The organism is Erwinia plantamica, from assembly GCF_043420595.1.
GTDB classification, from domain to species: Bacteria; Pseudomonadota; Gammaproteobacteria; order Enterobacterales; family Enterobacteriaceae; genus Erwinia; species Erwinia aeris.
Genome location: NZ_JBGCUC010000006.1, coordinates 111264 through 167509, shown reverse-complemented (window position 1 = coordinate 167509; position 56246 = coordinate 111264). Strand labels below are relative to the sequence as shown.

General features: G+C 57.2%; 54 protein-coding genes, 1 other RNA gene and 1 other annotated feature (2 of these 56 cut by a window edge). Of the genes, 28 read left to right on the top strand and 27 right to left on the bottom strand.

What is annotated here, in order from left to right:
* The 4 genes from lpxH to AB3U87_RS08220 form a co-directional block, all read left to right on the top strand.
* Positions 1-458 carry the 3' portion of a UDP-2,3-diacylglucosamine diphosphatase gene (gene lpxH / locus AB3U87_RS08235; protein ID WP_394148819.1) on the top strand. Its footprint begins 268 nt before the window's first position, so the window shows 458 of its 726 coding nt (coding positions 269-726); its start codon lies off the left edge, out of view; its stop codon occupies positions 456-458.
* Positions 459-724: 266 nt separating this feature from the next.
* The gene (gene purE / locus AB3U87_RS08230; RefSeq protein ID WP_253454991.1) at positions 725-1234 is read left to right on the top strand and encodes a 5-(carboxyamino)imidazole ribonucleotide mutase; all 510 of its coding nucleotides are present in this window, start codon (positions 725-727) and stop codon (positions 1232-1234) included.
* The gene (purK, locus tag AB3U87_RS08225) at positions 1231-2310 is read left to right on the top strand and encodes a 5-(carboxyamino)imidazole ribonucleotide synthase (protein ID WP_369896314.1); all 1080 of its coding nucleotides are present in this window, start codon (positions 1231-1233) and stop codon (positions 2308-2310) included. Before purE ends, purK begins: the two co-directional genes overlap by 4 nt.
* Positions 2311-2745: 435 nt before the next feature.
* Positions 2746-3489 carry a helix-turn-helix transcriptional regulator gene (locus AB3U87_RS08220; RefSeq protein ID WP_125288482.1) on the top strand — a complete coding sequence of 248 codons (744 nt, stop codon included), beginning with the start codon at positions 2746-2748 and terminating at the stop codon, positions 3487-3489.
* Here the strand turns inward: AB3U87_RS08220 and AB3U87_RS08215 are convergent.
* The 3 genes from AB3U87_RS08215 to ybbA form a co-directional block, all read right to left on the bottom strand.
* Positions 3457-4110 carry an acyl-homoserine-lactone synthase gene (locus AB3U87_RS08215; protein WP_253454994.1) on the bottom strand — a complete coding sequence of 218 codons (654 nt, stop codon included), beginning with the start codon at positions 4108-4110 and terminating at the stop codon, positions 3457-3459. The genes AB3U87_RS08220 and AB3U87_RS08215 overlap by 33 nt on opposite strands.
* Positions 4111-4269: 159 nt before the next feature.
* Positions 4270-6687: a putative ABC transporter permease subunit YbbP gene (ybbP, locus tag AB3U87_RS08210; RefSeq protein ID WP_301252371.1), complete on the bottom strand. Its 2418-nt coding sequence runs from the start codon at positions 6685-6687 to the stop codon at positions 4270-4272.
* Positions 6684-7370, bottom strand: coding sequence for a putative ABC transporter ATP-binding protein YbbA (ybbA, locus tag AB3U87_RS08205; RefSeq protein WP_125288479.1), 687 nt, complete (start codon positions 7368-7370; stop codon positions 6684-6686). Before ybbA ends, ybbP begins: the two co-directional genes overlap by 4 nt.
* On the opposite strand from ybbA, the gene tesA reads away from it, so the two are divergent.
* The 5 genes from tesA to AB3U87_RS08180 are packed head-to-tail and all read left to right on the top strand — an operon-like array spanning position 7341 to position 11143.
* A complete protein-coding gene (gene tesA / locus AB3U87_RS08200; protein WP_301729875.1) occupies positions 7341-7964 on the top strand; it encodes a multifunctional acyl-CoA thioesterase I/protease I/lysophospholipase L1 in 624 nt (207 codons plus the stop codon). The two genes, ybbA and tesA, sit on opposite strands and share 30 nt — an antisense overlap.
* Positions 7965-7995: 31 nt before the next feature.
* Positions 7996-8793, top strand: a complete 798-nt coding sequence (locus tag AB3U87_RS08195; RefSeq protein ID WP_301252368.1) for an SDR family oxidoreductase — start codon at positions 7996-7998, stop codon at positions 8791-8793.
* A 54-nt stretch (positions 8794-8847) separates the two neighbouring features.
* Complete coding sequence (locus AB3U87_RS08190; protein WP_253454998.1) at positions 8848-9705, top strand: co-chaperone YbbN; 858 nt, start codon at positions 8848-8850, stop codon at positions 9703-9705.
* A 53-nt stretch (positions 9706-9758) separates the two neighbouring features.
* A complete protein-coding gene (locus AB3U87_RS08185; protein WP_253454999.1) occupies positions 9759-10673 on the top strand; it encodes an SPFH domain-containing protein in 915 nt (304 codons plus the stop codon).
* Positions 10673-11143, top strand: coding sequence for an NfeD family protein (locus AB3U87_RS08180; RefSeq protein WP_253455000.1), 471 nt, complete (start codon positions 10673-10675; stop codon positions 11141-11143). Before AB3U87_RS08185 ends, AB3U87_RS08180 begins: the two co-directional genes overlap by 1 nt.
* 47 nt (positions 11144-11190) lie before the next feature.
* Here the strand turns inward: AB3U87_RS08180 and cueR are convergent, their stop codons facing one another.
* Complete coding sequence (gene cueR / locus AB3U87_RS08175) at positions 11191-11601, bottom strand: Cu(I)-responsive transcriptional regulator (RefSeq protein WP_394148818.1); 411 nt, start codon at positions 11599-11601, stop codon at positions 11191-11193.
* A 153-nt stretch (positions 11602-11754) separates the two neighbouring features.
* On the opposite strand from cueR, the gene copA reads away from it, so the two are divergent.
* The 3 genes from copA to ybaK all read left to right on the top strand — a co-directional run bounded on the left by copA (position 11755) and on the right by ybaK (position 15793).
* The gene (gene copA / locus AB3U87_RS08170) at positions 11755-14256 is read left to right on the top strand and encodes a copper-exporting P-type ATPase CopA (protein WP_394148817.1); all 2502 of its coding nucleotides are present in this window, start codon (positions 11755-11757) and stop codon (positions 14254-14256) included.
* Positions 14257-14343: 87 nt separating this feature from the next.
* Positions 14344-15144 carry a TraB/GumN family protein gene (locus AB3U87_RS08165; protein WP_253455004.1) on the top strand — a complete coding sequence of 267 codons (801 nt, stop codon included), beginning with the start codon at positions 14344-14346 and terminating at the stop codon, positions 15142-15144.
* A gap of 163 nt (positions 15145-15307) precedes the next feature.
* Positions 15308-15793, top strand: coding sequence for a Cys-tRNA(Pro)/Cys-tRNA(Cys) deacylase YbaK (ybaK, locus tag AB3U87_RS08160; RefSeq protein ID WP_125288471.1), 486 nt, complete (start codon positions 15308-15310; stop codon positions 15791-15793).
* Here the strand turns inward: ybaK and AB3U87_RS08155 are convergent.
* Positions 15790-16656 carry a LysR family transcriptional regulator gene (locus AB3U87_RS08155; protein ID WP_253455006.1) on the bottom strand — a complete coding sequence of 289 codons (867 nt, stop codon included), beginning with the start codon at positions 16654-16656 and terminating at the stop codon, positions 15790-15792. The two genes, ybaK and AB3U87_RS08155, sit on opposite strands and share 4 nt — an antisense overlap.
* A gap of 85 nt (positions 16657-16741) precedes the next feature.
* On the opposite strand from AB3U87_RS08155, the gene AB3U87_RS08150 reads away from it, so the two are divergent.
* Positions 16742-17176 carry a multidrug/biocide efflux PACE transporter gene (locus tag AB3U87_RS08150; RefSeq protein WP_253455007.1) on the top strand — a complete coding sequence of 145 codons (435 nt, stop codon included), beginning with the start codon at positions 16742-16744 and terminating at the stop codon, positions 17174-17176.
* Here the strand turns inward: AB3U87_RS08150 and ushA are convergent.
* On the bottom strand, positions 17165-18910 hold the full coding sequence (ushA, locus tag AB3U87_RS08145) for a bifunctional UDP-sugar hydrolase/5'-nucleotidase UshA (protein ID WP_394148854.1): 1746 nt from the start codon (positions 18908-18910) through the stop codon (positions 17165-17167). The two genes, AB3U87_RS08150 and ushA, sit on opposite strands and share 12 nt — an antisense overlap.
* Before the next feature lie 434 nt (positions 18911-19344).
* Between ushA and ybaL the strand changes: the two genes are divergently transcribed.
* Positions 19345-21030, top strand: a complete 1686-nt coding sequence (gene ybaL, locus AB3U87_RS08140) for a YbaL family putative K(+) efflux transporter (protein ID WP_301729880.1) — start codon at positions 19345-19347, stop codon at positions 21028-21030.
* A 261-nt stretch (positions 21031-21291) separates the two neighbouring features.
* On the opposite strand, the gene AB3U87_RS08135 is transcribed toward ybaL, so the two are convergent.
* From AB3U87_RS08135 to dnaX, 7 genes are all read right to left on the bottom strand, one after another.
* Positions 21292-22596 (bottom strand): inosine/guanosine kinase, encoded by a 1305-nt coding sequence (locus AB3U87_RS08135; RefSeq protein WP_125288466.1) that lies wholly within the window; start codon positions 22594-22596, stop codon positions 21292-21294.
* A 75-nt stretch (positions 22597-22671) separates the two neighbouring features.
* A complete protein-coding gene (gene hemH, locus AB3U87_RS08130) occupies positions 22672-23631 on the bottom strand; it encodes a ferrochelatase (RefSeq protein WP_253455011.1) in 960 nt (319 codons plus the stop codon).
* A 116-nt stretch (positions 23632-23747) separates the two neighbouring features.
* Positions 23748-24392 carry an adenylate kinase gene (gene adk / locus AB3U87_RS08125; RefSeq protein WP_253455012.1) on the bottom strand — a complete coding sequence of 215 codons (645 nt, stop codon included), beginning with the start codon at positions 24390-24392 and terminating at the stop codon, positions 23748-23750.
* 377 nt (positions 24393-24769) lie between these two features.
* Positions 24770-26644: a molecular chaperone HtpG gene (gene htpG, locus AB3U87_RS08120; protein WP_253455013.1), complete on the bottom strand. Its 1875-nt coding sequence runs from the start codon at positions 26642-26644 to the stop codon at positions 24770-24772.
* Positions 26645-26740: 96 nt separating this feature from the next.
* Positions 26741-27346, bottom strand: coding sequence for a recombination mediator RecR (gene recR / locus AB3U87_RS08115; protein ID WP_301252356.1), 606 nt, complete (start codon positions 27344-27346; stop codon positions 26741-26743).
* Positions 27346-27675: a YbaB/EbfC family nucleoid-associated protein gene (locus tag AB3U87_RS08110; protein WP_125288461.1), complete on the bottom strand. Its 330-nt coding sequence runs from the start codon at positions 27673-27675 to the stop codon at positions 27346-27348. Before AB3U87_RS08110 ends, recR begins: the two co-directional genes overlap by 1 nt.
* Positions 27676-27728: 53 nt before the next feature.
* Positions 27729-29678 (bottom strand): DNA polymerase III subunit gamma/tau, encoded by a 1950-nt coding sequence (gene dnaX / locus AB3U87_RS08105; protein ID WP_253455015.1) that lies wholly within the window; start codon positions 29676-29678, stop codon positions 27729-27731.
* Positions 28323-28384 (bottom strand) — a sequence feature (DnaX frameshifting element). Its footprint overlaps the gene before it by 62 nt.
* A 516-nt stretch (positions 29679-30194) precedes the next feature.
* Between dnaX and AB3U87_RS08100 the strand changes: the two genes are divergently transcribed.
* Complete coding sequence (locus tag AB3U87_RS08100) at positions 30195-33719, top strand: hypothetical protein (protein ID WP_394148816.1); 3525 nt, start codon at positions 30195-30197, stop codon at positions 33717-33719.
* 47 nt (positions 33720-33766) lie between these two features.
* Here the strand turns inward: AB3U87_RS08100 and apt are convergent, their stop codons facing one another.
* Positions 33767-34318 (bottom strand): adenine phosphoribosyltransferase, encoded by a 552-nt coding sequence (gene apt / locus AB3U87_RS08095; protein ID WP_253455016.1) that lies wholly within the window; start codon positions 34316-34318, stop codon positions 33767-33769.
* Positions 34319-34587: 269 nt separating this feature from the next.
* On the opposite strand from apt, the gene priC reads away from it, so the two are divergent.
* From priC to rsmS, 3 genes are read left to right on the top strand one after another with little or no spacing between them, the layout of a single operon-like run.
* The gene (gene priC / locus AB3U87_RS08090; RefSeq protein ID WP_253455017.1) at positions 34588-35121 is read left to right on the top strand and encodes a primosomal replication protein PriC; all 534 of its coding nucleotides are present in this window, start codon (positions 34588-34590) and stop codon (positions 35119-35121) included.
* Between the two features lie 51 nt (positions 35122-35172).
* On the top strand, positions 35173-35418 hold the full coding sequence (locus tag AB3U87_RS08085) for a GlsB/YeaQ/YmgE family stress response membrane protein (protein ID WP_253455019.1): 246 nt from the start codon (positions 35173-35175) through the stop codon (positions 35416-35418).
* Positions 35419-35432: 14 nt separating this feature from the next.
* On the top strand, positions 35433-35597 hold the full coding sequence (rsmS, locus tag AB3U87_RS08080; protein ID WP_253455020.1) for a pleiotropic regulatory protein RsmS: 165 nt from the start codon (positions 35433-35435) through the stop codon (positions 35595-35597).
* On the opposite strand, the gene acrR is transcribed toward rsmS, so the two are convergent.
* Positions 35594-36235, bottom strand: coding sequence for a multidrug efflux transporter transcriptional repressor AcrR (acrR, locus tag AB3U87_RS08075; protein ID WP_301252353.1), 642 nt, complete (start codon positions 36233-36235; stop codon positions 35594-35596). The genes rsmS and acrR overlap by 4 nt on opposite strands.
* A 142-nt stretch (positions 36236-36377) precedes the next feature.
* Between acrR and AB3U87_RS08070 the strand changes: the two genes are divergently transcribed.
* The 4 genes from AB3U87_RS08070 to ykgO all read left to right on the top strand — a co-directional run bounded on the left by AB3U87_RS08070 (position 36378) and on the right by ykgO (position 41596).
* On the top strand, positions 36378-37562 hold the full coding sequence (locus tag AB3U87_RS08070) for an efflux RND transporter periplasmic adaptor subunit (RefSeq protein ID WP_253455023.1): 1185 nt from the start codon (positions 36378-36380) through the stop codon (positions 37560-37562).
* 17 nt (positions 37563-37579) lie between these two features.
* Positions 37580-40726 carry a multidrug efflux RND transporter permease subunit AcrB gene (acrB, locus tag AB3U87_RS08065; RefSeq protein ID WP_253455024.1) on the top strand — a complete coding sequence of 1049 codons (3147 nt, stop codon included), beginning with the start codon at positions 37580-37582 and terminating at the stop codon, positions 40724-40726.
* Positions 40727-41194: 468 nt separating this feature from the next.
* Positions 41195-41446, top strand: coding sequence for a type B 50S ribosomal protein L31 (locus tag AB3U87_RS08060; protein WP_253455026.1), 252 nt, complete (start codon positions 41195-41197; stop codon positions 41444-41446).
* Positions 41447-41455: 9 nt separating this feature from the next.
* A complete protein-coding gene (ykgO, locus tag AB3U87_RS08055) occupies positions 41456-41596 on the top strand; it encodes a type B 50S ribosomal protein L36 (RefSeq protein WP_125288450.1) in 141 nt (46 codons plus the stop codon).
* Between the two features lie 279 nt (positions 41597-41875).
* Here the strand turns inward: ykgO and AB3U87_RS08050 are convergent, their stop codons facing one another.
* Genes AB3U87_RS08050 through AB3U87_RS08040 form a run of 3 tightly spaced genes read right to left on the bottom strand, consistent with a single transcriptional unit; the run spans position 41876 to position 44276 of the window.
* The gene (locus AB3U87_RS08050) at positions 41876-42754 is read right to left on the bottom strand and encodes a metal ABC transporter substrate-binding protein (protein WP_301729883.1); all 879 of its coding nucleotides are present in this window, start codon (positions 42752-42754) and stop codon (positions 41876-41878) included.
* On the bottom strand, positions 42751-43617 hold the full coding sequence (locus AB3U87_RS08045) for a metal ABC transporter permease (RefSeq protein ID WP_394148815.1): 867 nt from the start codon (positions 43615-43617) through the stop codon (positions 42751-42753). The genes AB3U87_RS08050 and AB3U87_RS08045 overlap by 4 nt, the downstream gene beginning before the upstream one ends.
* Complete coding sequence (locus tag AB3U87_RS08040; protein ID WP_301252349.1) at positions 43614-44276, bottom strand: metal ABC transporter ATP-binding protein; 663 nt, start codon at positions 44274-44276, stop codon at positions 43614-43616. The genes AB3U87_RS08045 and AB3U87_RS08040 overlap by 4 nt, the downstream gene beginning before the upstream one ends.
* 411 nt (positions 44277-44687) lie before the next feature.
* Here AB3U87_RS08040 and AB3U87_RS08035 point away from each other — a divergent pair, with 411 nt between their 5' ends.
* From AB3U87_RS08035 to AB3U87_RS08025, 3 genes are all read left to right on the top strand, one after another.
* Positions 44688-45041: a hypothetical protein gene (locus AB3U87_RS08035; protein WP_253455033.1), complete on the top strand. Its 354-nt coding sequence runs from the start codon at positions 44688-44690 to the stop codon at positions 45039-45041.
* A 143-nt stretch (positions 45042-45184) separates the two neighbouring features.
* Positions 45185-45565 carry an Hha toxicity modulator TomB gene (gene tomB / locus AB3U87_RS08030; protein ID WP_125288630.1) on the top strand — a complete coding sequence of 127 codons (381 nt, stop codon included), beginning with the start codon at positions 45185-45187 and terminating at the stop codon, positions 45563-45565.
* A gap of 28 nt (positions 45566-45593) precedes the next feature.
* Positions 45594-45812, top strand: a complete 219-nt coding sequence (locus AB3U87_RS08025; RefSeq protein WP_125288446.1) for an HHA domain-containing protein — start codon at positions 45594-45596, stop codon at positions 45810-45812.
* A gap of 42 nt (positions 45813-45854) precedes the next feature.
* Here AB3U87_RS08025 and ffs read toward each other — a convergent pair.
* Positions 45855-45951: signal recognition particle sRNA small type (gene ffs / locus AB3U87_RS08020), an RNA gene on the bottom strand.
* A gap of 189 nt (positions 45952-46140) precedes the next feature.
* Here ffs and AB3U87_RS08015 point away from each other — a divergent pair.
* Positions 46141-46452, top strand: a complete 312-nt coding sequence (locus AB3U87_RS08015; protein ID WP_394148814.1) for an MGMT family protein — start codon at positions 46141-46143, stop codon at positions 46450-46452.
* A gap of 27 nt (positions 46453-46479) precedes the next feature.
* Here the strand turns inward: AB3U87_RS08015 and AB3U87_RS08010 are convergent, their stop codons facing one another.
* Positions 46480-47040 carry a YbaY family lipoprotein gene (locus tag AB3U87_RS08010; protein WP_301252345.1) on the bottom strand — a complete coding sequence of 187 codons (561 nt, stop codon included), beginning with the start codon at positions 47038-47040 and terminating at the stop codon, positions 46480-46482.
* A 199-nt stretch (positions 47041-47239) separates the two neighbouring features.
* On the opposite strand from AB3U87_RS08010, the gene tesB reads away from it, so the two are divergent.
* A complete protein-coding gene (gene tesB, locus AB3U87_RS08005; RefSeq protein ID WP_301252343.1) occupies positions 47240-48100 on the top strand; it encodes an acyl-CoA thioesterase II in 861 nt (286 codons plus the stop codon).
* A gap of 62 nt (positions 48101-48162) precedes the next feature.
* Here tesB and amtB read toward each other — a convergent pair whose 3' ends face one another.
* The 4 genes from amtB to AB3U87_RS07985 all read right to left on the bottom strand — a co-directional run bounded on the left by amtB (position 48163) and on the right by AB3U87_RS07985 (position 53590).
* Complete coding sequence (amtB, locus tag AB3U87_RS08000) at positions 48163-49464, bottom strand: ammonium transporter AmtB (RefSeq protein WP_370256072.1); 1302 nt, start codon at positions 49462-49464, stop codon at positions 48163-48165.
* Positions 49465-49484: 20 nt separating this feature from the next.
* Complete coding sequence (gene glnK / locus AB3U87_RS07995) at positions 49485-49823, bottom strand: P-II family nitrogen regulator (protein ID WP_125288441.1); 339 nt, start codon at positions 49821-49823, stop codon at positions 49485-49487.
* Between the two features lie 250 nt (positions 49824-50073).
* On the bottom strand, positions 50074-51828 hold the full coding sequence (locus AB3U87_RS07990) for a SmdB family multidrug efflux ABC transporter permease/ATP-binding protein (protein ID WP_253455041.1): 1755 nt from the start codon (positions 51826-51828) through the stop codon (positions 50074-50076).
* Positions 51815-53590: a SmdA family multidrug ABC transporter permease/ATP-binding protein gene (locus AB3U87_RS07985; protein ID WP_253461084.1), complete on the bottom strand. Its 1776-nt coding sequence runs from the start codon at positions 53588-53590 to the stop codon at positions 51815-51817. The genes AB3U87_RS07990 and AB3U87_RS07985 overlap by 14 nt, the downstream gene beginning before the upstream one ends.
* A 571-nt stretch (positions 53591-54161) precedes the next feature.
* Between AB3U87_RS07985 and queC the strand changes: the two genes are divergently transcribed.
* Positions 54162-54857 (top strand): 7-cyano-7-deazaguanine synthase QueC, encoded by a 696-nt coding sequence (gene queC, locus AB3U87_RS07980; protein ID WP_301252341.1) that lies wholly within the window; start codon positions 54162-54164, stop codon positions 54855-54857.
* Here the strand turns inward: queC and AB3U87_RS07975 are convergent.
* The 3 genes from AB3U87_RS07975 to ppiD all read right to left on the bottom strand — a co-directional run.
* The gene (locus tag AB3U87_RS07975) at positions 54849-55250 is read right to left on the bottom strand and encodes an acyl-CoA thioesterase (protein ID WP_125288629.1); all 402 of its coding nucleotides are present in this window, start codon (positions 55248-55250) and stop codon (positions 54849-54851) included. The two genes, queC and AB3U87_RS07975, sit on opposite strands and share 9 nt — an antisense overlap.
* 103 nt (positions 55251-55353) lie before the next feature.
* A complete protein-coding gene (locus AB3U87_RS07970) occupies positions 55354-55689 on the bottom strand; it encodes a ComEA family DNA-binding protein (protein ID WP_253455045.1) in 336 nt (111 codons plus the stop codon).
* 139 nt (positions 55690-55828) lie between these two features.
* Positions 55829-56246, bottom strand: the final stretch of a protein-coding gene (gene ppiD / locus AB3U87_RS07965) for a peptidylprolyl isomerase (RefSeq protein WP_253455046.1). 1454 nt of this gene lie beyond the right edge of the window; the window shows 418 of its 1872 coding nt (coding positions 1455-1872); the start codon falls outside the window, past its right edge; it ends in the stop codon at positions 55829-55831.

Genomic DNA, 56246 nt, shown 5'->3' with positions numbered 1-56246 from the left:
CAAAATCATGCGGTATGCGGCTGCTGCCGGAAGCGCAACGGCTGGAGCTGTATGGTCGGCCGCTGCTGATTATGCATGGCGACACGCTGTGTACTGATGACGAAGGCTATCAGCGCTTTCGCCGCAAGGTCCATCAGCGCTGGCTGCAAAAGCTTTTCCTGTCGCTGCCGCTGTCGCTGCGTCAGCGTATCGCTCAGAAAATGCGTGCTGGCAGCAAGCAGGCCAACAGCAGCAAAACGATGGCGATTATGGACGTCAATAACGAAGCCGTTACCTATACGATGAGCCGCTATCAGGTGCAGTGCCTTATTCATGGCCATACGCACCGCCCCGCCGTTCATACGCTCACCGTTAACGGTCTGCCCGCCGAACGCGTGGTGCTGGGCGCCTGGCACATGGAAGGATCGATGATCCGTGTGACCTCATCCGGAACGGAACTGATCGCTTTTCCCCTGTAAATTCTTCCCATATTACCGTCGACCAAAACGCTTGCTGTCTGAGCTACGCCAAAAGCCTCCCGGCTTAACGTTCCGGCATCTGATGCAGTGGCTTTAAGCCTGCTGCTGGTCAGCTGACAGGCGCGAAGTTCCCCATTCCGTGATGCGCTTGAACCGACGCAACCGTTTTCCTGCCCGGTGAGTCATGCTATTCTCTCAGCCCTTCCTGTCTGGCTGACCGACCAGCTTTCAGACACTGTTTGTATAATCACAGGAGTCACACCCGCATGTCTTCTACTGCCGCACCGGCCCGCATCGCCATTGTAATGGGTTCTAAAAGTGACTGGGCAACCATGCAATTCGCCGCGGACATTCTCACCAGCCTGGCCGTTCCTTTTCATTGTGAAGTGGTTTCAGCGCACCGTACGCCGGACAAGCTGTTCAGCTTTGCCGAACAGGCCGCAGAAAACGGTATTCAGGTTATTATCGCCGGCGCTGGCGGCGCGGCGCACCTGCCCGGCATGCTGGCGGCGAAAACGCTGGTGCCCGTGCTGGGCGTACCGGTGCAGAGCGCGGCGCTGAGCGGCGTTGACAGCCTTTACTCCATTGTCCAGATGCCGCGCGGCATCCCGGTCGGCACGCTGGCTATCGGTAAAGCAGGCGCGGCTAATGCGGCGCTGCTGGCCGCACAAATCCTGGCGCTACACGATGCGGAGTTAAACCAGCGTCTGTCCGCCTGGCGTCAAAGCCAGACTGACGAAGTTCTGAATAACCCGGATCCGCGGGAGGAAGCATGAAGCCAGTCTGCGTATTAGGAAATGGTCAGCTGGGGCGGATGCTACGCCAGGCTGGTGAACCGTTGGGAATAGCCGTTTATCCTGTCGGGCTGGATGCGGAACCGGAAGCGCTGCCTATCCAACAAAGCGTGATCACGGCGGAAATCGAACGCTGGCCGGAAACGGCGCTGACGCGTGAACTCTCGCATCATAATGCCTTTGTAAACCGCGATATTTTTCCGCTGCTGGCCGATCGTCTGACGCAAAAACAGCTGCTGGATCGGCTGAACCTGGCTACCGCGCCCTGGCAGCTGCTGAGCGATGCCGCGCAGTGGCCCGATGTTTTCGCCAGGCTGGGCGAGCTGGCTATCGTTAAGCGCCGTACGGGCGGCTACGATGGTCGCGGCCAGTGGCGTTTACGGCAGAACGATGTCGCTTCCCTGCCTGCGGATTGCTACGGCGAGTGCATTGTGGAACAGGGCATTAATTTTTCCGGCGAGGTGTCTCTGGTTGGCGCTCGCGCTCATGACGGCCGCACGGTTTTCTATCCCCTCACCCACAATCTGCATCAGGACGGTATTCTGCGCGCCAGCGTCGCGTTACCGACGCCGGATGCGGAACGTCAACAGCAGGCTGAAAGTATGCTGGCCGCTATTATGAACGAGCTGGACTATGTAGGCGTTATGGCCATGGAATGCTTTGTGGTGCCGGAAGGACTGCTGATTAACGAGCTGGCGCCCCGCGTGCACAACAGCGGCCACTGGACGCAGAACGGCGCTTCCATCAGCCAGTTCGAGCTGCATCTGCGCGCCATTCTGGATCTGCCTTTGCCTGCGCCCGTCGTCAGCACGCCGTCGGTTATGATTAACCTGATCGGCACGGCAGTTAACCTTGCGTGGCTGGAGCACCCGCTGGTTCGCCTGCACTGGTATGAAAAAGAAGTGCGTCCGGGACGCAAGGTAGGGCACCTGAACCTTTGCGATACCAGCCGTGAATCGCTTCAGCAGGCACTGAGCGCGCTGGCGCAGGATTTACCTGCCGATTATGCTGAAGGCATTGCCTGGGCAAACACCCATCTGAAAAAAGACAGTGCTTAACTGTACTTAAGTATGGCTATTAATTTGTTGGTGAAAGTCGTATTGTATTGGCGAACAAAACAATAAATACATAATACTATTAAGTAATTAGAAGTTTTTTTTGCCAACACCAAGGGAACCACTCTCAGATTTTCTGGATAAACACGTAAATTTTGCTTCATGATTGACGTGTCAGGGTCTGGTTTGGTTCTCCTCCCTCGCTTCTCTCATCAAATTGTGCCCTTACGTCAACACCCTGTTTCTTCAGCTTCCATAAAAAGTTACTATGATTTTTCGGCTGCGCCGGACGTGCTGAACATTATTCCGCCATTTACTTTAACGCCGCTCATCTACGGCAGCCTGTCTGAGCAGGGTGCATCGTTAGGTCTGGCTTTAAAAACATGGTAAAGTCGGCTATTGACGATGGAAGCCCCACTTTCTCAGGGAGATAATTACATGTCTAAATCATATTTTAGTAATCAGGTTATCAATTCCTCCATAAAAGATTACCTTGAGAGGAAACTGACTCAGTTCAGTAACGTTAAGTATGCCTATGCGATTATGAGTAAACGCAACCCTGCGGATTTCTCTATAATTTCTAACAGGCCGGAATGGTTTCAGGTTTATGTCGAAAACAACTTTCAGTTTATCGATCCCGTTCTGATCACGGCGCTTTACCGTGTTTCGCCCTTCTCATGGGACGAAAACATTATGCTGAACAAGGGCGTCAAGGTTCCTAAGCTTTTTGATATGGCGCGTAACCACAATATCATCAACGGCTATACGTTTGTTCTTCACGACCACAATAACAATCTTGTCGTGCTCTCAATCATGCTGGACGAGCACTGTGACGATAATATTGAAGAAGTGATCCAGACGAATAAAAGCAAATTGCAAATGCTGCTGATTAACGCCCATGAAAAGCTGACGGAGCTGTATCAGGAGCAGGCAAGAAAAACTGATTTTGATGAAATGAACACGCGGGAAATATTCTCTAAAAGAGAGAATGAGATTATTTACTGGGCCAGCGTGGGCAAATCCTACCAGGAAATCGCGTTAATTCTGGGCATCAAGCTCACCACGGTTAAATATCATATTGGTAACGCGGTGAAAAAGTTGGGCGTTACCAATATGAAACATGCCATCAGATTAAGCATTGAGCTACAGCTAATCAGGCCGGTGCTGACTGACGGGGAATGAGAGCGGCCAGGCATCCAGGGCCATTGTTAACTCGGGTGCCTTAGATTTTACCAGGTCAATCAATATACGCTGGTTATCATCATCTACAGGCATAAAGATCAGAAATATCTTTTCTTTTTTCTCGGAAAGACTTTGTGCCTCTACCGAAACCTTCCAGCCAGAACGCTTAAAAATGAGATACATAGGATGGCTGACGATGGCGTATATGCCGTCATATTTATAGTGACGTGCATAATTAATCATCGATAAAAAAAGCAGCGCGCTGACGGGTTTCTCACGCAGCTTTAACATCGTCATCCGCTCTTTATCGATAAACAGACGGCTGGCCTCTACGTAGTTCCCTTCGGGAAGCGTAAAATCTTTAAACCATGACCGGAACGTGCCGGTAATCATATTCGGGTGTTGGGTTTCTATAAAGCGAAGGCTACAAACGCAGGTATCCTGGTGGACGCCAAAAACATAAGTGGTTTGTTCATTATCATATTCATCGAACTCCATCTCATCCTGGCTGTTGACCATCCAGTTGAGTCTGTCTTTAAATACTCTTTTTCTTAAACCAAATAGCTCAGTTGACTTCATTTCAGAGAGATGACGATATTTTATATCCAGCAGATCCAACATTTCAGCTATTTCCCTATTCCACTATCTACGTTATTTATGACCTTTATCACAGCCCGCAGGAAAGCAAAACCGGTCAGGCGAAACGATTCAGAGGTTCCCGGCCGCCTCAGAATACGAAAGAAAATAAATGATAAAGGCCGATACATATCGGCCTTTATTCTACGCTGCGTTATACCCTCGGAACAATGCCTTTCCTTTAAGTAACCTTATGCCTAACCAGCCGCCGCACAGCGACAGTAAACAGGTGCCGGCCAGAGGCAACGTTACCCACAGGAGATAGTCGGGCTGCCACGGGAAATCAAACACCTTACGCTGCAGGCCCCACAGCGCCGCCTCGGCGCCCAGCGTGGCGGCGATGCCGGAGACGCAGCCCAGCAGCGCAAACTCGCACCACAGCGTGTGCCTCAGCAGCTTTTTACCGGCGCCCAGCGTTCGATATACCACCAGCTCCTGCCTGCGCTGACGCATCCCGACCTGTATCTGCGCCAGCAGCAGTAAAATACCGCAGGCGGTGACCAGCACGACCATGATCTCCAGCGCCTGGCTCACCTGCGCCAGCACCTGCCCTATTTGCCGCAGGATAGTGCCGATATCCAGCAGGCTGAGTGTAGGAAAGGCACGATTCAGCTGCGCCAGCAGCGCATTATCATGATCAAGCCGAAAGCTGGTCAGCCAGGTTTGCGGCTGTCCATCCAACGCGCCGGGCGGAAAGATAAAGAAAAAGTTGGGCTTGAGGCTTTCCCAGTCCACTTTGCGCAGGCTGGTAATTTTTGCAGAGAAGGTTTGCGTATCGCCGGTGAAGGTCAGCGTATCGCCAGGCTTAACGCCCAGCCTCTCCGCCAGCGCTTCTTCTATCGAGACTTCGCCCGCCCGGGGCGGCCAGCTACCGGCAACCAGCGGATTATGGTCGGGCAGCTTTTCAAGCCAGGTCAGGTTAAGCTCGCGGTTCAGCGCGTTATCCAGCGACGGATCGGCAGGCTGCTGATTAATCGAGGTTAGCCGCGCTCTGACAATCGGATAAAAAGTCTGTGGCTGGATATGATGTTGCTCCAGGAAAGCACGCACCGGCGAGATTTGCTCCCCGGTTAAATTAAGCAGGAAATAATTAGGGCTGTCGGGCGGGAGCTGCTGCTGCCAGCGATCGAGCAGATCGCCGCGCATAACCAGCAGCAGAGCCAGCAGCATAAAAGAAAGCGAAAAAGCGGCCAGCTGGCTGAAGGTCGCCGAGGGCTGACGCAGCAGTCGGTTAACCGCCAGCCGGAAAGCCAGGTTACGCACGCGCAGCCGCCGCAGCAGCAACAACGCGCTCCACCCCAGCCCGCCCAGCAGCAGCGTCAGTAGCAGGATGCCGGCGATCAGCGCCCAGAGCAGCCTGCTGCTGCCGACCAGCAGCGCAAGCAGAACCACTATCGTCAGCGCCATTATCGGAAGATAAAATTTCAGCGGCCAGACGGAAGCGATGACATCCCGCCGCAGCACCCGCAGCGGCTGGGTAGCCAGCAACAGCCGATAGGGCCGCAGGCCAACCAGCAGGGAAATGGCAAACAGCGATCCCGTTGCCCACAGCCAGGGCCAGAAACTGGCCGCAGGCAGTTCGCCCGGCAATACCGGCCGCAGCATTTGCAGCAGCAGCGCCTCAAAGCCTTTTCCCACGATGCCGCCGCAAAGCGCCGCCAGCAGCAGCACGGCCAGCCACTGACCGACAATCAGTTTGCGCAGGGCCGCTCTGTTGGCGCCCAGCGTCTTCAACACGGCAACCAGATCGTAACGGCTGCGGCAGTAGTGGTTCATGGCGACAACCACGGCGGCAATCGCCAGCATCAGCGTCAGCAGCGCTGAAAGCAGTAAAAATTGCTGCGCGCGCTGCATCGATTTGCCGAGGGCGTCCTCTGAGTTCTCCACGCTGATCCAGCGCTGTTCGGGCTGAATACGCGCCGCGATAAAGCGGTCGTAGTTCGCCAGCTGCGAAGCCGTCCCGGCAAATTTATAACGCCATGTCACCCGGCTTCCCGGCTGAATGGCGCCGGTCTTTGCCACATCCGCCAGGTTCATTAACAGACGCGGCGCGGTCTGAAAGGGATTAAACCCGGCGTCGGGTTCCTGAATGACCTCTCCGGCTACGTGCAGCGTGGCATCGCCCACGTCCAGCTTGCTGCCCGCCTTCACATCCAGCAGCGCCAGCAGCCGCGGTGCGGCCAGCACGGTGCCCGCCACGGGACGCAGCCCGGCGGGTTCGGTAGCAAGCTGGCCGAACATCGGATAGCGGTCGTCCACGGCTTTTACGGCAGCCAGCTGCGGCGTGTCGCTGGCGAAGGTCATGGTCATAAACGTCAGCTGACGGCCCACCTGCAACCCTTCGCGGCGTGCCTCATCCAGCCAGGCTTGCGGCACCTCGCGCGAGCTTTGCAGCGTGCGGTCGCCCGCCATATAGTCGCGGCTTTGCTGGGTCAGCCCCTTTTCCATCCTGTCGCTGAGCGATCCCAGCGCCAGCACGCAGGCCACCGCCAGCGTTAGCGCCAGCCAGACAATCAGCAGCGAAGGCGATTTCCATTCCCGCCAGAACCAGCGCCAGATCATACTTCCTCCTGAAGTTTGCCATCGCGCATTCTTAAGCGGCGATCGCAGCGGGCGGCCAGCTGCTCGTCATGAGTCACCAGGATCAGCGTGGTGGCAAAATCGCGGTTCAGTGAAAACAGCTGCTCGACGATCCGTTCGCCCGTCTGGCGATCGAGATTACCGGTCGGCTCATCGGCGAACAGCAGCGCCGGACGCCCGCTAAAGGCACGCGCTAACGCCACGCGCTGCTGCTCGCCTCCGGAAAGCTGCGACGGCAGATGGGTCAGGCGCGCCGACAGCCCCAGCTGGCCCAGCAGGTTTTTCGCCTGTTCGCGGCTTTGCGCATCGCTTTCGCCGCGCAGCAGCGCTGGCAGCTGCACGTTTTCCAGCGCGTTCAGCGTCGGCACCAGCATAAAAGACTGAAACACAAAGCCGACGCTTTTAGCACGCAGCGCTGCCCGCTGTTCCTCATCCATCTGATGTAAAGGCGACCCCAGCAGAAAAACTTCGCCTTCGCTGCCGTCGTCCAGACCGGCCAGGATCCCTAACAGCGTCGACTTCCCGGAACCGGACTCGCCGATTAGCGCGATGGTCTCGGCCGGTTTGACAACCAGCTCAACTCCGGTAAGGATGGAAAGCTGATGCTCACCCTGACCGACGGACTTACTAAGACGATGAACTTCAAGAATGTTTTCCGCTGGCATTACCTTATCCTGTTATTTTTGGCTCTGACGACGCTGCGTGCGGCGGCGGCGGACAAATTGCTGGTGCTGGGCGACAGCCTGAGCGCGGGCTATCGCATGTCCGCCAGCGCCGCGTGGCCAGCGTTACTCAATGATAAATGGCAGAAATCTCCCGTCATTATTAACGGTAGCATAAGCGGCGATACGGCGGCGCAGGGTCTGGCCCGACTGCCCGCTTTGCTGCAGCAGCATCAGCCTCGCTGGGTGCTGATTGAGCTGGGCGGCAACGACGGGCTGCGCGGTTTTCCTCCTCAGCAGCTGGAGCAGGAACTGCGGCAAATTATTCGCCTGGTGAAAACGGCTGGCGCACAGCCGCTGCTGATGCAGGTTCGCCTGCCGCCTAACTATGGCCGTCGCTATACCGAAGCATTCAGCGACGTTTACCCCAGACTGGCGAAAGAGTTTTCTCTGCCGCTGCTGCCCTTTTTTATGGAGCGGGTCTATCTGAAGCCGGAATGGATGCAGCAGGACGGCATTCACCCGAATCCTGATGCGCAGCCCTTTATTGCCGATCAGATGGCAAAAGCGCTGGCTCCGCTAGTTAACCATGAGTAACCGAGATTGCAGATCGCCTACAGGTAAAGTTATGCAAAAAACAGTTGTTATCACCGGCTGCTCCAGCGGGATCGGCCTGGTCGCCGCCAACGATCTGCTGCGACGCGGCTACCGTATTCTGGCCGTCTGCCGTAAACCGGAAGACGTGCAGCGCATGGACGAGCTGGGTTTTACCGGCGTCGAAATGGATCTGAACAGCAGCGAAAGCGTTATCCGCGCGGCAGAGCAGATCCTTGCTTTAAGCGATAACCGGATTTTCGCGCTGTTTAATAACGGCGGCTATGGCGTTTACGGCCCGCTTACCGCAATTAGCCGTCAACAGATGGAACAGCAGTTCGCCACCAACTTTTTCGGCACGCATCAGCTGACGATGCTGCTGCTGCCGGCTTTACGCGCCAGCGGCGACGCGCGCGTTATCAATACCAGCTCGGTAATGGGCCTGATCGCCACGCCGGGACGCGGCGCCTACGCGGCCAGCAAATATGCGCTGGAAGCCTGGTCCGACACGCTGCGCATGGAGCTGCACGGCAGCGGCGTTCAGGTCAGCCTGATTGAGCCAGGCCCGATCAAAACCCGTTTTACCGACAATGTGAATCAGGCCGAACGGGAGAAACCGGTAGAAAATCCCGGTATCGCCGCCCGCTTTACGCTGCCGCCGGAGGCGATCCTGCCGAAGCTGCGCCACGCGCTGGAGAGCCCGCGACCTCGCTTACGCTATCCTGTAACGATGGTCGCTCACGCCATCACGCTGCTGCGGCGTATTTTGCCGGGCCGGATGCTGGATCGCATTTTGCGCGGTAAACCGACGCAGACGCCAACAAAACCTTGAAGCCAAAGCATCCGCCCCAATAAAGTAAGAAACCCGGAATAAAGAGACGAATTCATGTCATCACAAGCTGCTATTGTCACCATTAACGAAAGCAACCTGCATCAGACGCTTGAGCAGTCGATGCAGATCCCCGTGCTGTTTTACTTCTGGTCTGCGCGCAGCCAGCACTGTCAGGAGCTGACGCCGCTGCTGGAGCGCCTGGCGCAGGAGTATGCCGGTCAGTTTATCCTTGCCGAGCTGGACTGCGACGCGGAGCCTGCCGTTGCCCAGCAGTTTGGCCTGCGCGCCATTCCTACCGTTTATCTGTTCCAGAACGGTCAGCCGGTAGACGGTTTCCAGGGCCCGCAGCCGGAAGAAGCCGTGCGCGCGCTGCTGCACAAGGTGCTGCCGAAAGAAGAAGAGCTGAAGGCGCAGCAGGCCATGCAGCTGGTGGAGGAAGGTAAGCCGCTGGAAGCGCTGCCGCTGCTGAAAGAAGCCTGGCAGTTAAGCAACCAAAACAGCGAAATGGGCTTTCTGCTGGCCGAGGTGTTAATTAGCCTGAACCGCAGCGATGAAGCGCAGGCGGTGCTGGACGTGGTGCCGTTACAGGATAAAGATACACGCTATCAGGGGCTGATCGCCCAAATCGACCTGCTGAAGCAGGCGGCCGATACGCCGGAAATTCAGCAGCTGCAGCAGCAAATTGATGCCGATCCTGACAACCCTGAACTGGCGACCAGGCTGGCCGTTCAGCTGCATCAGGTCGGCCGCAACGAAGAGGCGCTGGCGCTGCTGTTCGGCCATTTGCAAAAAGATTTAGGCGCGGCGGACGGCCATGCGCGCAAGATCCTGCAGGAGATCCTGGCGGCGCTGGGCACGGGCGATGCGCTGGCCGCAAAATACCGTCGCCAGCTCTATTCCCTGCTTTACTAACAAAGCATCCGGGCTGAATGGATCAGCCCGTTTTTCAACAACCCGGAGGTTATATGTTGACTGTTATTCCCGTTATTATTCTTGTCGCGCTGGTGCTTGTCTGGTCCGGCATCAAAATTGTGCCGCAGGGCTACCAATGGACGGTCGAACGTTTTGGCCGCTACACCAAAACGCTGCAGCCCGGCCTTAACCTTCTGGTGCCCTTTATGGATCGCGTTGGTCGCAAGATCAACATGATGGAACAGGTGCTGGATATCCCCTCGCAGGAAATCATCTCGAAAGATAACGCCAGCGTGACTATCGATGCCGTCTGCTTTATTCAGGTAATCGACTCGCCACGCGCGGCCTACGAGGTCAGCAACCTTGAGCTGGCTATCGTGAATTTAACCATGACCAATATGCGTACCGTACTGGGCTCGATGGAGCTGGACGAGATGCTGTCGCAGCGCGATAACATCAACACCCGGCTGCTGCGTATCGTGGATGAAGCGACCAACCCGTGGGGCGTCAAAATTACCCGCATTGAAATTCGCGACGTGCGGCCACCGGCCGAGCTGATTGCCTCTATGAACGCGCAGATGAAGGCGGAACGTACCAAGCGCGCCGATATTCTGGAAGCGGAAGGCGTCCGCCAGGCCGCGATCCTGCGTGCGGAAGGCGAGAAGCAGTCACAGATCCTGAAAGCGGAGGGCGAGCGCCAGTCAGCTTTCCTCCAGGCCGAGGCGAGGGAACGCGGCGCAGAAGCCGAAGCACGCGCCACCAAAATGGTTTCAGAAGCCATCGCCGCCGGGGATATTCAGGCCATCAACTACTTCGTGGCGCAGAAATACACCGATGCGCTGCAGAAGATTGGCACCTCACAAAGCAGCAAAATGATTATGATGCCGCTGGAATCGTCAAGCCTGATCGGTTCGGTCGCTGGCATCGCCGAGCTGCTGAAGGAAACCAAAAAAGACAGGCAAAGCTGATGGCGAGCGAACTGTTCGCCAATCCTGCCTGGCTGTGGCTGACGCTGGGCGGCATCCTGCTTGCGGCGGAAATGCTGGGCGCCAGCGGCTATCTGCTCTGGAGCGGCGTCGCTGCCGTGCTGGTCAGCCTGCTGGTCTGGCTGGTGCCGCTGCCCTGGGAGTGGCAGGGTTTATGCTTTGCCATCCTGACCATCCTTTCCGCGCTGTGGTGGTATAGCTGGCTGCGCGGCCGGGATCGTAAGCAGCCGCCCTCCTCGCTTAACCAGCGCGGTAGCCAGCTGATTGGCTCTGCGCTACGGCTGGAGGAAGCGCTGCACGACGGTATAGGGCATATTCGCGTTGGCGACAGCAGCTGGCGCGTCCAGGCTACGGAAAACCTTCCTGCCGGTACGCCGGTTACGGTGGTGGCGGTGGAAGGGATTACGCTGCGGATCGTCAGGCGAGATCCCAACAACGAGCAATCGGCGTAGCCCTTTCGATTTTTACGGGCCGTAAAGATGCCTTAGCGAGCGCCCGCTTAACGCCCCTTGCTCTCGTGGCAGCATCCCGCCAGGTTATCAATAATAGGGCAATCGGCGCCCTCATTGCCCGGACAGCTGGCCGCCAGCGCCAGCAGCCGCTCGCGCATCAGGTTCAGTTCGCTGATATGCGCTTCGATTTCCGCCACTTTATTCAGCGTTCTGGCTTTTACCTCGGCGCTATGGCGCTGCGGATTGTGGAAGAGCAGCAGCATTTCACGGCACTCTTCCAGGCTAAAGCCCACCTGGCGCGACTGGCGCAGCAGCGTCAGCTCCTCCAGATGCTTTGTCGTGTAGTGGCGATAGCCGTTCTCGCCGCGCGAAGGTGCGGTCAACAACCCTTTTTCCTCATAAAATCGGATGGCCTTGCTGGTCAGCCCGGTTTTTTTAGCTACGTCGCTAATGTTCATATAGGGATCCGCCTGTCTGCTATCGCTTAATTTTAACACTCTTCACGGCAGGACTAAAATTGTCCGTGCCGGCCAGAGACAAGCTTGACCCTCCCCTTGATGGAAGGTTTATCCTTAATCCTGACGGTGTTCCGACTAAGCAAAGGAGTTTTTATGTCACAAACAACGGTATTAAAACTGGATGGCCTTTCCTGCGGTCATTGCATAAAAAGAGTCAAAGAAACGCTGGAGAAACGGGATGATGTGGATCAGGCCGAGGTATCTCTGGATGAAGCCCGCGTAACCGGCCACGCTGCACCGCAGGCGCTTATCGCGGCGGTAGAAGAGGCAGGCTATCAGGCCGCGCTGGCGGACGACGCGCGCCCAAAGCCTGAACCGCTGACAGTATCAGATCCCCAGCCGGAAGCGCTGACAGCGGCCCCTTCTCAGCTTCCGGCAACCGATGACAGCTTTCATCTGTTAATTGGCGGCATGAGCTGCGCCAGCTGCGTCAGTCGCGTTGAGCACGCGCTGCAGCAGGTGCCCGGCACGCATCAGGCGCGGGTAAATCTTGCCGAACGCAGCGCGCTGGTGATGGGCGACGTTTCGCCCGATGCGCTGATTCAGGCGGTGCGCAACGCGGGCTACGATGCCGAAATTATCGAAGATGAAAGCGAGCGCCGCGAAAAACAGCAGCAAACGGCGCTTAAAGCGATGCGTCGTTTTCGCTGGCAGGCGCTGCTGGCGCTGGCGTTTGGTCTGCCCCTGATGGGCTGGGGCATGCTCGGCGACAACATGATGTTAACCGCCGATAACCGCGTCACCTGGCTGACACTGGGCGCCGTGACGCTGGTAATTATGGTCGTTGCGGGCGGCCATTTTTATCGTAGCGCCTGGCGCAGCCTGCTGAACGGCAGCGCGACGATGGATACGCTGGTCGCGCTCGGCACGGCGGCGGCCTGGCTCTATTCCAGCGCGGTCACCCTGTGGCCCGCTGCTTTTCCTTCAGAAGCGCGTCACCTTTACTACGAAGCCAGCGTAATGATTATTGGCCTGATTAACCTTGGCCATATGCTTGAACAGCGCGCGCGCCAGCGATCTTCTCAGGCGCTGGAGCGATTATTGGATCTCACCCCGCCTTCCGCCCGTGTGGTTATCGCCGGTGAAGAGAAAGCGATGCCGCTCAGCGAAGTGACGCCGGGCATGACGCTGCGCCTGACCACGGGCGATCGCGTGCCCGTTGATGGCGTCATCGTCCAGGGCCAGGCCTGGCTGGATGAGGCGATGCTGACCGGCGAAGCGCTGCCGCAGGAGAAAAGCGCGGGCGACAAGGTTCACGCGGGCACGGTAATGCAGGACGGCAGCGTGCTGTTCACCGCCAGCGCGGTCGGAAAAAATACCACGCTGTCGCGCATTGTGAATCTGGTTCGCCAGGCGCAAAGCAGCAAGCCCGAACTCAGTCGCCTGGTAGATAAAATTTCTGCGATTTTCGTGCCCGCCGTGGTCGCTATCGCGCTGCTGAGCGCGGCCGTCTGGTATTTTATCGGGCCTGCGCCGCAGCTGGTTTATACGCTGGTTATTGCCACGACGGTGCTGATCATCGCCTGTCCCTGCGCGCTTGGGTTAGCCACGCCGATGTCGCTTACCGCCGGGATGGGCCGCGCCGCCGAGTTTGGCGTGCTGGTGCGGGACGCGGACGCGCTGCAGCGCGCCAGCACGCTGAATACGCTGGTTTTTGATAAAACCGGTACGCTGACGGAAGGCAAACCGCAGGTGGCGGCCATCCGGGTGTTTAACGGTGCCGACGAGCAGCAGGCGCTCTCGCTGGCGGCCGCGCTGGAGCAAGGTTCGCAGCATCCGTTGGCCCGCGCCATTATCGGGCGCGCCGGTCAGGCTGCTTTGCCCGAGGTCACCGGCTTTCGCACGCTGGGCGGCCTGGGCGTCAGCGGGCAGATCCAGGACGAAACCTGGCGGCTGGGCAACCGTACGCTGATGGCGCAACACAATGTGGTTGAGGAGGAAATGGACAAGGCGATCGCCTCTCAGGCCGCGAAAGGCATGACGCCGGTGCTGCTGGCAGCGGGCAATCAGCTTAAAGCTATCTTTTTCCTGCGCGATGCCCTGCGTCAGGAAAGCGTCGCCACGCTGCAGCAGCTGCGCGAGCAGGGTTATCGTTTAGTGATGCTGACGGGCGACAATGAAATCACCGCGCAGGCTATTGCCAGCGAAGCCGGCATCGATGACGTTATTGCCGGGGTCTTGCCGGACGGGAAAGCAGAAGCGATTAAAAAACTACAGCAGCAGGGAGCCAGCGTGGCGATGATTGGCGACGGCATTAATGACGCGCCGGCGCTGGCGCAGGCGGATGTGGGTATCGCTATCGGCAGCGGCAGCGACGTGGCGATTGAGACGGCAGGCATCACGCTGATGCGTCACGATCTGCACGCCGTGGTGGACGCGCTGGCCGTGGCAAAAGCGACGCTGCGCAATATGAAGCAGAACCTGCTGGGAGCGTTTATCTATAACGCCTGCGGCATCCCGATTGCGGCTGGCGTGCTCTATCCGTTAACCGGCACCCTGCTCAGCCCGGTCGTAGCCGGTGCCGCGATGGCGCTCTCTTCGGTAACCGTCGTCAGCAACGCCAACCGACTGCTTCGCTATCAGCCGCCAAAGTGACGCACAGTCTTGTCTGAAAGCCCGGTCTCCGTCTGTCCTTCGGTGGGCTAAACCGTTAGCATAAGGGAAACTAACGGAGCGGAGCCTATGGGAAAATTACTGCAAAAGGCTGTCGCGCTGTGGCGCAAACTCTCGCCCATTAGCTATGCCTATCCGGCGCAGGATATGGCGCTCGGCGCCCGCCATCTGCATCTGGTGGGCAGTATTCATATGGGCACGCAAACCATGATGCCGCTTCCGGCGGCGCTGCAAAAAAAACTGGCGCGGGCCGATGCGCTGATTGTGGAGGCGGATATCACCTCCGGCGCCTCGCCTTTTAGCGCCAGTGAAATCTGCCCGCCGCTGGCGGAGCGTCTGAGCGAGCGGGAGCTGGAGGAATTGCAGCGTGTCTGCCGCGAGGTCGCTATTGACGCAGAAGTTATCGATCGGCTGCCCGCCTGGCAGATAGCCTTAATGCTGCAGGCGCAGCAGGCCCAGCGTCTTGGGCTGCGGACGGATTACGGTATCGATTTCCAGCTGCTCAGCGCCGCCAAAGCGCAGGGGAAAAAAATCATCGAGCTGGAAGGGCCGCAGGCGCAGCTGGATCTGTTGAAAGCGCTGCCCGATAACGGTCTGTCGCTGCTGCAGGATACGCTGCAGCACTGGCACACCAACGCGCGCCTGCTGCAAACCATGATTGGCTGGTGGCTGGAAACGCCGCCTGCGGACAGCCGACCGGCCCTGCCCGGTACCTTTAACAGCGCGTTAAACGAGGTGCTGATGCTGCAACGCAATCAGCGCTGGCGGCAGGATCTGACGGCGTTGCCGCCAGGGGAGTATGTGGTGGCCGTGGGCGCGCTGCACCTGTATGGCGAAGGCAATTTGCCGGACCTGCTGAAAAAAGGCTAAAAAAAAAGGCCAATATCGCTACCGGCCATGAATAAGATCTGTTTTATGATTTTAGTTCGCCTTCGACAAAGGCCGAAGGGGCAAAGATTGTCGCCTGGATCCCACATTTTCGCCAGTACTTTTTTTCGCCAGTTGTTCCATGCGCCACCTGAGGAGAAGCGTCGTGACGCCAGCCGTAAAACTGCTTGAAAAGCAAAAAATAAAATTTCAGCTGCACAGCTATGAGCACGACAGCAGCGAAACCCACTTTGGCGATGAAGCCGTACGGATGCTGAACCAGGATCCCGATCGGGTGTTTAAAACGCTGTTGGTTTCGCTGAACGGCGAGGCGAACACGCTGGCGGTAGCCGTCACGCCCGTTGCCGGCCAGCTGGATTTAAAAAGCGTCGCCAAAGCGCTGGGCGTAAAGAAAGTCGAAATGGCCGATCCGCAGATCGCCCAGCGAATCACGGGCTATCAGCTGGGCGGCATCAGTCCGCTGGGGCAAAAAAAACGTTTGCCCGTAGTGGTGGATACGCTGGCGCAGCAGTTTCCCACCGTGTTTGTTTCCGGCGGACGACGCGGGCTTGAGATAGAGCTGGCTCCGCAGGATCTGGCGCGGCAGCTCAACGCCAGCTTTGCCGCTATCGCGAAGCGCGACCGCAGCTAGTTGGTCTGCGCCAGCAGCCGATCGATCATCCAGCGCCCGGCCGGGCCGGGCGGCGACAGCCGCGACCAGGCGACATCCACCGAAAGATTCTGCGGCCAGCCGGCGATCGGCAGCTCGCGCAGCACCTGATGGCCGAACTGCTCCACCAGCCAGCGCGGCAGTATCGTCCAGCCAAAGCCCTGTTCCGCCATCTCCAGCAGCAGCAGATAAGAAGGCGCAGACCAGACGCCGTTGCCCGGCCGGGGCCGCCCCTTCTCTACCCACGTGTTCAGACAGAGCTGCCGCTCGCTTTTTAACGCTTCGCTGCTGACGACAGCCTGCCGCGTCAGCGGATGATCCTGATGCAGATAAATAGCCATCTGCGCTTTAACCTGAAGCCTTGCAGTGGCGATATCAGCCGGGTAATGCGGCTGCACGCGGATCACCCCAATATGCGCCCTTCCGGCCTGGATCAGATCGATAACGTCGGCATCTTCGGCAATCATGCATTCAAATTCAATCTGCGGATAGCGATCGGCAAAGCGTCTCAGCAGCGATTCATGGTAATCCGCCTGCCAGAAATCGGAGATCGCCATGCTCAGGCAGGGTTCCACATCGCCAGTCAGGCGGATAGCTAGCTCATCCAGCCGCTCGCTGGCCGCCAGTATTTCCCGCACCTGTGCCAGCGCCCGCTGCCCGTTCTCTGTCAGCACCGGCGAGCGCCCGTCGCGGCTGAACAAGGCGAACCCCAAATCTGTTTCCAGGTTGGCCACGGCAGCGCTGACGGTGGACTGGCTTTTACGCAGCGCTCTGGCAGCGGCAGAAAAGGAGCCGCTTTCCACCGTCTGTACAAACGCCTGTAACGATTCCGGTGAATATCGCATTTAAGTATCGCTTTTTCCGATGGGTAATCATTTTATCTTAGCAAACCGGGCAGGCAAAATACCGGTCTGATTTTAAGGAGAACCAATGAGCCGTACACTGAAAGAACGTTTTTTCCACGCCCTGGGTTTTGAAGCATTGGCAGTGACGATAGTTTCGCCGCTGGCCGCGTGGGCAATGGATAAACCGCTGTTCCAGATGGGCGCGCTGGCTATTATGCTGTCGACCGTCGCCATGCTCTGGAACATGGTTTACAACGCCGGTTTCGACCGTCTATTCCCGAACGGCCGTCAGAGCTGGCTGCTGCGTATCGTGCACGCGCTGGCTTTTGAAGGCGGGTTTATTCTGATTGGTTTGCCAATCGCCGCCTGGATGCTGGGCGTTTCGCTGTGGCAGGCGCTGCTGCTGGAAATCGGTTTTTTCCTTTTCTTCCTGCCCTATACGGTGGTCTATAACTGGTTATACGACACGCTTCGCGCCAAATGGCAGCGCAAAGCGCATCCTGTGTCTTCAGAACAGTGACGACCAGACCTGGCGCATAGCCAGTTCAATACGCGGCAGCCGCCATTTTTTCGGCGGCTCGTCGGCTTTTTGTTCCGTCACGGCGGCCTTCTGCTGATAAAGAATTTCGTCGTGCGGTGCAAAAGCGCTGGCTTTCAGCGGCGAGTGCTTCTCAATATACTGTTTCAGCACCTCGGCATCGACAAAGCCGGTGTTTACGTAGCCCGGCATAGAGGTGATAACAGGATAGCCGTCGCCGCCGGTCGCGTTGAAGCTGAGCGTCGCCATGCGGTAGGTTTTGTCCGCCTGGAGCGGTTCGCCTTTGATTTTTACGTCATGAACGCTGCTGCCATCGGCCGTCAGGCTAACGTTGGCCAGCTGCGCGTAGGCGCCGGAATCGACCTGTTTATTTGCTACTACCGCCAGATATTTTTCAACTTCGCTGCCCTTCATATCGACATAGACGACCGTGTTGCCGAAAGGCTGCACCTTCAGCACATCCTTGTAGGTGATGTCGCCGGGTTCGATGGAGTCCCGCACGCCGCCGCCGCTCATTACCGCGAAATCAGCGCCGGTTCGCTCTGCCTGCGCGCTCAGGAGCACACGGGCAAGGTTGGTCTGCACAAAGCGCACCTTGCTGCGATCCCCTTCCAGATGGCCGTCTACGCTGCCGATTTTGACGTTAAGCTGTGCCTCTCCCTTTTTCTGGAAAGGCGTCAGCAGCTTCATCATCGCCGGATTTTTGGCGATTTCCTGGGTGTAATTCACCCAGCTGACGCTGCCGTCGGCATTGGTCACCTTATGCCGCAGATTGATCGGCACCAGTTCGTAATGTTCCAGCGTCAGCTTGCCGTTCAGGAAGGTAAAATCGGCCCGGCCGATATATTTTCCCCATTCGTGCGCCTGAACAATCCAGGTGCCGTTTTGCCGATCCGGCTGGCACGGCGTGCCCGGCACGTAATCCGCCTGCTTAACGTTTTCCTTCGCCATACAGACCGGATCCTGAGAATGGCCGCCCACGATCATATCCAGATAGCCTGCCGGCAGCGCCCGAGCCATCTCCACGTCGCCCGGCGCGTTGGAGCCGTGATTGCCGTTATCGTAGTGGCCCATATGCGTCGCCGCGATAATCACGTCCGGCTTCTCCTGCTGGCGCAGCGCTTCCACCACCGCCTTCGCTTCCGCCGCCGGTTTATGAAAAACGATGTCGGTAAAATTCTCCGGGTTGCCGATTTTAGCCGTGTCGTCAGTGGTCAGTCCGATCACCGCGATTTTCAGTCCCATCCGATTAAACAACGCATAGGGCTGGAACAGGCGCTGTCCGGTGCTTTTCTGATAAATGTTGGCGGAAAGCAGCGGGAATTTCGCCCATTTTTGCTGCTGACGCAGCACGGAAAGCGGGTTATCAAACTCGTGGTTGCCGATCGCCATCGCATCGTAGCCAATCAGGTTCATGCCGCGAAAGTCGGGCTCGGCATCCTGTAAGTCCGATTCCGGCACGCCGGTATTGATATCGCCGCCGGAGAGGATCAACACCGCGCCGCCGTGCGCCTGCACGTCGTAGCGGATCTGATCCATCATGGTTTTTTGCGCCGCCAGCCCGTACTCGTCATGCTCGTTTTGCCAGAAGCGGCCGTGATGATCGTTGGTATGCAGCACGGTGAATTTATAAACCCGGTCTTTAACCCAGGCCTGCGCGGCAAGCGGCGCGCTGAGTAAAGCCAGCGCCAATAGCGTCAGCGAGTTTTTTTTCAGTGAAAGCACAACGGATCTCCTTGTTGAAGCACTTATAAGGCTGGCGTAACCAGCAATCTACTACAGGCGCGGCGAATGGCAAGCGGTGCCGGTTTTCGGCAGCGCGTCGCGGGCCCTTAAAACAAGCGCGACGGCTGGATGAGTGCTAAATCTGCGGCCTTGCTGCATACGCATCCTGTTTAGTGCGGTTGTTTGCAGCTGTGTCGCAAAAAAGCGGCCTGCGTTTTGAAAGATAACTGCATAATCTTTATTATCAGAACAGTCATTATTCAGCTCTCCAGCCACTTAACACATTAAAATCACGCGATCCTGTGTGTTTTTGCTGCCAGCGCTTTTTTTCACATTTTTACCTGAATAAGGCAGGCAGACTAGCCGGATATACCATACACTTTAAGCTTACATTCGGATACATTTGCACATACAAGGAGAGAAGCATGCACCACACTACCCCGCTTATCACCACCATTGTCGGCGGGCTTGTTCTCGCTTTTCTCCTGGGTATGCTGGCCAATCGGCTGCGGGTTTCGCCGCTGGTTGGCTATTTGCTGGCTGGCGTGCTGGCCGGCCCATTCACGCCCGGTTTTGTCGCCGATACCAATCTGGCACCCGAGCTGGCGGAGCTGGGCGTCGTGCTGCTGATGTTTGGCGTTGGCCTGCATTTCTCGCTGAAGGATCTGATGGCGGTTAAAGCGATCGCTATCCCCGGTGCCGTGGCGCAGATCGCCGTCGCCACGCTGTTGGGTATGGGGCTTTCCTCGCTGCTGGGCTGGCCGTGGATGACCGGGCTGGTGTTCGGCCTTTGCCTTTCCACCGCCAGTACCGTGGTGCTGCTGCGCGCGCTGGAAGACAGGCAGCTTCTTGACAGTCAGCGCGGGCAGATCGCTATCGGCTGGCTGATTGTGGAAGATCTGGTAATGGTGCTGGCGCTGGTGCTGCTTCCGGCTATCGCGGGCATGTTTGAGCAAGGCAACGCCAGCGTAAGTATGCTGCTGATCGATCTGCTGATTACCATCGGCAAGGTGGTGGCCTTTATGGTGCTGATGATGGTGGTCGGTCGACGCGCGGTGCCCTGGATCCTCGCTCGCAGCGCCGCAACCGGTTCCAGAGAGCTGTTTACCCTGGCGGTGCTGGCGCTGGCGCTGGGCATCGCTTTTGGCGCGGTAGAGTTTTTTGACGTTTCCTTTGCGCTGGGCGCCTTCTTTGCGGGCATGGTGCTGAACGAGTCCGAGCTGAGCCATCGCGCCGCGCATGATACGCTGCCGCTGCGTGACGCCTTTGCGGTGCTGTTTTTCGTCTCCGTCGGGATGCTGTTCGACCCGATGATCCTGCTGGAACAGCCGCTGGCAGTTGCGGGCGTGCTGGCTATTATCGTGCTGGGCAAATCGCTGGCCGCGCTGCTGCTGGTGCTGCTGTTCGGCCATTCCCGCCGTACCGCGCTGACCATTTCGGTGAGCCTGGCGCAGATCGGCGAGTTCGCCTTTATTCTCGCCGGACTGGGGATCTCGCTAAAGCTGCTTCCTGATGAAGGCCGCAATCTGGTGCTGGCAGGCGCCATCCTTTCCATCATGCTTAATCCGCTGCTTTTCGCGCTGCTGCAGCGCTATCTCGGTAAAAAAGAGGCCGAGGAAGAGCAGCAGCAGGCCGCAATAATGGAAGAGGAAAACCCGATCCCGGTTAATCTCTGTAACCACGCCATCATCGTCGGTTTTGGCCGCGTCGGCAGCCTGCTGGGCAGGAAACTGATAGAAAATGGCGTGCCGATTGTGGTGGTTGAGAACAGCCGGACGCGGGTGGATGCCTTAAGGGCGGAAGGGATCAGCGCTGTGTTGGGCAACGCTGCCCGCACGGAGACGATGGATCTGGCGCGTCTGGACTGCGCGCGCTGGCTGCTGCTCACTATCCCTAATGGTTTTGAAGCGGGCGAAATCGTCATCGCCGCACGAGAGAAGCGCCCGTCGATTGAGATCCTCGCGCGGGCGCATCATGACGAAGAGGTGCACTACATTACCGAGCGCGGCGCAAATCAGGTGGTGATGGGCGAGCGGGAGATTGCCAACAGCATGCTGAATATTATGCTCGCCAATGAAAAGGCAAGCGCGCCGCAACCCAGCCCGATCTGAAAAGGCGAGTTTGATGACAAACTTAAAAGCCTGCGGCTTACACTGCCATTTTTACAGCGATCCAACCGCTTCACAGCGGCGGAGGCTGAGCGGATAAGCGGACCGTTTTCGCGCATGGACGCGCGAAACGAGCCTACATGGACGTGCGCGTCCGTGTTCCGCTCTGCCTCTGCGGCTATTTACCAGACTGATAGCCAACTGATGGCTGAGCATAGCTTTGTTAACAGTCTCAGGCGGTCTCTGGAAGAGGCCGCGCTCGTCTTATCTTTCCCAGTAGGACTCTTCCAGGCTGTCTTCGCGCTCCGGCAGCCCTCGGGTCAGGCGCGGCGAGTGCTGATTCAGCACCTGATAGCTGACGCGGTTGGCGTATTTACAAACCTGCGCCAGCGAGGAATAGGTCAGGTAGCGACGACCGTGTTTGCTGGAGTTCGGCACGTTCAGACGATGATAGTCGTTAGCGGTGATATCGTGCAGCACCGCCGCCAGCGCGCCGTCGCCCGCGCCGTTGGTGTTCATGATCTTCTCCGGGCCGCCCATATAAGGCGCGATATGCGAGAAAATGCGCAGCGGCTGCTCACAGTCCTGGTGGCGCATCGCGCGGCTGAACTCATACTGGTTGAACTCCGGGATCGCGCCTGGCAGCAGCGGATGCTGCGTTTTGCGCTTGCCCTCTTCCTCAGTGTAGCCCGCCATATACAGACCGTTCGGCCCGGCGGTGCACAGCACCAGATCCACCCAGTCCAGCGCCATATTCGCCGCCTGTAGCGGATCGCTGAACCCGGTCAGCGCCTCGCCCTCTTCCTCGTTCATCGCCACCACGGAAACGTGATCGCGCAGGAAATCGCGCCAGAACTGCGGATTGTCGCCAATCACGTATTTCGTGCCCAGCGTCAGCACCACCGGTACGTTATGCTTTTTCGCCCAGGCGATGGCCTGCATCGTTGCTTCCGCCATCGGTTCGCCCGGCTTGCAGCGCAGCAGATAAGAGGTCAGCAGCAGCGCGGACGCGCCCGCTACCACCTCTTCAGGAATGCTTTCCTTGCTCAGCTGGTTCATCATGCCCGGACTGATGGCAAAGGTACGCTCGCCGTGTTCGCCAATCAGCGTAAAGCAGCGGCCGATAGCGCCGTCGACGCCCTGCAAATAGTTCAGATCGGTACGGCTGGAGGTATTGCACAGGTAGCGATAGGCGTAGCTCCCGATCTGCACGTTGCTGCACATCACGCCCAGCAGCACCGAGCGGTCGTCGGCCAGCACCGAGTAGTTGTGCAGCGTGTTGCCGATGGTACCGCCCGCAAACTGATGGGTGATCAGGTTGTTTTGCGTCAGCTCTGCATACAGCGCTTCGGCAACCTCGTCTTCAATCACCAGCGAGTGGCCCGCACTCAGGCCGTAGCGCGCCACAAAAGCGTCATCCACCTTCGCTTCGATATCCACCAGGATCTGATCGATACCCGCTATCCAGCTGGTCGCGGTTTCGCTTTCCGGCTGCACGGGCTGGAGCAGCGGGTCGCGCGCGCTGACGGGAAAGTAGTGTTTGGATTTACGCTGGCCGGGAAATTTCATATTGCTGACTTCTGGAAAGAATAGGAAGCAGCCAATGATAACAGGGATGCGGCTAAGTGCCCACACCCCTCTTTTTTAGCGCTGGCTGTTGACCAGCTCAACCATCATATCGATATGTAGCTCATCGTCGTTCAGCGCCGGGATATATTCAAACTTGGTGCCGCCCGCGTGCATAAAGAATTCGCAGTTCTGCTCGCTGATCTCTTCCAGCGTTTCCAGACAGTCGGCGGAGAAGCCAGGGCTCATGACCTGTACATGCTTCACGCCCTTTGCCGGCAGCGACTGCATCGTTTCGTCAGTATAGGGCGTCAGCCACGGCTCGCGGCCAAAGCGCGACTGGAAAGTCAGCATCGCTTCGTGTTCGGCCAGGCCCAGCGCGGCAATCAGCGCCTCGCTGGTTTCCCGACAGCGCAGCGGATAATCGTCGCCCTGATCGGCAAAACGCTGCGGAATGCCGTGGAAAGACATCACCAGCAGATCCGGCTTGCCATGTTTAGCAAACGACCGTTCGACCGACGCCTTCAGCGCGGCAATATAGGCCGGATGCGTGGCGTAATCGCGGATAAACTGCACCGAAGGCAGGCTGCGATAACCGGCAAAGACCTCGGTGATGCCGTCCCAGACCGCCGCCACGGTAGAGCAGGAAAACTGCGGGTACAGCGGCAGCACGATCAGGCGGGTTACGCCCTGCGCCATCAGGCTGTCAAGCGCGCTTTTCAGGCTCGGATTGCCGTAGCTCATGCCCAGTTCCACAGGCATAGGTAGCCGGGCCGCCAGCGCTTCGCGCTGCCGTTTGCTGTAGACCATCAGCGGCGAGCCGTCTTCCATCCAGACCGATGCGTAAAGTTTTGCAACGCGCGGCGAACGGATCGGCAGGATCACGCCGTTCAGGATTGGCCACCACAGCCAGCGCGGCGTATCGACCACGCGCTTGTCGCTGAGGAACTGTTTCAGGTAGCGTTTAACAGCAGGCGTGGTTGGCGCGTCAGGTGTACCTAGGTTCACCAGCAGCACGCCGGGTTTATCTTGCCTCATTGTTATTCCTTCTCTGGGCATGTCAGGTGATGAAAACGAGAATCATTCTAGCGGAAAATCAGGAAGGGGTAACCAATTGCTGTAGTAGGGCCAGCTTTTGCTGGCCCCGGAAGGTATTAACCGAAGATTTTTTCCAGTTCGGCGCTGACTTCAGACACTTTACGGGTGCCGTCAATTTTGTGGTAAGCGGTGTGGCCCGCTTCCGCTTCTTTGCTGTAGTAGGCAATTAGCGGCGCGGTCATCTGATGATATTCCACCAGGCGCTTACGCACGGTTTCTTCCTGATCGTCTTTACGCGTGGTCAGCTCTTCACCGGTCACGTCGTCTTTGCCTTCCACCTTAGGCGGGTTGAAGGTCACATGGTAAACGCGGCCGGATGGCGCATGAACGCGACGACCCACGATACGTTCAACAATCAGCTCGTCCGGTACGGCGAACTCCAGCACGTTGTCGATTTTGATGCCCGCTTCCTTCATGGCGTCAGCCTGAGGGATAGTGCGCGGGAAGCCATCAAGCAGGAAACCGTTACGGCAATCTTCCTGCGCGATGCGCTCTTTAACCAGGGCAATAACCAGTTCATCAGTGACCAGTTTGCCTGCATCCATCAGTTCTTTGGCCTGTTGACCCAGCTCGCTGCCGGCTTTAACCGCTGCGCGCAGCATGTCGCCCGTGGAGATCTGCGGAATGCCGTATTTCTCCATAATAAACTGAGCCTGTGTCCCCTTACCTGCACCCGGAGCACCGAGCAGAATAATACGCATTGCGTAAATCCCCTTGCGAATCGCTTTAATCAAGTTATGTAGGGCATGAACATACCATCATGCCCCTGTATCCACAAGGAACGCGGCCGTTAAGCTGGGTTATCGCCCGGTAAAGTTACCGGTAACGCCAGGGGTTTCGGCATTATTGACGCCGCTTTAGCGCTTTACGGGCGCCGTCGTGCCGAAAGCCTTGTTTTCAGACAATTTCACCTTTTCGCCAGCAGGATCGCTACCGGTATAGTCCCTTGAGAGACGCGGTTTTCGGCAGGATCGCGCTTGCGGGAAAGCGTCGGGATGATAGGGAGTTGAGTTAAGAACCAGGCAGGAGGGAAACCAAACAGAAAGGCAGAGGGCGTTGCCCCCTGCCTTTGACCGATTTAGCCCAGCAGCAGCTGGTTCATGCGGCGGATAAACTGGTTAGGATCTTCCAGCGTGCCGCGCTCGGCAAACATCGCCTGATCGAGCAGCAGCTCAATCCACTCGCCGAAGCGGGCTTCATCCTGCGTATCCGCAGCGCGTTTAACCAGCGCGTGCTCCGGGTTCAGCTCAAACAGGTACTTCACTTCCGGCACCGGCTGGCCCGCAGCGGCGAACAGCTTCGCCATCTGGGTGCTCATGTCGTTGGCGTCGGTGGTGACGATAGCAGGCGTGTCGGTCAGGCGGTGCGTCAGACGCACATCCTTCACGCGCTCGCCCAGCAGCGTTTTCACGCGGTCGACAAACGGCTCCAGCGCTTTTTCCGCTTCTTTCTGCTCTTCGCTTTCTTCGTCTGCGAGCTTGCTCAGCGCTTCGTCCGCCTTGCTGACGCTCTGGAAGGTTTTGCCATCGAACTCGGTCAGATAGCTCATCATCCATTCGTCGATACGATCGGAGAGCAGCAGCACCTCGATGCCTTTCTTACGGAACAGCTCCAGATGCGGGCTGCTTTTCGCGGCGGCATAGCTGTCGGCGGTGATGTAGTAAATCTTCTCCTGCCCTTCCACCATGCGGCTGACATAGTCTTCCAGCGACACGGTCTGCGCGGAGCCTTCACTGCTGGTAGAGGCAAAACGCAGCAGTTTGGCGATGGTTTCTTTGTTGGCGCTGTCTTCAGCCGGGCCTTCTTTCAGCACCAGACCGAACTGCTGCCAGAATTTCTGATACTGCTCTTCGTCATCCTTCGCCACTTTCTCCAGCATTTGCAGCGCGCGCTTGCTCAGGGCGTTACGCAGATTCTGGGTAATGCGGCTGTCCTGCAGGATTTCACGCGAGACGTTCAGCGGCAGATCGCTGGAATCTATCAGGCCGCGCACGAAGCGCAGGTAGTTCGGCATAAACTGCTCGGCGTCGTCCATGATAAACACGCGCTGCACGTAGAGCTTCAGCCCGTGCTTGTGATCGCGGTTCCACATGTCCCACGGCGCCTGCGAAGGGATATACAGCAGGCTGGTGTACTCCTGCTTGCCTTCTACGCGATTATGGCTCCAGGTCAGCGGATCGGCAAAATCGTGCGAAACGTGTTTGTAGAACTCTTTGTACTCGTCGTCGCTGATCTCAGACTTGTTGCGCGTCCACAGCGCCTGCGCCTTGTTGATTTTTTCCCAGCTGGAGGTTTTCTCTTCTTCGTTATGCTCTTCGATCTCTACCGGCAGCGCGATGTGATCGGAATATTTGCTGATGATGCTGCGCACGCGCCACGCGTCCAGGAACTCGTCTTCGCCTTCGCGCAGATGCAGCGTAATCTCCGTACCACGATCTTCTTTCGTGATATCGGCAATGGTGTACTCGCCTTCGCCTGCGGATTCCCAGAACACGCCTTCATCCGCAGCGGCGCCGGCAGCGCGGGTGCGTACGGAAACCTTGTCCGCCACGATAAAGGCGGAATAGAAGCCGACGCCGAACTGGCCGATTAGCTGGCTGTCCTTCGCCTGATCGGATCCTAATGATTCCAGGAAGGATTTGGTGCCCGATTTGGCAATGGTGCCCAGATTCTCAATGACTTCGTCTCGCGTCATCCCGATGCCGTTATCGCTCAGCGTCAGGGTACGATTTTCCTTATCAACAGAAACACGCACGCGCAGATCGCCGTCGCCCGCGTAAAGTTCCGGCGAAGAAAGCGCGCGGAAGCGCAGCTTGTCGGCCGCATCGGAGGCGTTGGAGATCAGCTCACGCAGGAAGATTTCTTTGTTTGAATAGAGGGAATGGATCATCAGGTGCAGAAGCTGTTTTACCTCTGACTGGAAGCCACGCGTCTCTTGTCCTTTCATGGTCATTGCTACCTCAGTTAACTTGGCGGTTTACATTGAGAAGTAGAATGGGGACGACTGGCGGGTTTTCAAGACGGCACGACGCATCGTGCCGTTAAATGACTAAAATTTAATCTTGTGGCGCCCGGCCAGAGAGTGGGAAAGCGTGGTGCCGTCCACCATCTCCAGCTCGCCGCCAACCGGCACGCCGTGGGCGATGCGGCTGGCGTCAACGCCATACTGACCGCACAGCTCGGCAATGTAGTTGGCGGTCGCCTCGCCTTCAACCGTAGGGTTAGTGGCCAGGATCACCTCCTGAATCGTCTCTTTTTCCAGCCGTTGTTCCAGCCGGTCAAGACCGATATCGTTCGGGCCAATGCCATCCAGCGGCGAAAGGTGCCCCATCAGCACAAAGTAGCGGCCGGCGAACTGCCCGGTCTGCTCAATGGCGTGAATGTCGGCCGGGCTTTCTACCACGCAGATAAGACCCGTCTGCTGACGACGAGTATTCGCGCAGATGGTGCAGATTTCCTGCTCGGTAAAGGTGCGACAATCTGCACAGTGTCCAATTTCCGACATGGCGCGCGTCAGCGCCTGCGCCAGACGCATTCCGCCGCTGCGATCGCGCTGCAGCAGCTGGAACGCCATACGCTGGGCCGATTTCGGCCCCACGCCGGGCAGACAGCGCAGCGACTCCATCAGGCTTTCAAGGAGCGGGCTGGTCTGCATCAGAACGGCATCTTGAAGCCAGGCGGCAGCTGCATCCCGCTGGATACCGCAGACATTTTCTCTTTCTGCGCTTCCGCTACGCGACGGGCGGCATCGTTAAATGCGGCAGCGACCAGATCTTCCAGCATATCTTTGTCGTCTTCCAGCAGGCTTGGATCAACCTCTACGCGACGGCAGTTGTGTGCACCGTTGATGGTGACCTTCACCAGTCCCGCGCCCGATTCGCCCGTTACTTCCATGGCCGCGATCTCTTCCTGCACCTGCGCCATTTTGTCCTGCATTTGCTGGGCCTGCTTCATCAGGTTACCCAGTCCGCCTTTTCCAAACATAATTTTCTCTCTTAAGAAGGGCCGTACTCATGCCGCAGCACGGGAACAGCGTTTCAAAGGGGGCGAATACTCTCTTCATCCACGTCCGCATCAAAAAAGCGACACAGCGTCTGAATATGATTATCCGCGATAATTGACTGACGCGCCTGCGCCAGTTTCTCTTCGTAGATTTTTTGTCGCCACTCCAGCGGCGTCAGCACCGTCGGATTATCGTCTTCAATCAGCGTCAGTTCAACCGGCTTGCCTGCCGCCGCGCTCAGCGCCTCGCTCAGCGCTTTCTGCGCCGACGGCGAGTTCAGGTGACGCTGGCTGGAACGCAGGTGCAGACAGATCCCGTCTGCCGTCTGCTCTTTCCAGGCGTTCAGCGCCAGCTGCTGCACCAGCTTCGGCAGCGTCAGCCCGGCGATTTCCGCCGCCCAGGCGTCGCGCTGCTGCGATTCCGTGGTCAGCTTCGCCATCAGCTCCGGGGTTTTCTCATGTTCTAACGCCGTGCGCAAGGCTTTGGGCGTGGCCACCGGTTCTGGCTTCGCCTCGACGGTTTGCGCTTTCCAGCGATAGGCCTCCGGCTTTACCGGTTCAGTTGCGATAACGGCGCTTTGCCGCTTCTGACCACGCTCGGTCGCGGCAGCCAGCCGCTCCAGCGCCGAGCCTGCCGGCCGCGCATTGGGCGCTGCCGGCTCACTCTTTTTTAGTTTGGTCGCTCCCTGCTGGCGCATCAATTGCGTTCGCGCCTGCAACAGCTGGCTGGTGGTATCAGGCAGCGGCGCGCTGGCCTGCACGGTATGCGTCGGCGCCGGGCCTGCCGGCGGCTGGCTCTGCGCTGCGGACGGCGACGGGATCGTTTCCTGTTGGCCCGGCGCTGAAGGCTGAGCCTGCGGCACCATCGCAGGACGCGCGACCGGCTCTGCAATCACCTGTTTAGGATGAAAAGCCAGCGCGCGCAGCAGCGCCATCTCTACGCCCATGCGGCGATCGGGTGCCAGCGGCAGCTCTTTGCGGCCGACCAGCAGCGTTTGATAATAAAGCTGTACGTCGGCAGGCGGCAGAACGCGCGCCAGCTCGCGCAGGCGCTGCTCGGCAGTGGCGAACTCTTCGCCCAGCGCGGAGGGCAGCAGCTGTATCATCGCCACGCGGTGCAGCAACGTCAGCATTTCTACCAGCAGCGCTTCCCACTCGACGCCGCGTGAAGCGGCCTGGTCCAGCAAAGACATGACCTGCTCGCCTTCGGCGTTCACCAGCGCTTCGATCAGCGCCAGCGGCTGCTCGTCGTCCAGCGTGCCAAGCATAGTGCTGACCGTCGCCGTGGTGATCTGCCCCTGCCCCATGGCGATAGCCTGGTCGGTCAGGCTTAACGCGTCGCGCATACTGCCATCGGCGGCTCTTGCCAACAGCTGTAACGCGCGCGCTTCGGAGGCGATCTGCTCCGCTTCCAGCACGTGCTCAAGCTGGCCACGGATCTGGCCAACGTCCAGCGCCTTCAGATGGAATTGCAGGCAGCGCGATAAAATAGTGACCGGCAGCTTTTGCGGATCGGTAGTAGCAAGCAAAAACTTCACGTGCTCGGGCGGCTCTTCCAGCGTTTTCAACAGCGCGTTAAAGCTGTGCCGCGAAAGCATATGCACTTCATCGATCAGATAAACTTTAAAGCGGCCGCGCGCGGGCGCGTACTGCACGTTATCCAGCAGATCGCGGGTATCCTCGACCTTGGTGCGCGAGGCGGCGTCGATCTCAATTAAGTCGACAAAGCGGCCCTGTTCGATTTCGCGACAGTTATCGCATTTTCCACAGGGCGTAGCGGTAATGCCGGTTTCACAGTTAAGGCCTTTTGCCAGAAGACGGGCAATAGTGGTTTTTCCCACGCCCCTGGTGCCGGAAAAAAGATAAGCGTGATGGATGCGGCCAAGCGACAGGCCGTTCGCCAGCGCGGTCAGCACGTGCTCCTGACCGACGACATCACTGAACGCCTGGGGACGCCACTTGCGGGCCAGTACCTGGTAGCTCATTCGTGATTCATCATTGATTTATAGAGAATAATTCATCTAAACACCGTTAACCCGTGTTTTAGCCTCGTTGCTGATTGCCGCTACAGTGTACCAGTACGGCCTGGGTCATTCCTATCACTTTGCGTAAAACCAGCGGCTAAATCCGCTTGTGGCCAGCACCAGTAAAAACGCCGTTCAGATAATGATAAAAAAAGAATAGCGTGAAGTTGGGCAGAAAATTACCTGTTGCAGCCAGAAAACCGCACAACCCGAAAATCAGTCAATTTTCCTAAAATGACAAAACAGATTTACCCTCCAAAAATTAACGTATTTAATAACGACGCCCTAAAAAATAGCTTTATTAAACAATAGCTGGAGGAGCTGGAGTTATTTAAGAGTGAATCAAATTACATTATATTTAACCAATTGAAAATAAGCGATTTTATAAGAAAAATTTATACAATCCTTGTCAAATAAAACTAATGGACTGGTAAAATGGAAAATAAGAAAAGGACATTTCATCCTGAAAATCCGGGTATGCAGAATAAAAAAAGATGGCTCGGCGCTTTTAACGCGCTGGCGATCTTTATCTCGCCCGGCACCGTTTTTATTCATTCTGCCCAGGCGGAAGATAATATTACCGTCGGCGCCCAGGGCGGCGATGGCGGCAGCGGCAGCACCGCCAGCCTGCCGGGTGAAGCAGGCACCGGCGGCAACGGCGGCAACGGTGCTAACGCGGCGGGAAACGGCAACGGCAGCAGCGGCAGCAACGGCGTGTCGGGCAGCAACGGCGCCAACGGCACGCCGGGCGTCGACGGCGCGATCGGCACCAGAGGCTCCGACGCGACTGGCTCATTGCATAATGTGAAAGGACAGCTGGGCATACTGCAAATTGGCGGCGGCGGCGGCCATGGCGGTCTGGCGGGCGAAGCCTCAGCCGGTGCCGGCGGCGGCGCGGCAGGAAAAGGCGGAAACGGCGGCAGCGGCGGTAATGCAGGCATGGGCGGCGATGGCGGTAACGGTGGCGACGGCGGCAGCGGCGGTCATGGCGCGAACGGCGGCAGCGGCGGCGTCGCGGCGGCAGGCGGAAACGGCACGCTGACTATTAATCAAAGCGCTTTTACCAGCACGGTTCTGGCCGTCGGCGGTGATGGCGGCGCCGCCAGTGCGGGAGGAAACGGTCAGCCCGGCGGCGGCGGCGGTGCCGGAAAAAGCGGCGGCGAGGCGGGCGTCCCCGGTTTGCAGGCTGCCGGTGGGATGCCGGGCAACGGCGGCAGCGGTGGCGCGGGCGGCAAAGGCGGCAGCGGCGGCAACGGAGCCGATGGCGGTAACGGCGGCAGCGGCGTATTGACCCTCAACGGCACTACGGTAACGGTCAGAAGTACGCTGGCCGTCGGCGGCGCAGCCGGTGACGGATCGGACGGCGGCGATGGCGCAAACGGCGGCAACGGCGGCGATGCGGGACACACTGCCGATCCCTATATCGAAACCAACGTCACAGGCGAAACGGGCGACAGCGGCAACGGCGGCGGCGGCGCTAAAGGCGGAAACGGCGGGCGCGGCGCTAACGGCGGCAACGGTGGCGAAGGCAGGCTGTTGCTTAACAACAGCACCGTAAACGCGCAGGCGCTGAAGGTTGGCGCTAACGGTGGGAAAGGCGCTAACGGCGGCAACAGCGGCAGCAACGGCCAGGCAGGCGCGGCGGATAGCGTTGCGGCAGCCGGAAAAGGCGCAGCTGGCGGCCAGGGCGGTTTGGGCGGCAACGCCGGACAGGCCGGCACCGGCACGCTGACGGTGGAAGGCAGCACGCTGACCGTGACCTCCGGCATCTCTCTTGGCGGCGACGGCGGCAGCGGCGGCAACGGCGGTGCGTTACAGGGCAGCGTCGCCGCCGGTAGTGGCGGCAATGCTTCCAACGGCGCGGCCGGTACGCTGTGGTTTAACAGCGGTACGCTCAACAACGGCGGCACGCTACAGCTGGGCGGCCAGGGAGGCGATGCGGGCGATGGCGGCAGCAACAACGGTGCCAAAGGTCGCTCGGGCAACGGCGGCAAAGCGGGTAACGGCGGCAACGGTATCGCCATCTTCACCAGCGGCAGCGGCCAAATCGGTACAACCGTTCAGCTCGGCGGGGCCAGCGGCAGCCACAACGGCGTATTAAATAGCAGCGCCTGGGCGCAGACAGCTGGCGCTGGCGGCACGGGCCAGCTGGAACTGCGCGGCGGCACCTTTACCGCCGGCACGCTGGCTATCGGCACCGCCACGGTCTGGAACGCGCTGACCGGCGTCGCCTCAACGGCAGACGGGCGCTATTTGCAAAGCGGCGGGACTTTCCGGGTCAATAATACGGAACTGAACAACGGCAGCCTGATCGTCAGCGGCGGTACCTTTACCAGTAAAACGCTGGAGGCGACGCAGGGAACGCTGACCGTCAGCGGCGACGGCTCGATCGTTTTTGGCTCTACGGAGCTGAACGCGCATCACTGGCAGGAAAGCGTGGCGCAGCTTCAGCAAGCGCTGCAAACAAGCTGGAACGGCAAGCTGATCCTGAGCGGCGACGGCACGATCGATTTCGCCAGCAACGAGCTCGCCTGGCGGATCGGCGGCGATGAGGCAACGCAGGGATTAGGATCCTCTTCGCTAACGGTGATCCATGCCCGATCCTACATAGACTCCGGCAAAGTCGCGCTGGCGCTGGGCAATGCGCAGATTGACAATAAAGCCAGCCTGCTGGTGCTGACGGATGATGGCGTAGCCGCCGGTGAAAGTTTTACGATAGCAACAGGAGCAAACCCCCTGACGACGCCCGGCTGGCAGCAGGCGAACATTAATACCACCAGCCGTCTGATAATGGCGACCTCATCGACCGATGCAGAAGGAACGCTGCTTACGCTCGGCAATGCCGATTACAGCGCTGCCTTGCCGAAGCTCTCTGCCGGCTCGGTAAAGCTGCTTAAGGCGATGACTGCTGAAGTTGGGGTAAACACGGCTTCCGACAATGCTGCTCAGCAGTTCCTTTCACAAACGATGGACGTGCGCTACGTCAGCGATGCCGCGACCGCTGCACGCCTGGTGGAATCCGCCATTAACTTCGCCTCCGTGGCTAACGTTGCAGGCGCCAGCTATCAGACGATGTCTGCCGCGACCCGCGCCCTCGCCCGCCATCTTTCCCAAAGCGAACATCTTTTTGACGGTACGCCGCCGGAAGAAGGCTTTAATCTGTGGACATCGCTGTTCTACGATAACGCCCGTCTGAAAGGCTATAGCGCTGGCGGTTTTGACAGTAAAAGTAAAACCAGTATGGGCGGCGCTTTTATCGGCGCTGAAGATACGTTGATTACGCAACAGGGCGCGATCCTGAAAACCGGCGTCGCACTGCATACCGGCCGGGGAAAAAGCAAGACAAGCGGCAATCTCTATCCGGTGAAAAACGACCTGGATTTCTGGGGCGGCTCCCTGTACGGCAGCTGGTTGAACAATAACTGGGATCTGGTGGCTGACGTAGACTACTCGCGGGTGAGCCATGATATGAAGATGTCGCTTCCGGCTGCGGGCTACCCAACCCTCTCAGGCGAAGCGAAATCAACCATCATAAGCGCCGGGCTGACGGCGGAGTATCTGTTCAACCTGGAATATCTGGATGTGATACCGCATATCGGCCTGCGCTACACCCGGCTGAAAACCAATAGCTTTACGGCGAAAAGCAGCGGTAAATCCTTGTTCAATAACGCTGCCGCTTCGGCCTCGCTCTGGTCGGTGCCGCTGGGAGTCAGCCTGGCTCGCGAATTTCAGTACGAATCGGGCTATACGCTGAAGCCCAGAGTGGATCTTTCATTTATCGCCACCACCGGCGATACCACTCACGGTACCCGCGTCAGCATGGCCGACGTTAGCGGCACGGGCTGGAGCGAGTCCCGGCTTGCCGACGGTTCGGCTTTCAGCTTCAGCACGGGCGCGGTGCTGCAAAAAGGCGATCTGACCTATGGGTTGCATTACGACCTGCAAAAATCGTCGCACGAAACTGCTCAGGCGGTTTCGGCCTCCTTCAACATAAAATTTTAAATAAAAAAAGGCTGGCAAGCGCCAGCCTTCTTTTTTTCTACAACGGCTTAGTGACCGGGGAAGTTCACCAGGCTGAAGCACTCCAGCCCCATCGCCTTCAGGCGCGCTTCGCCACTCAAATCAAACAGATTGATGATAAACGCCGCGTCTTTTACCTCGCCGCCTGCGCGACGGATCAGTTTGACGGTCGCTTCAATCGTGCCGCCCGTAGCCAGCAGATCGTCTACCACCAGCACTTTGTCGCCCGGTCCGATGGCATCGCAATGCAGTTCCAGACAGTCCGTGCCGTATTCCAGCTCGTAGGTTTCAGCGAAGGTTTTACGCGGCAGCTTGCCCGGCTTGCGTACGGGTACAAAGCCTACGCCAAGTGCCAGAGCCACCGGCGCGCCAAACAGGAAGCCGCGCGCTTCGGTACCTACAACTTTAGTAATACCTGCATCACGATAGCGTTCAACCAACAGTTCAATGCTGAGTGCATAGGCTTTTGGATCTTCCAGCAGGCTGGTGACGTCACGGAACAGAATGCCTGGCTTAGGATAATCCTCAATGCTTTTGATACTGTTTTTAAGAAATTCAAGCTGCTGCGCAGTCGCGGTCATAGTGTTATGCCTGGTAAATACAAATCTGACTCGCGCAGCTTCGTTGCTCTGGCGAGGAAGTCGCAGAGCAAGACGGGAGTGTCCGGGGGAAGCCACGCACGAAAACGACCAAATCTATGCAAATCGTCCGACAATTGCAACCGTCGGAAGCAAAATCCACGTATTTGTTGCCCTTAATCAACCTGAGTCGCTCAGGAAAAAGCAGACCAGCGCACAGATCGATCAAATTAAGCGTATTATAGGCGCGGCTCACCAGGGGAGAGAGAAAAATGAAAAGCGCCCATTTGCTTGAGCAGCTGGAAGCAAAGCTGGAAGAACTGGCGCAGACCATTGCGCCTCACGCTAACCAACGCACCGCGAAAGCGCGTTTTGACAGCCAGCTGTTTCACTGCCACGGTACGCGGCTTGCCGACTATCTACAGGAAGCGCGGCAAAGTATGGCCTTACTCAGGCAAAGCGTAAACGGCCACCGCACGGAGCGCGTTGCCTGGATGGCCGAACGCGTGGTGCTGCAGATAAGCGCGCTACAGCGCGAGCTGGCTACGCTAAAGCTGCGCAACAGCGAAACCAGACCGGAGCCAGAGCCGGAGAATCTTTACGAGAAGCTGGCGAAACATCAGGATTACGAGCGCCGCCTGCGCGCGATGGTCGCCGATCGGGAAAGCCAGCTTGCTCATCAGGAAACGCTGGCGCAGCAGCGGAAGCTGCAGCAGGAAATCGCGGCGCTGGAGGGGCGGCTACAGCGTTGTCTGCTGGCATTAAAAAAAATCGAGCGCGCGATTGAAAACCGCGACCGACAATGAGTACGCAGCGGCGTTGCTATACTTTTTGAAAAAGCTGACTGGAGATCGCAAATGGGACTTCTCTCCTGGATAATCATCGGGCTATCGGTAGGATTCGTTACCCGCTATGTCTTTCCTGGCCGCCCCGGCGGCCTGATAGCGACGCTGGCGCTGGCCATCATCGGCTCGCTGGTCGGCGGCTATATCGGGGTCTTTTTTAATTATGGCAGCCTGGCCGTAGCGGAACCCAGAGCGCAGCTGATTGCGCTGGCTGGCGCACTGCTGATGGTATTGGTTGCTAAAAAACTCCGTATTTAAATCGGGAGAAGAATATGTCGCTGGAAAGCGCGCCAGAAGAAGTAAAGCTGGCTGTTGATTTGATTATGCTGCTTGAGGAGAACCAGATCGCGCCGCAAACGGTACTGGCTGCTTTAGCTATCGTGCAACGAGATTTTGAGAAAAAGGCGCGCGGCGAAAATCCAGGCGCCCTTCCCTAGCAGGCGGCCTTGCGGAGCGCCGGGCTGTGCATGACGGTATCAAGCAGCACCTCTACCAGCTGCGGCGCATCCGAAGCCAGATCGAAGCTTTCCGGCATAAACAGCCAGTTTTCCATAATACCGGTTATATAGCCGCGCATGACCACGGCCGTTCGCCGCGTATCCAGCTCGCCCGGCAGCTGCTGCTGCGTCATGCACTGCCGCAATACATCTTCAATTTTGTCGTAACATTCCAGATATAACGTTTGCTGCATCATTTGCAACGTGGTCATTTCGCCGACAAATTCGCATTTATGAAAGATAATTTCCATCAATGCCCGCCTGCGCGTATCCCTTACCGTAGCTTCAAGGACATAAGTCAGCATGGCGCGTAAAACAGAGAGTGGATCGGATGGGTATTTTAATTGATACTCAAGCTCTATATTCTCCAGTCCGGTCTCGGACTGCGCCCATATTTCATTGAGCAAATCGGTTTTGTTTTTGAAGTGCCAGTAAATTGCGCCACGCGTTACGCCGGCAGCGGCGGCGATGTCGGCCAGAGAAGTTTTCGCTACACCATGCTCGGAAAACCTGGCGATAGCTGCGTCAAGGATATGATTTCGTGTTTCTAACGCCTGCTGTTTGGTTTTTCGTGCCATAGGGGGATGTTAACAACCAGGGTGCACTTACATACATTTGCGAATGTATGTACCATAGCACGACCATAATTTAAACGCAGCAATGGGTTTATGGATTTTGTGATCCATTGAACAATCGATATCGGACACTCGAGGTTTATTTATGAACAAAAACAGGGGGTTAACGCCTCTGGCGGCCGTTCTGATGCTTTCAGGCAGCCTGGTGCTAACGGGATGTGATAACAAAGACGCACAACAGGGCGGTCAGCAAAAAGCGCCGGAAGTGGGCGTACTTACCCTGAAAAGCGCACCGCTAACCATTACGACCGATCTTCCGGGTCGTACTTCCTCGTTCCGTGTTGCAGAAGTTCGCCCTCAGGTTTCGGGCATCATTCTCAAGCGTAATTTTGTGGAAGGCAGCGATGTAAAAGCCGGTCAGTCACTTTATCAGATTGACCCGGCGCCTTATCAGGCGACCTACGACAGTGCGAAAGGGGATTTAGCTCAGGCTCAGGCCAACGCGCAAATCGCCGCGCTGACCGTTAAACGCTATAAGCCGCTGATGGGTACCAAATATATCAGTCAGCAGGACTACGATAACGCCGTATCGACGCAGAGCCAGACCGCCGCAGCCGTACAGGTGGCAAAAGCCAGCGTAGAGACTGCCCGCATCAATCTGGCCTACACCAAAGTGATTTCGCCTATCAGCGGTCGCATTGGTAAATCTGCCGTGACCGAAGGCGCGCTGGTTCAGAGCGGCCAGACCACTGCTCTCGCCACAGTTCAGCAGCTTGATCCTATTTACGTCGACGTCACGCAATCGAGCGAAGATTTCATGCGTCTGCGTCAGGAGCTGAACTCTGGCAAGCTGCAGCAGGCCGACGGTAAGGCAAAAGTGAAACTGTTATTACCGGATGGTAGCGAATTCGCGCAAAGCGGAACATTGGAATTCTCCGATGTGACGGTGGACGAAACGACCGGTTCCATTACGCTGCGCGCCGTGTTCCCTAATCCGGATCATTCGCTGCTGCCCGGTATGTTTGTGCGCGCTCGCCTGGAAGAAGGCACCAATCCTTCCGCGCTGTTAGTGCCGCAGCAGGCCGTTACCCGCACGCCAACCGGCCAGGCTACGGCAATGGTCGTGGGCGCGGACAATAAAGTGGAATCCCGTAATTTGACCACGGAACAGGCAGTTGGCGACAAGTGGCTGGTTACGGCAGGTCTGAAAGAGGGCGACCGTGTCATCACCACCGGTGTACAGCGAGCCAAAGCGGGCGCCACTGTGACTCCGCAGGAAGTGAGTGCAGACGACGTGACCAAAACGCAGTCTGACCAACCGAAGTCTTAAACAGGAGCCGCTGATACATGGCTAAGTTCTTTATCGATCGCCCCATCTTCGCATGGGTCATCGCCATCATTATTATGCTGGTGGGCGTGCTGTCGATTCTAAAACTGCCGATTGAGCAATATCCTAATGTTGCGCCACCGGCCGTACAGATTCGCGCCACCTATCCGGGTGCCGATGCTAAAACGCTGCAGGACTCGGTAACGCAGGTTATCGAGCAGAACATGAACGGGATTGACGGCCTGATGTATATGTCGTCAAACAGCGATTCATCGGGCACGCTGCAGCTGACCCTAACCTTTGAGTCAGGTACCGATCCGGATATCGCGCAGGTTCAGGTGCAGAACAAACTGCAGCTGGCCACGCCGCTACTGCCGCAGGAAGTTCAGCAGCAGGGTATCCAGGTACAAAAATCCTCCAGCAGCTTCCTGATGGTGGCAGGTTTCGTCAACGAAGACGGCACCATGACGCAGAATGATATTGCGGACTACGTGGCGTCAAATATCAAGGATCCTATCAGCCGTACTACCGGCGTAGGCGATACCCAGATATTTGGTGCTCAGTATGCGATGCGTATCTGGATGGACCCGCACAAGCTGAATAACTATCAGCTGACGCCGGTTGACGTCATCAGCGCTATCACCGCGCAGAATGCCCAGGTGGCCGCCGGTCAGCTTGGCGGTTCGCCGCCGGTGCCGGGCCAGCAGCTTAACGCCTCTATCATTGCGCAGACCCGTCTGACCTCTACCGACGAGTTCGGCAAAATCCTGTTGAAAGTCAACACGGATGGTTCTCGCGTGCTGTTAAAAGACGTGGCGAAAATCGAGCTGGGCGGTGAAAACTACGAGGTTGTCGCGCGTTATAACGGCAAACCGGCCTCCGGTATCGGTATCAAACTGGCTACCGGCGCTAACGCGCTGGACACGGCGGCAGCGGTCAAAGCGGAGCTGGGCAAGCTGGAACCGTTCTTCCCGGCCGGCCTGAAAGTGGTTTATCCGTACGACACTACGCCGTTCGTTAAAATCTCCATCATGGAGGTGGTAAAAACCCTGATCGAAGCGATCGTGCTGGTCTTTATCGTCATGTATCTGTTCCTGCAGAACTTCCGCGCCACGCTGATCCCGACGATCGCTGTGCCGGTCGTATTGTTGGGGACCTTTGCCATTATCAGCGCCTTCGGCTATTCGATAAACACGCTAACGATGTTCGGGATGGTGCTCGCCATCGGCCTGCTGGTGGATGACGCCATCGTGGTGGTGGAGAACGTCGAACGCGTGATGGCGGAAGAAGGTCTGCCGCCTAAAGAGGCTACCCGCAAGTCCATGGGGCAGATCCAGGGCGCGCTGGTCGGTATTGCGCTGGTGCTTTCGGCAGTATTTATTCCGATGGCCTTCTTCGGCGGCTCTACCGGCGTTATCTATCGCCAGTTCTCCATCACGATCGTTTCCGCGATGGTGCTGTCGGTTATCGTAGCGCTGATCCTGACGCCTGCGCTGTGCGCAACGTTACTCAAGCCGATCAAGAAAGGCGACCACGGTAAAACCACCGGCTTTTTCGGCTGGTTTAACCGCATGTTCGACAAAAGTACCAACCACTATACCGACAGCGTTGGCCATATCATTCGCAGCACCGGCCGCTATCTGCTGATCTATCTGGTGATTGTGGTCGGCATGGCTTATATGTTCGTGAAGCTGCCAAGCGCCTTCCTGCCGGAAGAGGATCAGGGGCTGCTGCTGGCTCAGGCTTCGCTGCCTGCCGGCGCGACTCAGGGCCGTACGCAGAAGGTGCTGGACCAGGTAACGGACTACTTCCTGACCAAAGAGAAGGATAACGTGCGTTCGGTGTTTACCGTTAACGGCTTCGGTTTTGCAGGACGCGGCCAGAACACCGGTATCGCCTTCGTCAGCCTGAAGCCGTGGGACGAGCGCAGCGGGTCGGAAAACAAAGTGGAAGGCATTGCCGGTCGTGCCATGCAGGCTTTCGGCGCCATCAAAGATGCGATGGTGATCCCGTTTAACCTGCCGGCGATTATCGAACTCGGTAACGCCACCGGCTTTGACTTTGAGCTGATTGACCAGGGCAACCTGGGCCATGAAGCCCTGACCAATGCCCGTAACCAGCTGCTCGGCATGGCTGCCCAGCATCCGGATACGCTGGTAGGTATGCGTCCAAACGGTCTGGAAGATACGCCGCAGTACAAGCTGACTATCGACCAGGAGAAAGCGGAAGCGCTGGGCGTGTCTATTTCTGATATCAACACCACGCTGGGTGCGGCCTGGGGCGGCTCTTACGTCAATGACTTCATCGATCGCGGTCGTGTGAAGAAAGTTTACGTGATGGGACAAGCCGATGCTCGTATGCTGCCTGGCGATATCGATAAATGGTACGTGCGCGCCTCAAATGGCGAAATGGTGCCGTTCTCGTCCTTCGCCAGCGCGAAATGGCAGTACGGTTCACCACGTCTGGAACGCTATAACGGTCTGCCTTCTATGGAGATCCTGGGTCAGGCTGCGCCAGGCAAAAGTTCGGGCGACGCCATGAACCTGATGGAAGAGCTGGCCTCGAAGCTGCCGAAGGGCATTGGCTACGAGTGGACGGGCATGTCCTATCAGGAACGTCTCTCGGGTAACCAGGCGCCAGCGCTCTATGCTATCTCGCTGATCGTCGTGTTCCTGTGTCTGGCAGCGCTGTATGAGAGCTGGTCGATTCCGTTCTCGGTTATGCTGGTTGTGCCGCTGGGCGTTATCGGCGCCCTGCTGTTCACCACTATGCGCGGCCTGAGCAACGACGTGTACTTTGTGGTAGGCCTGTTGACCACCATCGGGCTGTCGGCGAAGAACGCCATTCTAATCGTCGAGTTCGCCAAAGATTTGATGGAGAAAGAAGGCAAAGGTCTGATAGAAGCGACGCTGGAAGCGGTACGTATGCGTCTTCGTCCTATTCTGATGACCTCGCTGGCCTTTATCCTGGGCGTACTGCCGCTGACCATCAGTACCGGCGCAGGCTCCGGTGCGCAGAACGCGGTAGGTACCGGCGTAATGGGCGGTATGGTAACGGCAACTATTCTGGCTATCTTCTTCGTGCCTGTGTTCTTCGTGGTGGTTCGCCGCCGCTTCAGCAAGCATAAAGAGGATCTGGAACCGCATCATACGGACCGTCCTCACTAAGGCATCCCGCTTGATCTTTAAGAGGCCGCTTTTGCGGCCTCTTTTTTCTTCAGGTGCCGGTAATGCCTGTTTTTGTGACCGTCTCTGGCAGCGCACGCGTCTTCTTCTTCCAATCATCTTCCCGCCATACTTTTTTGTTCTCTGTTTTCGTACCCTGCTACCTTGTTCCCTTATTCCCCTGCTCGCCTGCTCGCCTGCTCCCTTGCTCCTTTGCTCCTTTGCTCCTTTGCTCCTTTGCTCCTTTGCTCCCCTGTTCCCCTGTTCCCCTGTTCCCCTGTTCCCCTGCTCTCCTGCTCTCCTGCTCTCCTGCTCTCCTGCTCCCCTGTTCCAATGTTTTTCTGCTCCGGGGCTCTCTGTTTCTGTGTTCCGTTATCGTTGCTGGTCTGCGTGCCTCCTTTACGCTTGCATTTTAAAATCACGGCGCGCATAATTATTGTTATGTTATAACATACAAAATCAGGGGGTTTTATGAAACAAGCAATCCATCCGGCTTACCGCACCGTCGCTTTTCACGACACCAGCGCCGACACCTTTTTTGTCGTCGGCTCTACCATTAAAACCGACCGCACAATCGAGCTGGACGGTAAAACGCTGCCTTATGTAACGCTGGACGTCTCTTCGGCTTCCCATGCTTACTACACCGGCAAACAAAAAGAGTTTGCCAAAGAAGGCAGCGCGCACCGCTTTAACCAGCGCTTTGGCCGCTTTTTTAGTAAGTAAGGAGTGAAAATGCAGGTGCTTAACTCGCTGGCTTCGGCCAGAAAACGACATAAAGACTGCAAGATCGTGCGTCGTCACGGCCGGGTTTTTGTGATTTGCAAAAGCAATCCGCGCTTTAAAGCGGTTCAGGGCAAAAAGAAAAAGCGCTGAGGATATGCAAGCGGCATCAAAGCCGCTTTTGCCATAAAGAATATCGTGCGCGTTCTCTTCCGGTACCGTATCCACCACGTACTCTATTTCTGTCGATTAAATGCCGGGAAAAAGCAACCGGCATGAAGTCTGCTTTTGCCATAAAAAGCGTCTGAAGAATGCGATCCGCCAGAAGGCTGCTTATGCAATAAAAAGCGCTGAGGAATGCAGTCCACAAGAAGGCTACTTTTATCTGGTCAGGAGTATTTATTCAGGCGGGCCGGTTATCGGCCCGCTTTTTTATTTCATGCTGGCCAGCATCGCCGTTACGTTATGACGAAAAGCCGCTTCCAGAGAATCAGCCGCACCGCCTTTTTCCGTCAGCGCTTCCGGGTAGAGCTCGCCGCCGGGCCGGGCGCCGGTTGCCGAAGCGATCTGCTGCACCAGGCGAGGATCGGTCTGGTTTTCAATAAAGTAGCTGTGGATATGCTCCTTTTTCAGCTGGGTAATCAGTCCCGCCACGTCGGCAGCGTTGGCCTCAGATTCCGTAGAGAAGCCGACTGGCGACATAAAGGTTACGCCATAGCGCTGGCCAAAATAGCCGAAGGCATCGTGGCTGGTCAGCACTTTACGCTTCGCCGCCGGGATGGCCGCAAACTGGTCAGCGGCCCATTCGTCCAGCTTTTGCAGTCGGGCAATATAGGCCGCGCCGCGCTGGCGGAAGTCGTTTGCATCCTGCGGATCGGCAGCAATCAATGCGTTCATCACGTTGCTGGCATAGATTTCGCCATTTTTCATGCTGTTCCAGGCATGCGGATCGGTAACCGTTTTCCCCTCCTCCTCCATAGTGCGCGTCGTAATGCCTGCTGAAGCGACAACGACATGGCCTTTGTATTCCGAGGCTGAGATCAGGCGGTCCATCCAGCCTTCCAGCCCCAGGCCGCTGACGAACACCACATCCGCTTTAGCCAGCGCCTGGCTGTCCTGCGGCGTCGGCTCAAAGCTGTGCGGATCGCCATTCGGCCCGACAAGGCTTTTTACCTCTACATGCTCGCCGCCGACCTGCTTAACGATATCGGCCAACACCGTGAAGCTGGCTACCGTCTCCAGCGTTTTCGCCATCGCCAGCGGCGTGGCACACAGGGCGGCCAGCGCCAGCATAAGGGGTAACTTTTTCATCTTTTTTCCTTATCAACAGTAAAAAAACGCGCGCGCAATATTCCGCCGCATGGCCCTACTAAAATCGAGATAAAGAACAGCAGCGCGGCACAGAGCACCACGGCGGGCCCGGCAGGCAGCGCCAGGTAGAATGAGGCCGACAGACCGCTGAAGCTGGCGATCAGCCCCAGTGTCATGGCGGTGCCAATCATGCCGGGCAGTTCTTTACGCCAGAAGCGGGATGCCGCTGCGGGCAGCATCATCAGCCCCACGCACATCAGCGTGCCGAGAACCTGAAAGCCTGCCACCAGGTTGGTCACAACCAGTATCAGAAAAAGCGCGTGTACCAGCGGTGCAGCCCAGCGGCTCTGCGCGCGTAAAAAAGCAGGGTCGAAGGCATCGATCACCAGCGGACGATAAATCAACGCCAGCGCCAGCAGCGTCACCGACGCTATCGCGCTGACCAGCAGAAGCGAGGGATTATCAACGGCCAGCAACGAGCCGAACAGTACATGCAGCAGATCGACGTTGGAGCCGCGCAGTGAAACCAGCGTCACGCCCAGCGCCAGCGAGCCGAGATAAAAACCGGCAAAACTGGCGTCTTCACGCAGCGGCGTATAGCGGCTGACCGCGCCCGACAGCAGCGCTACCGACAGCCCGGCGATAATGCCGCCAATGCCCATTGCGACCAGCGAAAGGCCGGAAATCAAATAGCCGATAGCCGCGCCGGGCAGCACCGCATGGGAAAGCGCGTCGCCGACCAGGCTCATGCGACGCAGCAGCAAAAAGACGCCCAGCGGCGTGGCGCTGAGCGAAAGCGCAATGCAGGCAACCAGCGCGCGGCGCATAAAGGCGAATTCGATAAAAGGCTGTAAAAGCGTCATGCTGACTCCAACACGATCGGTTCCGGCGATTGCGTGATCCATTCCGCCTGAGTGGAGTCCAGCCGCAGGATCTGCGGGAAGGATCGCGTAACCATCGTCATATCGTGCAGCACCACGATCAGCGTGCAGCCAGCCCGATGCCGCGCCTGCAGCAGCGCCAGCAGCAGACTGGTCGTTGCCGTATCGATGCCGGTAAAAGGTTCATCAAGCAGCAGTAGCGAAGCATCCTGTACCAGTAGCCTGGCAAAAAGCACACGCTGCAGCTGTCCGCCAGAAAGCGTGCCGGGCTGCGCGGCGGCGAACTCAGCCATATTGACCTCTTCCAGCGCCGCCATAATCCGCTGCCTTTCAGGTCGACCGATAGCCCCAAACCAGCCGCAGCGTCGCCAGCAGCCCATCGCCACCAGATCGGCTACGCTGACAGGGAAATTTCTCTCAATTTCGGATTGCTGCGGTAACCATGCTGTATCCTGCGTCAGGCAGCTGAGTTGACCACTTACGGGCGGCAGCAGGCCCGCGAAGGTTTTTAGCAACGTGGATTTTCCACAGCCGTTTGCCCCCACCAGCGCGGTCATTGACCCCGGCTGGAACGTCCCGTTAAGGGACGGGGTAACGGCGCTCCCGCGATAGCCGACCCGGAGATCTGTTAGCGTAATCATGGGGATACCGCCCATCCGCTCAGCGCCAGCAAAGCCAGCACGGCGATCAGAGCAAAAAGTAAACGTGCTCGGGCTGATTGCATCAGTAATGTGGGACGAGAAGAAGCAGTAAAACTTAACATGGCAGCACTATAGTTACGTTATAACATAACAATAGCATATTACGATGATGGAAAGCGCGCTGAACTAAAATGTATCTTTTTATTTCCACAAAAAGTAATAAAAAGAGATGCGGTTATATAAAATTTCTTCACCTTAATCGGGTTTTTCTATCGCAGAAAGCGGGATCCTCTACTAAAATAATTAACAGTCAAATCATCAAGATAGTTTTTTCTCTTTTTAAGCGGCTTGATTATTTTAAAGCTAACAACAATTATCTGTATAAGCGTTTATTAACTCTGTGGAGAAAAAATGCGCAAACGTATTCCTGTCTCTTCAGCGCCTGATGAAGAAAATGAGTCCGAATGGATTAGCCTTATTCAGCGGATTATTCCCAAAATAGAAACCGAGTTAACTGGCTCACTGTTATGGTATTCACAAAATGCGCAATATGTTCCGGGAAGTGTGAAAATTATTTCAGTTGAACAAACGGCGCCGTCGGGTTACAAAATGACTTACAGTTTCTGCTGGAACGTTTTCAACGCCTGTCTTGATATCGATGCAGATGAAACGACCACCCAGTCAGTAAATTTTGAAAGCCAGCCCGATGCGCTGATATTTGATTTTATTGATACGGAACGCGCCGCAGCCGCGGATGAATTGTAATTTTTAGTAATAGTACTCAAAATACAATTTAAGAGAGTTATATTTATTAAAGCACTCGCACGAGATTCAATATCGCTTCCTGGCACCCCGCTCGCAGAAAGCCTGCGGTATACCATTTTTCACTGGCTATGGAGGGGAAAAAGATGGACGAATACTCACCGAAAAGGCATGATATTGCCCAGCTGAAATTTTTGTGTGAAAACCTGTATGATGAAAGTCTGGCCACGTTAGGCGATAGCCATCACGGCTGGGTTAACGATCCAACTTCAGCAATTAACCTGCAGCTTAATGACCTGATTGAGCATATTGCCGGGTTTACCATGAATTACAAAATTAAGCATATTGAAGACAGCGAGTTGATTAGTCAGATTGATGAATATCTTGACGATACCTTTATGCTTTTCAGCAACTACGGTATTAATGGCCAGGATCTTCAGCGCTGGCAGAAATCAGCGAAACGGCTGTTCAACGTTTTTACAGAGGAATGTGCTGTCGTTACCGCACAGACAAGCCATTCATTTTAGTAACCTTTATTTTTTCAATGGTTTAATAATGACAGATAAACTACTTACGAAAACTGATTATCTGATGCGTTTAAGACGATGCCGTTCAATTGACACGCTCGAACGCGTTATCGAAAAAAACAAATACGAATTATCTGATAATGAGCTGGCCGTATTTTATTCAGCGGCGGATCATCGGCTTGCCGAACTGACCATGAATAAGCTTTACGATAAAGTGCCGGTTTCTGTCTGGAAGTTTGTACGATAAGAGATGAAGCGGTGAGGGTTCCCCGGAGGAATTGGGTGGGGGCCCTGCCAGCTACATCCCGGCACACGCGTCACCTGCTGCGGCTGCTTCCTTCCGGATCTGACCGAGTTCACAAGTTAGCGTTGCGGGAGAACCAACCGGGCCCCCATTGATTGCCCCATGTAATGGAGCGAGGGCATTATCAATGAACCCCTGGGCAATTGCAAGCCCGCGCCCGACGACCGTTGTTTTCTTGCACAACATTGCCCTTTCCCCTGCTATTATCCGCCACATCCCTTCAGCTTAAGACCGCTTTCGATTACTTTATTTGCAGTAACGGGGAGCAGAGATGACTGAACAAGACACTTTTCCACGCCGTATCTGGCAAATTGTTGCCGCTATTCCCTACGGTAAGGTGACCACCTATGGCGATATTGCCCGGCTGGCGGGTTCGCCGCGCGCCGCGCGTCAGGTTGGCGGCGTATTAAAACGGCTACCGGCAGGCAGCAAGCTTCCATGGCACAGAGTCATTAACCGGTTGGGTGAGATTTCGTTAACGGGCGGCGATCTCGATCGCCAACGCCAGGCTTTATTGGCAGAGGGCGTAGAAGTGGATCATAACGGAAAAATTGCGCTGGAGCGCTACCGCTGGCAGGGATGAACCGCCCCCGTAAAGGGGCGGAAACCATTACAGTGAAGTTGGCGCAGGCACGGTTGAGGTCGGCGTCACCAGCGTAGGTGAAGTCGAGGGTACCGCCACAGGCGCGCGTTGAGCCGTCGGTAGGGCTTTCGCCGGCACGGCCTTCAGGTTAAGCGTCTGGTCTTTTGTACCGCCGCCGTTAATAACCGGCTTAATAGAATCGGCTATTAATACGACGTTGCGATCGACAATTACCGCTGCACTCAGCAGGATCCTGGCGTCAGGCTGAATGTCCGCCGGATTGAAAGGCAGGATAAATTTGAACGGCGCCTGTTTGCCATCGGTCAGCACTACGCGCTGTGAAATCACTTTTGCCGGTGCGTCTGACAGGGAAGCATCAGAAAGCATCACGGTTAATGAAGCATCAGGCGGCAGGCGCACGTTGGCCGGAAGCGTAATGGTTCCGCTAACGTGCGGCTGGCGCAGCGTATCTGCTTCCCCCGCGACTTTGGAAGCCAGCGTCGGCGTGGGGACATCTCTACCTTTATCAGCACATCCGGAAAGTGCGACCGCCAAAGCGGCGCCGGTCAATACAGGCCAAAGTTTCATTGATTTATTCTCCTTGCGATCAATGCGGGACATAAGGGACAGCAAGCCTGCCCCGTAAGCCTTAATTCTGGCACAGGTTATTGATTTTCGCCTGTAAGCCAAATAAGGAACGCGTGCGGAAGAATATTTTTCCCCGACGTTGACGGCAGCGGGTTCGGTTTCGCAAACTGAAAGGGAACCGACTATTGAGGAAGCCGCCATGAGTCAGGCACTGCACGAACTGTTAAATTTAATGAACCTGGAAAAGCTGGAAGAGGGCCTGTTTCGCGGCCAGAGCGAGGATCTCGGCCTGCGTCAGGTTTTTGGCGGTCAGGTGGTCGGCCAGGCGCTTTATGCCGCCAAGCAGACGGTCCCGGCGGAGCGCATTATCCATTCGTTCCACAGCTACTTTTTGCGGCCCGGCGACAGCCAGAAAGCCATTATTTACGACGTAGAAACCCTGCGCGACGGGCACAGCTTCAGCGCCCGCCGGGTCAGCGCCATCCAGAACGGCCAGCCTATTTTTTATATGACCGCCTCTTTCCAGGCGCCGGAAACAGGTTTTGAGCATCAGAAACCGATGCCGGACGTCGCTGGCCCGGAGTCCCTGACGACGGAAGGCGAAATCGCCAAACAGCTGTCGCATTTTATCCCTGAAAAGGCGCGTGAAAAGTTCCTGTCAGAAAAACCGTTTGAAATCCGCCCGGTTAAATTTCACAACCCGCTGAAAGGCCACGTTGATGAACCGGTGCGCCATGTCTGGCTGCGGGCTAACGGCCCCATGCCGGACGACAGGCGTATACACCAATACCTGCTGGGCTACGCCTCGGACTTTAACTTCCTGCCGGTCGCGCTCCAGCCGCACGGCAAAGGATTTCTGGAACCGGGAATGCAGGTCGCCACTATCGATCACTCGATGTGGTTTCACCGCCCTTTCGACCTGAATCAGTGGCTGCTTTATAGCGTGGAGAGCACGTCGGCATCCGGTGCCAGAGGCTTCGTACGCGGTGAGTTCTTTACTCAGGATGGGATACTGGTCGCTTCAACGGTGCAGGAAGGCGTGATGCGCCTGCGTCAGTAGCTGAAATAACAAACCCCGCAGAGCGCGGGGTTTGTTAGCGAGGGCGGCTCCTGCGAGTCGGCTTACTGGTTATAAGCGTTTTCGCCGTGGCTGTTCACATCCAGACCTTCACGTTCGTGATCCTCGGTTACGCGCAGGCCGACTGTCATATCCGCAACCTTAAAGGCGATAAAGGCGACCACGCCCGTCCAGACCACCGTAATGCCTACGCTATAGAGCTGCACCCAAATCTGATGCCCCATCGTTACGCCAGAGGCATAGCCGACGCCGCCCAGTGAAGAAGAAGCGAAAACGCCGGTCAGGATGCAGCCTACAATACCGCACACGCCGTGCACGCCGAACACGTCACAGGGATCGTCAACGCGCAGCCATCTTTTCAGCACGGTAACGCCCCACAGGCCCGCCAGACCGCCGATAATACCGATAACCAACGCGCCGCCGACGCCAACATAGCCACAGGCTGGCGTAATCGCCACCAGACCCGCGATCGCACCGGAGCAGACGCCCAGCAGCGAAGGCTTGCCGCGCAGCGCCCATTCGCCAAACGTCCAGCTCAGCATCGCGCCTGCGGTCGCCATAACGGTGTTCAGGAATGCCAGCGCCGCGATTTCGTTAGCCGCGCTCGCCGAACCGGCGTTAAAGCCGAACCAGCCGACATACAGGATCGCCGTGCCGGTGAAGACCATCGGCAGGTTGTGAGGTTTAAAGGCTTCTTTGCCAAAGCCCGCGCGTTTGCCGACCAGGTAAGCGCCGACCAGACCGGCAACGGCGGCGTTGATATGCACCACGGTGCCGCCGGCAAAGTCCAGCGCGCCGTCCTGCGCCAGCAGTCCACCGGACCAGACCATGTGCGCGATGGGCAGATAGGAGAAAGTGACCCAGATAGCCACAAAGATCAGCACCGCAGAGAAACGAATACGCTCGGCCAGCGCGCCAACGATCAGGCCGACGGTAATGCAGGCAAAGGAAGCCTGGAACGAAACGTGAATATACTGGTAGAAGGTTCCAACCAGCGCCGTCAGCTGAATGTTTTTCAACATCGCCATGCTGAAGTCGCCAAAGAAAGCGTTGCCCGTGCTGAAGGCCAGCGAATAGCCGTAGAGCATCCAGATAACACACACCATTGCAAAGGTCACGGAAACCTGAGTCAGCATGGACAGGACGTTTTTGGCCCGGATCAGGCCGCCGTAGAAAAGCGCAATGCCGGGTAGCGTCATAAACAGCACCAGCGCGGTGCAAATCATCATAAAGGCGTTATCGGCCTTGTCCGCCACGGCTGGCGGCGCCGCCATCGCAAGCGAGGGCAACAGGCTGAGGCTGGCGAGGCCGAAGGTAGTCATTTTTCTCATTTTATCCCATCCCATCACAATTCTTAGCCCCGAGATCAGAGTGCGGCTTCGTCCGCTTCGCCGGTGCGAATACGGATAACCCGCTGTAGTTCAGCGACAAAAATCTTACCGTCGCCAATTTTGCCGGTGTAGGCGGCCTTGCTGATAACGTCGACAACCTCGTCCAGCTGGTCGTCCGCTATCGCCACATCGATTTTAACTTTTGGCAGGAAGTTCACGCTGTATTCAGCGCCGCGATAAAGCTCGGCATGGCCTTTCTGGCGACCAAATCCCTTGACTTCGGTGACGGTCAGGCCCTGAATGCCAATGGCAGAAAGCGCCTCGCGCACGTCTTCTAATTTAAACGGTTTGATTACCACGGTAACCAGCTTCATACGATCCCCTCCAGCTAAAGAAAACGGTGATTCCGCCCTGCGTTAACCAAAGCAAAGGCTGTGCCATAAATCAGAAACGTGCGTTTTAAAAGGCGCGGCGGCAGATATTGCGTACGCGTGGCGGCCTGATGATGACATTAAGCATAGAGGGAAAAAGAAAACGCACCATTAAGGTGCGTTACGCGTCGAAATTGTGCATCGCCGCTGTTTTATCAGCCCGACCGCCTGCTTTTAGTGCAGCGAAGCGGTATTACGTTTCTTCCAGCTCCTCGCCCGCCAGCTGGAGCTGATACATCTGCCAGTAACGGCCCTGTTTCGCCAACAGCTGCTGATGGTTGCCCTGCTCTACCGCATGGCCTCTGTGCAGCACCAGAATGGTATCCGCATCGATAATAGTAGAGAGTCGGTGAGCGATAACCACCAGCGTGGTTTGCTGACGAACGGCCTTAAGCGCTTTCTGGATCGCCTGCTCCGTGCCGGAATCAATATTCGCCGTCGCTTCATCCAGGATCAGAATTTGCGGCGAGGCGACCAGCACGCGCGCCATCGCCAGCAGCTGCTTCTGACCCACGGAAAGATTGTTACCCTGTTCACCCAGCCGCGTATAGATACCGTCGGAGAGCGAGCGCGCCAGTTCGGCAAGCTGAACGGTTTCCAGCGCGTGCCAGACCGCCTCTTCGCTTATCGAACGCCCCAGCGCCACGTTAGCGAAAAAGGTGTCGGCCAGCACCACCGGATCCTGCTGCACCATCGCCACGCCTTCGCGCAGCACGCCGTGGCTGAGCCCGGTCAGCGGCCTGCCGTCCAGGCGAATTTCACCCTGCTTCACCGGGTAGTAGCCCATCAGCAAGTTAGCGAGCGTGCTTTTCCCGCTGCCGGTATGGCCGACCAGCGCCACAAAGCTGCGCGAAGGCACGCTGAGGTTGATATCGTTGAGCACGTTGCGATCGTCGCGATAGGCGAAGCTCAGATGTTCAATCTCAATGCGCCCCGAGGCCAGCGGCCGACTATCCTGACCATAGTGCTGGCGAGGCGCGTCCATCAGTTCAAAAATGCGCTCGCCGGCCACTACCGCCTGTTGCAGCATCGACTGCTGGGTGGTCAGCTCAATCAGCGGCTCGTTTAGCCTGCCCAGGTAGTTAATAAACGCGTAAAGCACGCCAACCTCGAAGCTGCCGCTGGAGGAGAAGCCAAACAGCAGCATCAGCCCGCACAGGATCATGGCGGAAAACAGGCTGAGCAGCGGCCGGAGCAGAAAGCCATCCAGCCGTAGCGTTTCCATTCTCGCCAGATAGTGCGAGCGGCTCGCTTCGCTCATCCGCTCACCAAAGCGCGCCTGCTGACGAAACTGCTGGATCACGCTCATGCCGCTGATCACTTCATTAAAGCCGTTGTTAATATCGGCCAGATAGCTACGCACTCGCCGTACGATAGGCGTACTGTAGCGCTGATAAATCAGCATCACGGTCAGTACGGCCGGAAAAATCATTATCGCCACCAGCGCCATGCGCCAGTCGAGACTGAACATCGCCACCAGCATGGCACCGATCAGCGCCGCGCTGCGCAGCACGGTGGCTACCACGGTGACGTAGAGATCGCGCACGACTTCGGTGTCATTGGTCACGCGTGAAATAATCTGGCCAACGGGCTGGGTATCAAAAGCGCTCAGCGGCTGGCGCAGCGCGGCGTCCATGACGTCCGTACGCAGCCGCTGCACTACGCCTACCGCCGCCTCGTTAAACAGCAGCGACTGCCAGTAGTGCAGCGCGGCGGCCAGGATTTGCAGCAGGAGAAAGCTGACGGCCAGCCCGGTGACCAGACCCAGCGGCATGGAATGCTTCGCCACCATGTTATCGATAAAATAGCTGACCAGCACCGGGCCGAGCACTTCCGCCACCGCCGCTATCCACAGCAATACTATCGCCAGGCCAAGCGATTTCCGCCACGGCGAACCGTAGCGCAGCAGGCGTTTCAGCGTGGGCCAGAGCTGATTAAGATTCGCCATGCGGTACCCCTTTCGCGATTTCGTCCTCGTCCAGCGCCGCTTCCAGCTGCTGATAACGATACATATCCTGATACCAGCCGTCCTGGGCAATCAACGCCTCATGCTGCCCGCGCTGGGCCACCGTGCCCTGCTGCATCACCAGGATTTCACTGGCTTCCGTCAGGGCGGACAAACGGTGCGCGCTGATAATCACGGTTCTTCCTGCGCCCCATTTTCTTAAATTATGCAGTATCTGGTGTTCGGTACGGCCGTCGACCGCCGACAGCGCATCGTCCAGGATCAGGATTTCCGCGTTCAGCAGCAACGCCCTGGCAATAGATATACGCTGTTTCTGTCCCCCGGAAAGCATCACCCCGCGCTCGCCAACTTCGGTATCGTAGCCCTGGGGCAGCCGCAGAATATCTTCATGTACGCAGGCAAGCCGCGCGGCGCGCTCAATATCGCTTTGCTGCGCCGTAGGTCGACCCAATGCGATATTGTTGGCGATGGTGTCGGAAAAAAGAAACGGCGTCTGGCTGACGACCGCCATGCGGCTACGCCAGCTGTCCAGACGCAGCTGCGGCAGCGGAATACCGTGATAGCGGATGTCGCCCTGCGCAATATCGAAGTGCCGCTGGATCAGGCTTAACAGCGTGCTTTTCCCGGCGCCTGTCGGCCCGCACAGCCCCAGCATCTGGCCGGGCTTAAGGTTAACGTTGATATGGCGTAGCGAGGGCTGCTGCGCGCCAGGATAGCAAAATTCCCTGATAGCGATTTGCAGCTGGCCGCGATCTTCCGGCAGCGTTTTACTGCCGTCCTCAACCGCCGGCGCCTCTGCCAGCAGCGAGCGAATGCGGCTCCAGGCCGCGCTGCCGCGCTCGACGATATTAAACATCCAGGCCAGCGCCAGCATTGGCCAGATCATCAGGCCAAGGTACATGACAAAGCTGGTCAGCTGGCCCAGCGTCATCTGACCGTGCCAGACCAGCCAGCTGCCGCCGCCGATCGCCAGCAGGTTCGACAGCCCGATGGCAATATAAATAGTAGGATCGAAGCGGGCGTCAATCCGCGCCACGCGCAGGTTTTTTTGGCCCGTGTCGCGGGCGATATCGGCGAACTGTCCGGACTGATGGTCTTCCAGCCCAAAGGCTTTGATCATACGAATGCTGGTCAGGCTCTCCTGCGTTCTGTCGTTAAGCGACGAAAAGGCGGCCTGAGCATGCTTAAAACGATGATGGAGCTGGTCGCCGTAGCGTTTGATCACTATCGCCATGACCGGCATCGGCAGCAGCGCCAGCAGGGTCAGCTGCCAGCTAATCTGCGTGCTCATCACCACCAGCACCGCCAGCCCCATCACCAGCGAGTCAACCAGCGTCAGCACGCCTTCTCCGGCGGCAAACACCACGCGATCCACATCGTTGGTGGCGCGGGCGATCAAATCACCGGTACGGTGACGCAGGTAAAATTCGGGATGCTGACGGCTAAGCTGACGATAGAAGTCCTGCCGCAGCTCGACGGCAAGCTGATAGGAGGCGCCGAAAAGCAGCACGCGCCAGACGTAGCGCAGCAGATAGACCACAATAGCCGTGAGCAGCATCACGCCCACCCACATCAGCAGGCGCGAAGCACTCATCTGCTGATGGGAGACGCCGTCCACGATAGTACCGACAAGCTTCGGCGGCAGCAGCTGCAGCAGCGCAATGATAATCAGCAGAAAAACGGCGCCAAGATAGCGGCGCCATTCACGCATAAAGTACCAGCTCAACTGGCTGAAAAGTCGCACAATAAACGTCCTGGTCAGGTTCGGGCGAGCGCCGTGGTTCAGCGGCAGCGCCAATGTGTATTTATTTCTCTGGACCGCCGCCATCAGCGCGACCCGGCCGCGAATATAGCCTTCCTGTTCCGGCCATTTCAAGCGTTTCCGGCATGTCGGAGTAATGAGAGACGCGGCATCCGCCATAATTTACGGTGGCCTTGTTCCGCTATCGGGTGCCGTAAAAACAGCCTGGACCCTGTTTTATCTTTTGTATGCGCCTGCAGAAGAATAAATCTCCGTTGCCCCTGTAGTTTACAGGGAATAGCGTAAATGATTTTCCCGTAAATGCGTTACGTTCAGCCTGTTGTTACCTGAAGAAACAGCGTTTTGTTCACGAACCATTGGCACGCATGACCGTAACGACCCGAGCCGCCAGGGCGTTGCCGTCAGGTTTATAGCCATGTTGTCAGCTTCCGCGCGGGCAACACAACGCCGTGCCGGGCTTCGCCTGGCTAACCAACATGCGCGGCTCCTGCCCCTGTTTTTATGCCACGTCAGGCAGTACCATACGCCCCAACAGATTAATGAGGTAAAAAGTATGAAACGTGCAGTAGTGGTATTCAGCGGCGGACAGGATTCAACCACCTGTTTGATCCAGGCTTTGCAGCAGTATGACGAAGTGCACTGCCTGACCTTTGACTATGGTCAGCGGCATCGTGCAGAGATCGATATCGCTCGCGAGCTGGCGCAGTCGCTGGGCGCAAGAGCGCACAAAGTGCTGGACGTCACGCTGCTTAACGAGCTGGCCGTCAGTAGCCTGACCCGCGACAGCATCCCCGTTCCGGCCTGGGATCCCGACGCCAGCGGCCTGCCAAGCACTTTTGTGCCGGGACGTAATATCCTGTTCCTGACGCTGGCCTCGATTTATGCTTACCAGGTTGAGGCCGAAGCGGTAATTACCGGCGTTTGCGAAACCGACTTTTCTGGTTACCCGGACTGCCGCGACGAATTTGTTAAGGCGCTGAACCATGCCGTGGAGCTGGGTATGGCGCGTCTGGTTCGCTTTGAAACGCCGCTGATGTGGCTGAACAAAGCCGAAACCTGGGCGCTGGCGGACTACTGGCAGCAGCTGGCGCTGGTGCGCAACGACACGCTTACCTGCTATAACGGCATCAAGGGCGACGGCTGCGGCGAATGCGCTGCCTGCCATCTGCGCGCCAACGGCCTGCGCGATTACCAGATTAACAGCGCTACGGTGATGCAGGAGATGCAGCGCAAAACCGGGCTACGCTGACAGCATCTCTTCCAGCCGCTGCTTCAGCTCGCCGACGATCGGCTGCGCTTTTTGCGTGCGCAGATCGATGCAGACAAAGGTCAGCGTCGCATCGGCTATTGCTTCCCCCTCCGGCAGCAGCGTGATGGTCTGGCCGATAACGCCACTTTTCCCGCCCAGCTGCACCAGATGGCTGGCAATCGCCAGCTCGTCGCCCAGCACCGCCGGGCGACGGTAGTTAATGTTAATATTGACTACGATAAAAGCCAGCCGGTTATCATTCATCCAGCGAAAGGCGGCCAGTTTTTCCAGCCAGGCCCAGCGCGCCTCTTCCAGAAATTCTAAATAGCGCGCGTTGTTGACGTGTTGGTAAACATCCAAATGATAACCGCGAACCTTAATCGTAATCTGCATAATCTTCTCCCAAAAAAGGCCATACCGACTGGTATGACCTCTTTCAGCGTAGCAGCCCGTACGCCACGATGCGTGGGGCCGCAACGGCAAGTCGAGAAAGCGATCACAGTTTCAGTTTGGTCAGGTTCCTCTCTACCAGCGCATTACCAATACCGGGCACTTCTTTTAGCTGCTCTATCTGCGTAAAAGGGCCGTATTGCTCGCGATAGCTGATAATAGCCTGCGCCTTTTTTAGCCCTACGCCGTTCATTACGGCGCTCAGCTCTTCGGCCGTGGCGTGATTAATACTGACCGATTCGCTTTGCGGCGGTTTCTTTTCCTCGCTCGGCTGCGCGCTGGCCTGCGGCGCGCTGACGTTATCGATGGCCGGCCCGGCGTACAGCGGCGAAGCGCCGCCCAGCAGCAGGGTAAAACATAAAGCCTGTAAGGTTGTTTTCATGCTGTTCTCCTCCATGTGTTTGACAGCAACGTCAGGCTACGCCCAACCAACCGGCGCCACAAACGGCAGATGACAGAAATGGAAAAGGCCGCATAAGCGGCCTTTGGGTTTGCAATAATTTGCAGGATTTTTGCGAGGCTTATTGCGCCTGCGCGGCTGCGCCGTACTTGATCTTGCCTTCTTTGCGCAGGTTGCTCAGCAGCGCTTCGAAGGCGATCTGCGCATTGTTCTGCGTGATGCCCTGCACCATCGCTTTCTTCTGCGCTTCCGGCAGCGTGCCGCTGCGTACCTGATCCAGCGCCAGCAGCACAACGTTGCCCTGCCCGTCCTCGCTGATGCCGTACACAGGCTTGTCTTTGGTCGGCTGCGCCAGCGCGAAGGCGGACTGCGTTATCGCATCCTGACCGCTGCGCGTCAGCGTTTTCTGCTCGCTAAAGCTAAGATTAGCCGCCTTCATGGCATCCATACCCTTGCCCGCCTGCAGATCGGCCAGCAGTTTTTCCGCCTGGGCCTTCGCTTCCGCCTGCGCCTTCTGGTTTTTCAGCGTGGCTACGATT

Coding starts and splice junctions, on each gene's coding strand:
- AB3U87_RS08100 (WP_394148816.1), top strand. CDS start 30,195: ATGCAGAATAAAAAAAGATGGCTCGGCGCTTTTAACGCGCTGGCGATC.
- AB3U87_RS07990 (WP_253455041.1), bottom strand. CDS start 51,828: ATGGCGAATCTTAATCAGCTCTGGCCCACGCTGAAACGCCTGCTGCGC.
- AB3U87_RS08070 (WP_253455023.1), top strand. CDS start 36,378: ATGAACAAAAACAGGGGGTTAACGCCTCTGGCGGCCGTTCTGATGCTT.
- AB3U87_RS08050 (WP_301729883.1), bottom strand. CDS start 42,754: ATGAAAAAGTTACCCCTTATGCTGGCGCTGGCCGCCCTGTGTGCCACG.
- AB3U87_RS08060 (WP_253455026.1), top strand. CDS start 41,195: ATGAAACAAGCAATCCATCCGGCTTACCGCACCGTCGCTTTTCACGAC.
- AB3U87_RS08110 (WP_125288461.1), bottom strand. CDS start 27,675: ATGTTTGGAAAAGGCGGACTGGGTAACCTGATGAAGCAGGCCCAGCAA.
- AB3U87_RS08190 (WP_253454998.1), top strand. CDS start 8,848: ATGTCATCACAAGCTGCTATTGTCACCATTAACGAAAGCAACCTGCAT.
- AB3U87_RS08045 (WP_394148815.1), bottom strand. CDS start 43,617: ATGACGCTTTTACAGCCTTTTATCGAATTCGCCTTTATGCGCCGCGCG.
- AB3U87_RS08035 (WP_253455033.1), top strand. CDS start 44,688: ATGCGCAAACGTATTCCTGTCTCTTCAGCGCCTGATGAAGAAAATGAG.
- AB3U87_RS08015 (WP_394148814.1), top strand. CDS start 46,141: ATGACTGAACAAGACACTTTTCCACGCCGTATCTGGCAAATTGTTGCC.
- AB3U87_RS08010 (WP_301252345.1), bottom strand. CDS start 47,040: ATGAAACTTTGGCCTGTATTGACCGGCGCCGCTTTGGCGGTCGCACTT.
- rsmS (WP_253455020.1), top strand. CDS start 35,433: ATGTCGCTGGAAAGCGCGCCAGAAGAAGTAAAGCTGGCTGTTGATTTG.
- tomB (WP_125288630.1), top strand. CDS start 45,185: ATGGACGAATACTCACCGAAAAGGCATGATATTGCCCAGCTGAAATTT.
- amtB (WP_370256072.1), bottom strand. CDS start 49,464: ATGGGATGGGATAAAATGAGAAAAATGACTACCTTCGGCCTCGCCAGC.
- AB3U87_RS08215 (WP_253454994.1), bottom strand. CDS start 4,110: ATGTTGGATCTGCTGGATATAAAATATCGTCATCTCTCTGAAATGAAG.
- tesB (WP_301252343.1), top strand. CDS start 47,240: ATGAGTCAGGCACTGCACGAACTGTTAAATTTAATGAACCTGGAAAAG.
- AB3U87_RS08085 (WP_253455019.1), top strand. CDS start 35,173: ATGGGACTTCTCTCCTGGATAATCATCGGGCTATCGGTAGGATTCGTT.
- ybbP (WP_301252371.1), bottom strand. CDS start 6,687: ATGATCTGGCGCTGGTTCTGGCGGGAATGGAAATCGCCTTCGCTGCTG.
- acrR (WP_301252353.1), bottom strand. CDS start 36,235: ATGGCACGAAAAACCAAACAGCAGGCGTTAGAAACACGAAATCATATC.
- AB3U87_RS08185 (WP_253454999.1), top strand. CDS start 9,759: ATGTTGACTGTTATTCCCGTTATTATTCTTGTCGCGCTGGTGCTTGTC.
- copA (WP_394148817.1), top strand. CDS start 11,755: ATGTCACAAACAACGGTATTAAAACTGGATGGCCTTTCCTGCGGTCAT.
- glnK (WP_125288441.1), bottom strand. CDS start 49,823: ATGAAGCTGGTTACCGTGGTAATCAAACCGTTTAAATTAGAAGACGTG.
- AB3U87_RS08220 (WP_125288482.1), top strand. CDS start 2,746: ATGTCTAAATCATATTTTAGTAATCAGGTTATCAATTCCTCCATAAAA.
- ybbA (WP_125288479.1), bottom strand. CDS start 7,370: ATGCCAGCGGAAAACATTCTTGAAGTTCATCGTCTTAGTAAGTCCGTC.
- cueR (WP_394148818.1), bottom strand. CDS start 11,601: ATGAACATTAGCGACGTAGCTAAAAAAACCGGGCTGACCAGCAAGGCC.
- hemH (WP_253455011.1), bottom strand. CDS start 23,631: ATGAGGCAAGATAAACCCGGCGTGCTGCTGGTGAACCTAGGTACACCT.
- AB3U87_RS07975 (WP_125288629.1), bottom strand. CDS start 55,250: ATGCAGATTACGATTAAGGTTCGCGGTTATCATTTGGATGTTTACCAA.
- queC (WP_301252341.1), top strand. CDS start 54,162: ATGAAACGTGCAGTAGTGGTATTCAGCGGCGGACAGGATTCAACCACC.
- recR (WP_301252356.1), bottom strand. CDS start 27,346: ATGCAGACCAGCCCGCTCCTTGAAAGCCTGATGGAGTCGCTGCGCTGT.
- purE (WP_253454991.1), top strand. CDS start 725: ATGTCTTCTACTGCCGCACCGGCCCGCATCGCCATTGTAATGGGTTCT.
- AB3U87_RS08180 (WP_253455000.1), top strand. CDS start 10,673: ATGGCGAGCGAACTGTTCGCCAATCCTGCCTGGCTGTGGCTGACGCTG.
- AB3U87_RS08195 (WP_301252368.1), top strand. CDS start 7,996: ATGCAAAAAACAGTTGTTATCACCGGCTGCTCCAGCGGGATCGGCCTG.
- AB3U87_RS08165 (WP_253455004.1), top strand. CDS start 14,344: ATGGGAAAATTACTGCAAAAGGCTGTCGCGCTGTGGCGCAAACTCTCG.
- htpG (WP_253455013.1), bottom strand. CDS start 26,644: ATGACCATGAAAGGACAAGAGACGCGTGGCTTCCAGTCAGAGGTAAAA.
- AB3U87_RS08135 (WP_125288466.1), bottom strand. CDS start 22,596: ATGAAATTTCCCGGCCAGCGTAAATCCAAACACTACTTTCCCGTCAGC.
- priC (WP_253455017.1), top strand. CDS start 34,588: ATGAAAAGCGCCCATTTGCTTGAGCAGCTGGAAGCAAAGCTGGAAGAA.
- dnaX (WP_253455015.1), bottom strand. CDS start 29,678: ATGAGCTACCAGGTACTGGCCCGCAAGTGGCGTCCCCAGGCGTTCAGT.
- acrB (WP_253455024.1), top strand. CDS start 37,580: ATGGCTAAGTTCTTTATCGATCGCCCCATCTTCGCATGGGTCATCGCC.
- apt (WP_253455016.1), bottom strand. CDS start 34,318: ATGACCGCGACTGCGCAGCAGCTTGAATTTCTTAAAAACAGTATCAAA.
- AB3U87_RS08155 (WP_253455006.1), bottom strand. CDS start 16,656: ATGCGATATTCACCGGAATCGTTACAGGCGTTTGTACAGACGGTGGAA.
- AB3U87_RS07970 (WP_253455045.1), bottom strand. CDS start 55,689: ATGAAAACAACCTTACAGGCTTTATGTTTTACCCTGCTGCTGGGCGGC.
- ybaL (WP_301729880.1), top strand. CDS start 19,345: ATGCACCACACTACCCCGCTTATCACCACCATTGTCGGCGGGCTTGTT.
- AB3U87_RS08040 (WP_301252349.1), bottom strand. CDS start 44,276: ATGATTACGCTAACAGATCTCCGGGTCGGCTATCGCGGGAGCGCCGTT.
- purK (WP_369896314.1), top strand. CDS start 1,231: ATGAAGCCAGTCTGCGTATTAGGAAATGGTCAGCTGGGGCGGATGCTA.
- ykgO (WP_125288450.1), top strand. CDS start 41,456: ATGCAGGTGCTTAACTCGCTGGCTTCGGCCAGAAAACGACATAAAGAC.
- AB3U87_RS08150 (WP_253455007.1), top strand. CDS start 16,742: ATGAGCCGTACACTGAAAGAACGTTTTTTCCACGCCCTGGGTTTTGAA.
- AB3U87_RS08025 (WP_125288446.1), top strand. CDS start 45,594: ATGACAGATAAACTACTTACGAAAACTGATTATCTGATGCGTTTAAGA.
- adk (WP_253455012.1), bottom strand. CDS start 24,392: ATGCGTATTATTCTGCTCGGTGCTCCGGGTGCAGGTAAGGGGACACAG.
- tesA (WP_301729875.1), top strand. CDS start 7,341: ATGAACTTCAAGAATGTTTTCCGCTGGCATTACCTTATCCTGTTATTT.